Origin of the sequence: Frigidibacter sp. MR17.14, from assembly GCF_037095735.1 — a bacterium.
Taxonomy (GTDB): Bacteria; Pseudomonadota; Alphaproteobacteria; order Rhodobacterales; family Rhodobacteraceae; genus Frigidibacter.
Genome location: NZ_JBAWKD010000002.1, coordinates 55236 through 109881 on the forward strand (window position 1 = coordinate 55236; position 54646 = coordinate 109881).

Sequence of the window (54646 nt, forward strand, 5' to 3'; positions counted from 1 at the left end):
CTGCGCGCCCCCGGCCCCGACCCGAAAGCAGATTTTGACGCGGATCGGGCCTGACGTCTTGCGCCGCGCCGGGCGAGGACGGGCGGAAGGCAGCAGCGGAGGTGCGAAGTGAACGGGTCATGCGGCGTCGCCTTCAATGTTTCGGGGTGGCTCACCAGGCAAGAACGAGAAGATCTCTTCAGGGCAGGCCACTCCCTGCTCTGCGCACATGTCGCGGATGATGACGTACCAACTGGCCGGGAACGCACCGAGCACTGCCGCATTGCTGACAGCGGTTGGGCCACGGCCAACCCGCGACGCGATCTCTTTTCTGCCGAGCAGATCGCAGATGTCACCGGCGGACAGGGGGATGAGGCGCTGTTCCATACCCCTCCATATTCCACATAATCTGGAACGTCCAGATCCAGTCAGCACGCGAGTTCAAAATATTTGGATTTTGCTACCTTCGGCCCATGACACCAGATCAGAAAGAGCGGCTAGCCCGCACTAACGATACCGGCTTGGAAGCTTCGGCGATCCGACTTCGCGCCGCGCGCAAAATCGCGCAGAAGGAGCAACGAGACATGGCCCAGGAATGCGGCGTCTCGAACACCGTCCTCAGCAATGCCGAGAATGGCCTGACCTACCCATCGCGCGAGATCATGAGCACCTACTGGCGCGGATATGAGATCGATTTCAACTTCCTGATCAACGGTTCGTTCAACCACCTCTCGCCCGACTTGCAAGATCGGCTTTTCTTCGCGCTCGAAGCCGCAACCAGTGAATGGGATCGAAAAGAAAGTTCAAATCGATCCCGATCCGCAAAGCGATCCGGCCAATCCCAAACACAAACCAGCCAGGCATGATCGCTCCCGTTCTCCTTACGTTCATGTTTGGTTGATTCTGCAACTTCGTCAACCGCGTTCGGGTAAGTGATTGATGTCAATATTTGATTGGCTGTTCGGAAAGCCCAACCCACGCCCTCAAGGCCGGCATGCACATCTTGAAGGCGATGGGTTATTCGGCTTCGAGATTGTGGGTGAGGCCGCCTACCAGGCCGAGCTCGCCAAGATCGCCGGACCCAAGAACGCAGAGGGGCACGAGCACTATGCTTTGGCCGAGCTCAAGCCGGAGCTCTCCAATCCCCACGACAAGAACGCCGTGGCCGTTCGGATCAGTCACCTCACTGTCGGATACCTCGCACGGAGCGACGCCGCCAAGGCGACTGCGAAGTTGAAGAAGCTGGGGCTTTACCACCATCACCTCACGGTCGACGCGGTGATCGTGGGCGGGTGGAAGCGCTCGCGCGGACGAAGTCCGTCGGAAGGGAGCTACGGAGTGAAACTAGACCTGTCACTCTAGGCTGTTCAGATTATCTGGAATTTTTGGTTTGTATTCCAGATTTATTGAATTATGGTCACTCCATCACCCCGATGGAGGCCCCGAGCCATGACCCACAATCAAAACCGCCCGCCCAGCCCCACCGCTGCGGCCGCGCGCGCTCTGCTGACCGGTCCCTACAATCCGACCGCCTCCGGCGCCGAGGCGCGCCGCGAGGCGATCCGCGTCCTGCACGCCGCCCGTCGCCCCGACAGGCCGCGCTTCCGCGTGCCGCCCTCGCGGGGTGACGCGGCATGAGCTGGGCGCATCCACTCGACGAGAACGGGCGCCGGATCCCGGCCGTCGGTCGCAGCGCAGCCACCATGGCTGCGCTCCCCGCCCGCCGCGAGATGCACCCGGCCGCGCACACACGGGTGGTGCTGGCTACTGTCTTCCTCGCCACCATGGCGGCTCTCGGCATCGCCGAGGGCACCACCGCCGCGTTCACCGCCGCCAACGCGGCCCGGCTGGAGTCGCGCTGATGCTGGCCCGCTTTCTGACCCTGCTCGACGACATGGATGACGAGGACCGCGACGACATGCTCGACACACTGGCGATCATCGCCCTGATCGTGATCGGCGGCGCCGTGATCTACGCGGGCGCCCGGCTCGCGCTTCTCCCCTGACATTCCCATCCGGTGCAGCCCCCAGCGCCGGTGCCCGCAGCGCCTCCCCCTCCTCGAACGCTGCGGGCTGATCATCGACCCACCACTCACGGAACGGGTCGCAACGCCCTGGCGGCATGAGGCGGCGCAGCTGACCGCCGGGGCACCAAACGCTTTTGCAGCGAGAGGCCGAGATGCTGGACGAACGGAAGACATCCGCTGACACCGCCCGCGCCGACGCGGAGGCCGCCCTGCTTGAGCACGGCAGCATCTTCCTTCTGCAGGCCGCCAGCGCCTTGGCCGACGCCGCGATCAAGCTGCTCGAGCGCGCGGGCAGCGGCACTGCGAGCATCGGCCTGGGGCAGAGATGCCTCACGCTCCGGATCGACCTGGACGCTAACAGTGCCGAAGGCACGATCCCCGCTCCGTCGGGCTGCACTAAGCACCCGCCTTTGGAGGCTGAGCCGCTGGCTTCAGTCGCTGTCAGCATTCCGATTTCCGCCCCGGCGCCGACCTACGTCACAGGTCCGTTCTCTGACGCCGAACTGGCGACCATCGACGCGATGTTCGACACGGCGACAACCGCCGAGATCGCGCAGGCACTGAACCGGCAGATGGCGCCGATACGCTTCGTGATCAATCGCCGGATGGCCGCCAAGGCGCGCCTGCAGGGCGAGGCAGAGGCGCAGCAGCGCGACACGGCCGCAGAGGCGGCGGAGGCCGAGCTGGCAGTCGAGACCTTGCCCGCGTCCGAACGCGAACCGGAGGCACCCGCTGATGTCCCCGAGCCCACGCCGCCTGCGCCCGTCGAGCCGTCCCAGCCAGCGCCCGCACGCGATCCCGTCGCGTTTCTGAAATCCGCCATGGCTGAGGTGCAGACCGAAGTGACCGAGCCGACCCCGCTGCAAGCGCATCTGGCCAAGCGCAGCATGAAGGGCTGGAGCGCCGCGATGGACCTTCAGCTGATGGAGATGTCCTTCGAGGGCATCGGCCAGGACGTGATCATTCTCGAGCTCGGCAAGTCCAAGGCCGAGATCCGCGAGCGCTTCGACAGCCTCACCTGCATGCGCAAGTTCAAGATGGCCGAGGTGGTCAGCGAGCTGCAGCGCGCCAGCCGCAAGCCCTGATCTTGGGCGCCCTGCCGCATGGCTGGTGGATCATCGGGCTCGCGTCTCTCGCAATGGCCTTCTGGGCCGGCTTCTTCATCTGGATCCTGTCATGACCAATAACGCATCGACCGAAACACGGCCCGCGCCGATCGCTGTCAGCTTCGCCTCCTCGGATCTCCGTCACGCCGCGCGGCTGCTGCGCCTGAGCTGGACCCGCCACAACACGACCCCGGTCATCGCGATGGTGCGTGTGGTGCTCGACGGAGCCAGCTCCAAGCTGTCGGCGACTGACCTCGACAGCCAGATCACGGTCGAGATCGACGCCGAGATCAAGACGGCCGGGACGTTCCTGGTCCATCTGAACAGCCTCGCGAGCATGGCCGAAATGGCCCGCGGTCGGATCAGGATCCGGCAGGAGCACCAGGCTGGCGAAGCTGGCAAGGCGAGCTTGAACCTGCTGATCATCGAGGATGACGACACGACGATCCGTCTGGTCGATCTCATCGAGCCGAGCGACTACCCGGCGATAGACGCCGAGCGCATGCGGACCGATAGCCGCTTCGCCAAGGGCGCGGACTTCGAGATGGCGCAGGGCGAGCTGCTGCGCATGCTGAAGCACTGCCGGCACTGCATCAGCACCGAGGAGACGCGCTATTACCTGAATGGTGTCTACCTCTGCCGCAAGCCAGAGGCCGGCACGCTGCGCGCCGTCGCGACTGACGGGCATCGGATGTGCTGCGCCGACAGCGAGGTCGACATCGCCGGCTTCCCATCCACCGGCGTCATCGTTCCAACCCGCGTGGTGCGGGCGCTCGAGGCAATCCTCGACAGTCCCGCCAACGAGCCCGTCCGGCTTGAGGTCGGGGAATGCCGGATGATCGTGACCGCCGGGCGCGTCCGGCTGACGACCAAGACGATCGACGGCACATATCCCAGCTACGAGAAGGTCATCCCGGAGCGCTCGACCCGCCTCCAGGCGCATCTTTCACGCAGCAGCATCGACAAGCTGCTCCGCGTCGCCGGCGCCCTCGGTCATTCAAAGATGATCAATCCCGCCGCCAAGCTGATCCCATCGAAGCAACGGATCGAGATCAGCAACCACGAAGGCTCGGACGCCTCGGCCCCAGCGCAGGTCAGCGCTGATCCGAACATGGCACCGGTCGCTTACAACCTGCGCTACCTCGCGCAGCAGGCGCGCGTGACGCCAGAGTTCACGCTCAGCACCGGCGCGGCGGGTGACCCCGCCATCATCCTCGCCCCGAACGCGCCCGATACCCTGTGGGTGCTGATGCCGATGAGGGCGTGACCATGGTGGACCTACCCCGAGTCCTGCGAGGTCCGATCCTGGCGCACTTTCGCCTCGCGCTCGAGCGCGCACATCTCGCACAGCAGCTCCGGCACCAATCGAAGGTCCATCGCGGCCCAGCGCAGTTCGTCGGCGCACAGATGGTGAACCCTGACCGTTCGGAAACCTGTGTTCATGACGAGTTTTGGATGCAGCATCGCCGCCGGCGCTCGGGCCCAGTCTGCTATCGCCGCCTGCAGTTCCAGCTCGTAATGGCGGTCGCAGACATGCAACTCGCCATTGTGTTCCAGTTCCATGATGTAAATCCACTCCTCCGCCGCGACGCTAGCGCCGCGCGTCGAGTCGGAGAAGAGCATGCTTGACGCCACCGCCTACGACCGGCGCGCCCTCCGCGTCCTGATCGCCTGCGAGACCTCCGGCGTCATGCGCCGCGCCTTCGCCGCCCGCGGGCATGACGTGTGGTCCTGCGACCTGCTGCCGGCCGAGGATCGATCGAACCGCCACCGGGTCGAGGACGCGCGCGACGGGATCCTCGAGGAAGGTTGGGACCTGCTCGCCGTCATGCACCCGCCCTGTACGCGGCTCTGCCGGTCCGGCCGGCGCTGGATGTCCGGCCCGGGGAAATGGACCGAGCCGAAGCAACTGCCGCGCGGCCGCACGGTGGCTGACCTCCGTGCGGAGTTCGAGCTGGGCGTCGAGCTCTTCACCGCCTGCTGGCGCGCACCGATCGAGCGCGTGGCGATCGAGAACCCGGAGATGAACGATCTGGCCAAGGACCGGATGCCGGCAGACCTGCCGCGCCCACAGATGGTGCAGCCGTTCTGGTTCGGTGAGCCGGCCTACAAGAACACGGGGTTCTACCTGCGCGGCCTGCCCGCGCTGGAGCCGACGCAGATGCTCCAAGAGCCCGAGCGCGGCAGTGATGAATGGAAGGCGTGGAGCGCCATCCACCGCGCGCCGCCCGGGCCTAATCGGTGGAAGATCCGCAGCAGGACATTTGAGGGCGTGGCCGAGGCCGCGGCCGATCAGTGGGGCATCTATTCGACGGGAGCCTGCGTATGAATGCGTTGCCATGCCATGACGAAGCCCCGCATGCTCGCAGTCCGCTGCTCAGGAACATGCATGATGGCGCGGGGTTCGAAAATTATTGCCGCTTCACCATCCTCAAGGATGAATTGATCTCGGAGGCCGATGAGCCGGGCAAGATCATCGGGGGCGTCGATCAACTCAAGACTGATCATCCGACCCGTTTTGAGTTGCTGTGTGGTGTAGCACCCCACGTCACAGATCCGCTTTCCGCCTCGAGAGATGTGAGCCACCATCTTTCCGCCCCGTTCGAATACTTGAACTCGCCAACCATGCTTAGGGGTCATAGTCCCGGCGTCAAAGTCTTCCAGCGCCGAACGGCGCATTATTTGCAGCCAGGGCACACTGGCCAGGATGGCGAGGATCAGGTCGCTCCCCGCCACCTGTCGGAGTCAATAGTTGCCGGGCGGATCGCTGGCAGGAAACGACTCGTCGCTTTCCTCGTCTTCCTTACTCCACCGCTTTGGCGGGTCCTCCATTTGGCCCGGACCAGCATCTCGGACGTGCTCATGCCCCGCCGGCTCGATCTCGTCAGGCGGCGGCTGGATGTCGTCGGCCCGCCCGGGCTGCTTGCTATTATGATCGGTGCGATGGTTCGGATCGAAGGTTCGTTTCGATGCAGGGTCGCTGCGAACCTGGCTCTGGTTGATTTTCTCGGTCATGGGGTCCTCCTCTTTGGATCAACAAATCTGACCGCGGGGTGTTCCTGCATCTACCGGGGGCGCTTCGCATGACCGACTGGCGCAACCGCCCCCTCCTGCCCGCCGACAACCAGGTGCGGCTCTCATTCTGCGAGGGCTCGGTGAAGCTCGCCGTGGCCGAGCGCTACGCCCGCATCCACCCCGACCTGTCGTTCGACCCCGAGCGGGTCACGCTGCAGATCAGCCTCGGTGGGAAGGTCAGCGCGACCGCCGTCGGGCTGCCGAAGGAGGTGAAGGGGTGAGCGATCAACCATTCGTCAGCGCCGCGCGCGCCCAGACCATGCTGCGCGACTTCGACGCGCTCCGGCAGGCAATCCACCGGCACGATAGCTTTGCGGCCGAGGCGGCATGGGATCGCTGCGAGCGGTGGGTGGATCAGCTGCGACCTGTCACGAGCGCCGCTAGAGCGAAGGAGGGGTGAGATGGGCATCCATGAGCTGCTGCCGGACCTGAGCGATGCCATGACCACCGATGAGGCGCTCGCCTACCTCTCGCGCCTTGGCATCCATACGAGCCGGTCCGGTCTCGACAGCGCGTTCAGGGATGGCCGGCTCAATCGCTTGCGGGTTCGCGGGCGCGTCCGAATCCTTTACCGTCCTGCCGATCTGCTGCAGGCGTTTGTCGTGGAGATCCAGCGTTGCCCCTCAAGCTCAGCAAACGAGGCGCGGTCTACTACCTCCGCGGCACCGTCGCAGGACAGCACGTTTACGAAAGCACTCGCCTTGGCGACAAAAAGTCGGCGGAGATCTACCGTGCCCGCCGCGAAGCCGAGATCATCGAACGTGCTGCCTTTGGGCGTGCGGCAACAACCACCTTCGCGGATGCCGCGCTGACCTACATGCAGGCCGGCGGCGAGGCGCGCTACCTCGGCCCGATCCTCGAGCACTTCGGTCCGCGCTTCCGCCTGGCCGACATCGACAACGACGCGGTGAATCGCGCCGCAGCAGCGCTTTACCCAACGGCCGCGCCCGCCACGATCAACCGCCAGGTCGTCACGCCGATCAGCGCCGTCGTGAACATGGCTGCCGACGATGGGCTCTGCCAGCCGCGCCGCTTTCGCCGGCGCGCCGAGAAGAACGTCCGCCTGCGCTGGCTGACCCCGGAAGAGGCAGAGCGCCTGCTCGCCGCCGCATCGCCGCGCGCAAAGGTCGTGATCGCCTTCCTGCTAGGCACAGGCTGCCGGGTGAATGAGGCCTTGCGCCTGCAACGCGCCGACCTCCACCTCGACACCTGCGAAGCATGGGTAAGCGAGACCAAGAACGATGAGCCGCGGATGGTCAGCTTTCCGACCCGATCCCGCCGCTACCTAGTGACCGCGCAGTTACCCGAGGCGGGCGCCGTGTTCAGGACGCCGAAGGGCGTCCCCTACCGCCTGAGGAACGAGGACGGGCAGGCGCTCGGCGGTCAACTGAAGGCCGAGTTCGACAAAGCGTCGGATGCGGCGAAGCTACCGCGCGTCACGCCTCACGAGCTCCGCCACACCTGGGCTACGTGGTTCTATGCCCAGACCAAGGACTTCGGCGGGCTGATGGATTTTGGGGGCTGGAAGAAGGCCGACATGGCGAACCGCTATCGGAAGATCGCACCGTCAGACTTGGCCGCACGCCTCGCCAAACACGGCTGGCAATTTGGTGCAAAATCCGTGCAGGACGAAGCCGCCGGATCAGAAAACGTCAACGAAATAAGGGGAATTGGGTGACATGTGGCGAACCTTAGCAGGGGTGTGCCTTCGACCACTCGGCCACGTCTCCGCCGACCCGTCTATCACCCTAAGCCACGAAGAAACAACCCTGAAACCTCTGCGACCAGAAGCCGCGACGGCAGGTTTCCAACCTGCTGAAAAGGCAGGAAAAGGCGCAGCCCGGCGCCGCCGCGCGCAGACGCGCGGCCGCGAAAGGCCAAGGCTCGGACGGCAACCGCATCGAATCTGGGACCGGCGACGGAACCGGTGCGATGGGCGAACCACGCAACACGCCTTGAAGAACGCCCGTCTTTCAACGGCCCGCCCCCCCCTGTGGCAGGAAGCCCGACGGGCGCAGCACGCGCCGCGCGCCATCCCCCCGCGCCACGCACGGGGTGACGCGGCGCGGGTCCGGTGCGGCCCGGCGGACGCCGTTGCCCCTGCCCCGGGCCCGCAGCCCTTGGCGGCGTCGCGTCCCGCAACGGCGCCCTGCTTTGGTCGCGGTCGGGCGGCTCGGCTCTTCCTTGGTTAACCGAATCATGCGCAAGCTAGGACATGCACAGCTTTTCGCGTCTCGTTGCCATCGGCACCGCAGTCGCCTGCGGATGCCTGATCGCCGCCCTGCCCGACCGTCCCTCGCGGGCCGCCACCCGCTGTGATGTCGCGCTGGTGCTTGCCATCGATGTCTCCGGATCGATCGACACCGGGGAATATCGCCTTCAGACCGACGGGCTTTCGCTCGCCCTCTCGGACCCCGACGTCGTCTCGGCGCTGGTTTCGGGCGGCGCGGCGGTGACGGTGATGCACTGGTCCTCGGTCTTCCAGCAGCAGGTCGTGATCCCGTGGCGGCGCGTCCAGGAACCCGCGGATGTCGAGGCGCTGGCCCGCGACGCCGCGGTCATCCCGCGCAGCTTCACCCGCTCGGACACCGCGCCGGGCGAGATGATCGCCACCCTGCCCGACCTCTTCGCCACCGCCCCCGCCTGCGCCCGCAAGGTCGCCGACATCTCGGGCGACGGCCCGGTGAACGCCGGCCGCCCGGTGCCGCCCGAAAGCAAGCGCGCGCAAGAGGCCGGGATCACCCTGAACGCCATCGCGATCGAGGATCGCGGCGGCGGCAACCCGATCACCGAATTCTACCGCCGCTACGTGATCACGCCGGACGGTTTCGTCCTGACGGCGCGCGGTCTCGGCGATTATGCGCCGGTCCTGCGCAAGAAACTCCTGCGTGAACTCGTGATTCCGACCGGGTGAGGCCCGCGGGCGATTGCACTTTTCCGCGCCGTGGGTAGGGTCGCGCGCATGGACCAGCTCGATCCGCTTCTGTCTCGCGTCCGCCGCGCCTTCCCCAAGTACCGGTTCGAGGCCGTGACCGCGCGGCGCGACGGGCTCGACTGTCTCGCGATCGAGATCGATCACGACTGGATCGCCAAGATCCCCCGGCACGAGGCTGCGGCGCATCGCCTGCGGCGCGAAGCGGCCCTGCTGCCGCTGATCGCGGCGGCGGTGCCGGTGGCGGTGCCCGCGCCCAGCTACGACGACTGGCAGCCGCCGATGACGCTGCACCGGATGATCCCGGGCGTGGCGCTGACGCCGGCGCTGTACGCGCTGCTGTCCTCGCCCGAGCGCAACCGGCTGGCCACCGACCTCGCGCGCTTCCACCTCGGCATGCACCGGATGCCGTTCGAAGGGCCACGGGCCTTCGGCGCCGGCGAGGTGCCCGACCTGCTGCCCGCGGCGGTGATCCGCGCCCGGGCGATGGCCCTGTTGCCGGCCGCGATGCGCCCGCGCGCGGCGCTGGTGCTGCGCGAGATCGACGATCTGGGCCCCGATCCGCTGGGCCAGGTCTTCGGCCATTACGACGCGCATGGCGGCAACATGGCCTGGGACCCCGACACGCGGGTGCTGAACGGGATCTTCGACTTCGCCGATGCGGGCTTCGGCGACCTGCACCGCGACTTCGTGCCCGCGGGCTTCGTCTCGCCCGACCTGTCGGAACGGCTGGTGGCGGCCTATGCCCGCGAAAGCGGCCTGCCCGTCGACCCCGAGCGGGTGCGTCTGCTGACCGCCGCGCACCGGCTGTCGGAACTGGCCGAGGCCACCGATCTTCCCGATGCGATCCCCGGCCGGATCCGCAGCCTTGCGCAGTGGCTCAACGCGATGCCAAACGTGCCCGCAGCTCGGCGAGGATGAACAGCCGGATCGCGGTCGCAAGCCCGGTGTCCGGGTCGCGCCCGTCGTCGATCTGGGCCGCCAGCCCGTTGATCGTCGCGCCGCGAAGGGCCGCGATCTCGCGGAAGGCCTGCCAGAACGCATCCTCGAGCGTGACGCTGGTGCGGTGACCGTGCAGCGTCAGCGAGCGTTTGACCGGCCGGCTCACGCGTCCTCGTCCCCGTTCGCATCGCGCTGATGACCGTCGAGCAGCGCCTGCCGGCGGGCCTCGGCGGCGGCATCCGCCGTGCGCTCGGCCTTGCTGCGGCCGAATTTCGCGGCATTGGCATCGGCGGCGCTGCGGGCGTCGCGGCGGGCCTTGTCCTTGCGGAAACGGTTGAGGTTGATCGGCTCTGCCATCGGGCGCTCCGGTCAGGCTGCGGGGCTGGTGCCCTTGGATGCGGCCGCCCCGGCGCGAAGGCAAGTGCTTTCCGCGCGCTGGACGGCCCGGCGCTCGGACCGCACGCCGAGCCAGGTGCCGCCCAGGATCAGCGCCGCGCCGATCAGCGTGGCGGCGCCGATCGGCTCGCCCAGCAGCGCCACGGCCAAGAGGACGCCGAACAAGGGCTCGGTCCCCATCAGCAGCGTGACCCGCGTCGGGCTGGTGTGGCGCACGGCGGCGTTCTGCACGTAGAAGGCCGCGATCGTGCAGAAGAGCGACAGAAACCCGACCGCCGCCCAGAAGCTTGGCCCGGCCTGCACCGTCAGCGGCTGCCCGGACCCGAGGATCAGCACCAGCATCACCCCCGCTACCGTCACCCCCTGCACCGCCGTCAGCGCCGCCGACCCCAGCGCCCGCCCGGCCATCAGCCGCTTGGTCGCGACGACCATCACCGCCCGCAGGCAGGCCGCGCCCAGCACCAGCAGGTCGCCCGCGCCGAAGCCCGAGACCCCGCCCGCCAGCACCCCCACGCCCGCCACCGCCAGCACCGCGCCGCCGAGCACGCCCCGCGGCGGCAATCGCCCGCGCAGCCCGAACTCGAGAAACGGCGTCAGCACCACGCAGAGCGAGATCAGCAGCGCCGTGTTGCTGGCCGAGGTCATCGCGACCCCCCAGGTTTCGACCAGGAAGATCGCCGAGAGGATCGCGCCAAGCGCCGCCCCCGCCGCCAGATCGCCGCGCGCGGCCCGCCGCAGCCCGGGCGCGGCCAGCGCGCCCATGACCACCGCGGTCAGCGCGAAGCGGTAGAAGATCAGCAGCAGCACCGGCGCCTGCAACAGCGCGCCCTTGGCGACCGGATAGCTCGCGCCCCAGACCACCGCCACACCCAGGACCGCCAGATCCGCCCAGATCGCCCGCATCGAAGCCCCCCGTCATGACAACGGCCGCGGAAAACTCCGCGGCCGCCGTGGTTCCAAACTCAGGAAAGGATCAGTCCTCGGGGCCGACCATCAGCTCCGGGCGCACGATGCGGTCGAAGGTCTCGGCATCCACGAAGCCGAGCGCGATCGCCTCTTCCTTCAGCGTGGTGCCGTTCTTGTGCGCGGTCTTGGCGACCTTGGTGGCGTTGTCATAGCCGATGGTCGGCGCCAGCGCCGTCACCAGCATCAGCGATTCCTTCATCAGCTTGTCGATCCGCGCCACGTTGGCCTGGGTGCCGACCACCATGTTGTCGGTGAAGCTGCCCGCCGCGTCGCCCAAGAGCTGCATCGACTGCAGCACGTTGTAGGACATCATCGGGTTGTAGACGTTCAGCTCGAAATGACCCTGCGAGCCGGCGAAGCCCACCGCCGCGTCATTGCCCATGACATGGGCGCAGACCATGGTCAGCGCCTCGGCCTGGGTCGGGTTGACCTTGCCCGGCATGATCGACGAGCCGGGCTCGTTCTCCGGCAGGATCAGCTCGCCCAGACCCGAACGGGGGCCAGAGCCCAGCAGACGCAGGTCGTTCGCGATCTTGAAGAGCGAGCCCGCGACCGTCTTCAGCGCGCCCGAGAACATGACCATCGCGTCATGGGCGGCCAGCGCCTCGAACTTGTTCGGGGCGGTGACGAAGGGCAGACCGGTGATCTCGGCGATCTTCGCCGCGATCGCCACGTCCCAGCCCTTCTTGGTGTTCAGGCCGGTGCCGACGGCGGTGCCGCCCTGCGCAAGCTCGTAGATCGCCGGCAGGCACATCTCGACGCGCTTGATGCCGTTCTCGACCTGCTTGGCGTAGCCGCCGAATTCCTGGCCCAGCGTCAAGGGCGTCGCATCCTGAGTATGGGTGCGGCCGATCTTGATGATGTCCTTGAACTCTTCCGACTTCGCCGCCAGCGCCTTGTGCAGCTTGGTCAGGCCCGGGATCAGCACGTCACGCGCCATCATGCCGATGGCGACATGCATCGCGGTCGGGAAGGTGTCGTTCGACGACTGGCCCATGTTGCAATGGTCGTTCGGGTGCACCGGCTTCTTCGAGCCCATGACGCCGCCCAGGATCTCGATCGCGCGGTTCGAGACGACCTCGTTCGCGTTCATGTTCGACTGGGTGCCCGAGCCGGTCTGCCAGACCACCAGCGGGAAGTTGTCGTCGAACTTGCCGGCGACGACCTCACCCGCGGCCTGCACCATGGCGCGGCCCAGCGTCGCGTCCAGCGCGCCGGTGGCCATGTTGCACTCGGCCGCGGCCTGCTTGATCACGCCCAGCGCGCGGACGATCGCCACGGGCTGCTTTTCCCAGCCGATCGGGAAGTTGATGATCGAGCGCTGGGTCTGCGCGCCCCAGTACTTGTCGGCAGGAACTTCGAGCGGGCCGAAGCTGTCGGTTTCGGTGCGGGTCGCGGTCATGGGCCTGTGCCTCCCGGATGCTGTTCGGCACCGGGAATAGGAAAATCCGCGCGGCTTTGCAATCGGCATGCAGCGGCATACCGACGCTAACATCTCTCAGATGCGGGTCATTTCCGCCAGGTGTCCAGACGCACGACCTCGGCGTCCTGCTTGGGCGCCGGCGGCGGGTCGTCATCCTCGTCCTCGTCCTCATCGCTTTCCTGCGTCTCGAAGCGCAGGCCGAACTCGACGGACGGATCGACGAAGGTGCGGATCGCGTCGAAGGGGATGTAGAGCGGCTCGGGGTTGTCACCGAAGTTCAGCGTCACCGCGAAGCCCGCGTCATCGACGGCGAGGTTGTCGAACCAGTGCTGCATGACCACGGTCATCTCGTCGGGATAGCGGTCGCGCAGCCAGTCGGCCAGCTCGGCATCCTCGTGCGAGGTGTCGAAGGTGATGAAGAAGTGGTGCTGGCCCGGCAGCCCGTTCTGCGCGACATCCTCGAGAACCTCCTGAATCAGGGCGCGGAGCGCCTTGTGCATGAGGTTTCCGTAATCGATGCTGCGCGCCATGGTTCCAACTTCCCGGGTCCGGTCTTTGGGCCGAGCATAGGGAATTTGGAGCCGATGAAAAGTGCCGCCTTACGGCGGATCTTCTCAACCGAGAGCGGCAAGGACCAGCCCTGCCAGCGCCGAGCCCGCCAGCACCGGCATCAGCGAAACGTGCAGGCGCAGCAGCGCAAGCGCCGCCCCCGCCGCGATCACCCCCGCGCGCCAGTCGAAGGCGGCAAGGTCCGGCAGCGGCAGCGCCAGCGGCCCGTCGCCCGGGGGGCCGAACAGCAGGTGCAGCGCGAAGATCAGCGCGAGGTTCGCGATCACGCCGACGACGGCGGCGCTGATGCCCGCCAGCGCGCCCGCAAGCCGCGGCCGGCCGACGATGCGGTCGAGATGCGGCGCGGCGGCGAAGATGAAGAGGAACGAGGGCAGGAAGGTGACCCACAGCACCAGCCCCGCCGCGGCCAGCCCCAGCCCCCAGCCGCCCTGCCCGTACCCCGCGAGGAAGCCCACGAATTCCGTCACCAGGATCAGCGGTCCGGGCGTGGTCTCGGCCAGGCCCAGCGCGTCGATCATCTGGCCGGTGGTGACCCAGCCGCGGCCCACCGCCAGCTCGTCCACCATCCAGGCCAGAAGCGCATAGGCCCCGCCGAAGGACAGGACCGCGAGCCGAGCGAAGAACGTGCCGATCTCCAGAAGCACGCCCCCGCCCGCAAGCCACAGCGCGGCCAGCGGCGCGAGCCACAGGACAAGGCAGGCCAGCGTCGCGCGATGGGTCGGGGCCGCGGCCCCGGGCCGGGGCGCGACGGGGGCGGAGTTCGACAGCGCCAGCGTCCCGGCCAGCGCCGCCGCCGCCAGCACCAGCGGGAACGGCAGCCCGAAGACGAAGAGCGCCGCGAAGGCCGCCAGCGCGATCACCCGCGCCGCCCGCGTCTTCAAGGCCTTGCGCGCGACGCGCAGAAGCGCCTCGATCACGACGGCGACCACCGCGGCCTTCACCCCCAGAAACAGCCCCGCCACCCAGCCAAGCCCGCCCCAGGCGACATAGGCCGCGGCCAGCGCAAGGATCAGCACCGCGCCCGGCAGCACGAAGAGCCCGCCCGCGATCCAGCCGCCCGCGACGCCGCCGCGCCGCCAGCCGGCCCAGGTCGCGACCTGCATCGCCTCGGGCCCCGGCAACAGCATGCACAGCGACAGCGCCGAGAGGTATTCGGCCTCTGAGAACCAGCGCCGCTCCTCGACCAGTTCGCGGTGCATCAGCGCGATCTGTGCGGCCGGCCCCCCGAACGAGGCGCAGCCGATGCGCAGGAACACCCTTGTGATTTCGCTCAGGCGGGTCTGCATCCGGGGCTCCTGTCGTGGCTCCCGCGCCTTCTGGCGGCGGCAGGTGACGTCAGGATGACGATCCGCCCCGGCGCGAAATCCGCAAGCGGATTCCGTCGCGCGCCCGCACGGTCAGATGCGCGACCGGCACCGGCACATCGCCCTCGACAGGATCGAGGCGCAGCCCGCGCAGGATCGCCGCCAGCATCAGCACGCCCTCGGCCATCGCGAAACCCGCGCCGGGGCAGACCCGCGGCCCGGCCGAGAACGGCAGATAGCCCGCGCGCGCGCTCTCGCGGGTTTCGGGGCGCGCCCAGCGGTCGGGGTCGAAACGGTCGGGTTCCGTCCAGATCCGCTCGTGCCGGCCAAGGTGGAAGGACGAGATCACCACCTGCGCACCGGGGGCGATGTCGCGGTCGCGGAAGCGTTCGGCCTGCGTCGTCTCGCGCACCATCATCGGGACCGGGGCATAAAGGCGCAGCGCCTCGCGGAAGACGTCACGGGTGAACTTCAGCCGCGAGAGGTCCGAAAAGCCGGGGTTTTCCGGGAAGGCCCGCGCCTCGGCGGCGACGCGGTCCTGCGCCTCGGGATGGGTGGCGAGCAGGTAGAGCGCCCAGGCCAGCGCCGAAGCCGAGGTTTCGTGACCGGCGAGGAAGAAGATCGCGACCTGATCGACCATTTCCCCGGTGGTGAAGCCCTGGCCGGTGACGGGGTCGGTGGTGGTCATGATCTTGGTGGCAAGGTCGTCGGGCGCGGTGCCCTCGGCGATCCGGGCGGCGCGCTCTGCCGTCAGCCGGGTGATCAGCGCCCGGATCTCGCGCGCCGAGGCGGTGACGGCACGGCGATGCGGGCGCGGCAGCCAGCGCGGCAGCGGCAGAAAGGCCGCGAGATTCAGCAGCGGCTGCGTGCGCTGATAGCGGCGGAAGGCCTGAAAGACAGCCGAGGCCAGCGCGTGCTCGATCGGGATCGAGAAGAGCGTGCGGAAGATGATGTCGGCGGCGGCATGGCTGCACTCGGCCTCGATCTCGACGGTGCCGGGCGCGAGCCGCGCCTCGGCCGCACGGGCAGCGGCCCACATCGCCGGGAAGGTGTCGCGCAGGCGCCCGCCCTCGAAGGCGGGGTCGATGATCCGGCGCTGGCGCTTCCATGTCTCGCCATTGGTGACGAAGACCGACCGGCCCAGAAGCGGGGCCAGACCTTCGCGCACGCGGTCGGATTTCGGGAAATGATCGGGGCGTTCTTTCAGAACCAGATCAATCAGATCCGGATCGTTGCACATGTAACTTCTGAAGAATGGTGTGCGGAATTCCGCCATCCAGGCCCGGTAGAGCCGCTCCGGCTGCGCCGAGAGGATGTCGGCCCGGAACAGCCTGAGATAGCGCCAGAGCCCGACCCGGTCGGGGCGCGCTGCGGGCTTGGGCGGGACGCTCATGCAAGGGTCCGGTAACGGTTTTGCGCCAAGGTGATCCGGCTGGGCGACGGGGGGCGGGAGCCCAGACGCTCGGCCAGCGTCATCGGGCCGGCGGTGATGCGGAAATAGTCGTAGTCGTCGGGGCGGCCGGGGAGGTTGTCGAAGGCCGAGAGATATTGGAAATGCAGGCGGAAATACTGGCGGCGCAGCCGTGCCCAGGTCTCGGGCCGCAGCGTCTGCGAGAAGGCGGCCGAGAGCACCAGCGGCCAGCGCTGGTCCGCGGGCGCCACGCCGGAAACGGACACCGGGTCGCAGAGTGCGAAGGCGCAGCCGTCGCCCGGTGCGGTCACGTCGATCCACGTCAGCTCGTCGCGGGCCGAGAGATAGGCGAGATCCGCGCGCAGCCGCGCCGCCCCCGGCAGGAACGAGACCATCGGCACCACCTGCCCAAGGGTCAGGAACGACAGCTGCGCCCGCCCCGCCGGCAGCCCGCCGCGGATCAGGTCGGCCAGCACCGAAACACCCAGATGCGCGCCAGAGGAATGGCCGACGACCAGCACCTCGTCCCAGCCCTCGTTGAGTGCGGTGCGAACGCGCTGACTGAACTCGGCCAGCCGCGCCTCGAGCTCTGGCGGGTTCGCCCCGCGGCCGCGCGCGCCATAGGCGTAGTCGTGCATCAGGTAATAGGCGTAAAGCCGGTGGTCGATCCGCTTGAACCGCACCAGCACCCAGCCCGCCAGCGCGGCGCCGGCAAAGACCGCCCCCAGCCCCACGCCCCAGCGCGGCACCGTCGAGACGTGCCCGAGCCAGGCCACCGCCGCCGCCAGCAGCGCCCCGACAAGAAGCGCCAGCACAAGCTGCCCCAGCAGCACTGCAACCGGATAGAGCGCCGCGACGATCGGCCCGCCGCGCAGCCGCGCCAAGCGGAAAAGCGTGCCATCGGCGAGGTAGATCCAGGCGGTGCGGCCAAGCTGGGCATAGGTGGCCGCGATCGACTGGCCCATCGAGGCGCGCACCAGATCGGACCAGACCAGAACGTCGACCTCGGTCTCGACCGCCTGCCCCTCGATCCGCGCCGCGACCTTCCAGCCGTAGCGCCGCCCGCCGGCACGGGCGCTGAGCCCGATGTCATAGCCCGAGAGCGCGGCCTGGGCCTGCGCCTCCTTGCGGTAGAGCTCGCGGTAGCGGCGCGGATGGAACGGATCGTAGCCGGGGATGTAGAACACCCGCCGCCGCCTGACGCCCGCCTTTGCCACCTCTGCCACTGCCCGCCCCTTCGCTGCCGCGTCACGGTAGGGGACAAATCGGGCGGGTTTAAGGGGGAATGGCGGCAAAGGGGGCGCTGCCCCCTCGGGCTGCGCCCTCACCCGCGGGATATTTGGACCAGTAAGAAAGGCATTTTCTCATCGGTTCAAAATATCCCGGGGGGAATGCGCGCGCCAGCGCGCAGAGGGGCGGAGCCCCTGCCCTTCAGTCCCTCCGGCTTCGCGCTTCCCTCGCGCAGGGGATGGGTGTATGGGAAGCCGTCCCCGCCAGCCCGGAGCCTGCCGATGAAAGCCGCCGTCCTCACCTTCCCCGGTTCGAACTGCGACCGCGACTTGGCCGTGGCCTTCGAGGCCCAGGGCTTCGAGGTCGCCCGGGTCTGGCACAAGGACAGCGCCCTGCCCGAGGGCACCGATGTCGTGGGCGTGCCGGGCGGCTTCTCCTATGGCGACTACCTGCGCTGCGGCGCGATCGCGGCGCAATCGCCGATCGGGGCCGCGGTGAAGGCCTTCGCCGACAAGGGCGGCTTCGTCATCGGCATCTGCAACGGCTTCCAGATCCTGACCGAGATGGGCCTGCTGCCGGGCGCGCTGATGCGCAACGCCTCGCTGAAATACATCTGCAAGCCGGTCGCCCTGCGGGTCGAGACCGCCGACAGCGCCTTCACGTCGGCGCTGGCGAAGGGCGACGAGATCACCCTGCCGATCGCCCATCACGACGGCAATTACACGATCGACGCCGAGGGGCTGGCGCGCCTGAAGGGCGAGGACCGCATCGCCTTCTCCTATGTACAGAACCCGAACGGCGCTATGGCGGACATCGCCGGCGTGCTCAGCGCCAACCGCCGCGTGCTGGGCATGATGCCCCACCCCGAGCGCGCCGCCGACCCGGTGCAGGGCGGCACCGACGGATCGGCGCTGTTCCGCTCGATTCTCGGTCAGCTGGCCACTGCCTGAGCGCCCGCGCTTGAGGTGCCGCAAGCCCGCCGGTAAAACGGCGGGGCAATGACGGTGCGCCCTTCCTCCAGCGCCCGGCCCGAGGCCGAGGCGATCACCGCAAGCGACCGGCGTGCCGGGCGCTGGTGGCTGCGCGGCGCGATCGGGCTGATCGTGCTGGTCGCGGTCGCGGTGATCTGGACCACGAACTCCTGGCTGACCGCGCGCTTCACCGAAAGCACCCGCAACCGGGCCGAGGTGCGCGTTGCGCTTTACACCGGCAACATCATTTCCGAGCTGCAGCGCAACTCGGTGGTGCCGCTGCTGCTGGCGCGCGACCCCGAGCTGATCGGCGCGCTGAACAGCCAGAACTATTCGCTGACCTCGTCGCGGCTGATCTCGGCGCAGAAAGAGATCGGCGCCGCCTCGATCCAGCTTCTGGATGCGCAGGGCCGGGTGGTGGCCGCGACCGACCGCAACCGGATCGGCGCGAATTTCGCCAAGGAAAGCTTCTTCATCTCGGCCCAGCGCTCGAAGGAGACGATCTTCACCGTCTCGAGCCAGGACTCGGGCGGCTCGGCCTTCACCTATTCGCGGGCGGTGACCTTCGACAACCAGTTCCGCGGCGTGATCCTGGTGGGCGTCGACCTGACCCGGTTCGAGCGCAGCTGGTCGGTGATCGCCGATGCCGTGGCCGTCACCGACAGCGAGGGCCGCATCATCCTGGCGACCGAGCCGCGCTGGCGGGGCCTGACCATGGCCGAGGCGCTGTCGGTACGCTCGGCCCCCTCGGCGATCCAGCGGGCGCTGCAGGCCACCGCCGACTGGGCCAACCCCGCCCCCGACGCCTATGTGCAGGGCGAGGCGGTGATGCGGGTCGATGCGCGCGTGCCGTTCCGCGGCTGGCGGATGACCGCGTTTTCCACCTACGATTCGATCCGCGAGCGGGTGAACGCGGTGCTGGCGCTGGAAATCATGCTGTTCGCGATCCTGATGGCGGGGGCCTTCTACCTGCTGCAACGGCGCGCCCGGCTGCAGAGCCGCGTTCTTTTGCGCGAGTCGACGGAACTTCGTCAGCTGAACTCGCGTTTGCAGCGCGAGATCGCCGAACGGGAAAAGGCTCAGAAGGACTTGGCCGTCGCCGAACAGACGCTTGCGCAGTCGTCGAAACTCGCCGCCCTCGGCGAGATGTCGGCGGCTGTCAGCCACGAGCTGAACCAGCCTCTGGCGGCGATGAAGACCTATCTGGCCGGCGCGCGCCTGCTTCTGCAGCGCGACCGCCCGACCGAGGCGATGTCCTCCTTCCAGCGCATCGACGACCTGATCGAGCGGATGGGCGCGATCACCCGCCAGCTGAAATCCTATGCCCGCAAGGGCGGCGAGGCTTTCGAGCCGGTGGACCTGCGGCTGTGCCTGAGCTCGGCGCTGACGATGATGGAGCCGCAGCTGCGCACCCGCGCGGTGCGGATCGTGCGCTCTGTCCCGCGCAGCCCGGTGATGGTCATGGCCGACCGGCTGCGGCTGGAACAGGTGATCATCAACCTGCTGCGCAACGCGCTGGATGCGACGCGCGACCAGAAAAGCCCGCAGATCGACATCCTGCTGGCCTCGGGCGAGACGGCGAGCCTGTCGGTGCGCGACAACGGCACCGGGATCGCCGATCTCGACAAGCTGTTCGAACCGTTCTGGACCACGAAGAAACCCGGCGACGGCGTGGGGCTTGGCCTTGCGATCTCGTCGGGGATCGTCACCGACCTCGGTGGCCGGCTGACCGCGCGCAACGCGGCCGACGGCGGCGCGGTCTTCGAGATGAGACTGCCGCTGCTGGGCGAGGCCCGCGCGGCGGAATGAGACCTGCGGCCCGCGCGGGGGCGGCGCCGGATGGCGGCGGCCCGCGCGTTTGACGTGCCGTGACGACCCGGCCGGGGCACCGGCCGGCCACAAGAGACAACAAGCGGAGACGCAGACAAAATGGCACGTACGATGAAGGTCGCGATCGTCGATGACGAACAGGACATGCGGCAGTCGATCAGCCAGTGGCTGACCCTGTCGGGGTTCGAGACCGAGACCTTCTCCTGTGCCGAGGATGCGTTGAAGGCGATCGGCAACGACTGGCCGGGCGTGGTGGTGTCGGACATCAAGATGCCCGGCATGGATGGCATGGCCTTCCTCAAGCGGCTGATGGGCCAGGATTCGGGCCTGCCGGTCATCATGATCACCGGCCATGGCGACGTGCCGATGGCGGTCGAGGCGATGCGCCTTGGCGCCTGGGACTTCCTGGAAAAGCCCTTCGATCCCGGCCGGATGACCGAACTTGCGAAGCGCGCGACCCAGCACCGGCGGATGACGCTGGATGCCCGCGCCCTGCGCCGCGACCTGGCCGACGGCACCGGGATCATGGAAAAGCTCATCGGCTCGTCGAGCCCGATGGAGCGGTTGCGCGAGGACATCCTCGACCTTGGGCAGGCCGACGGCCATGTGCTGATCGACGGCGAGACCGGCACCGGCAAGACGCTGGTTGCCCATGCGCTGCATGCCGTCGGGCCGCGCGCCTCGAAGAAATTCGCCTCGATCTCCTGCGCGGCCTTCTCGGAAGAGATGCTGGCGCAGCGGCTGTTCGGCCCGGTCGAGGAAGGCGGGCCGCTGCCGCTGGTGGAAGAGGCCCGCGGCGGCACCGTGCTTCTGGAAGACGTCGAGGCGCTGAGCCAGGCGCTGCAGGCGCGGCTGCTGACCTTCATCAACGACCAGGGCACCCCGGCAGAGACCCGGATCGTGGCGATCTGCAACGATCACCAGGCCGGCCGCACCGTCGAGGACGCGCTGCGCCCGGACCTGTATTACCGGCTGTCGGCGCTGAAGATCACCCTACCCCCGCTGCGGGCCCGCGGCGAGGACATCCTGACGCTCTTCACCCGCATGGCCGAGCAGTTCGCCGATGAATACGGCTGCGAGGCGCCCGTGATCACGGCGCAGGAGGCCGCGCAGCTGCTGCAGGCGCCCTGGCCCGGCAACATCCGCCAGCTGATCAACGTGGCCGAGCGCGCGGTGCTGCAGAACCGCCGCGGCACCGGCTCGATCGCCTCGCTGCTGATGACCGAGAACGAGGCCGCGGGCCCCGTGATCACGACCGAGGGCAAGCCGCTGAAAGAATATGTCGAGAGCTTCGAGAAGATGCTGATCGACAACACGATGCGCCGTCACAAGGGCTCGATCACCAACGTCATGGACGAGCTCTGCCTGCCCCGCCGGACCCTGAACGAGAAGATGGCCAAGTACGGTTTGCAGCGGTCGGATTACCTCTGACCCCTCGCGAACATAGGGGCAGCAGCGCCCGAGCCGGGGGGGCGCAGTCAAGCCTTCGGGGGGACCCGCGGTCCCCCCCGACCTTCCCTGTTGCAACAGTCGTTCCAAAAACCGATTGTGTTCATCTTGCATTCACACGTATGATTCATCGTATCGGCTTGGCCGTGCCCGACCGGGTACGCCGCCGCCGATCCACCAGTTTCGCAGCCGTCCGGCGGGCGCCGGGTCCCTCGATGGATCCGCCCGAATGACGGCCCGAGAGGGCCGCGAGGCCGAATTCGTCCCGGTTTCCCGGGGCATCAACGGGCGCCACGGCGCCAGGAACAGAACCGCGATGACCTGCGTGAGGACGACGGACCGGACAGTGGAGCAGCGCATCGTCGCCGCTCCCGCGCCCCGCGCCGTTCTCGGGGGTCAGCGCCTCAGCAGTGAAAGCAGCCAGATGACCGCCGGGGCCCGCCAGGGTCGCGGTGCGCGATCGGCTGCGAGATACAGGACCAATGGCAAAGAAGATGCTCATCGATGCCACCCACGCGGAAGAGACCCGCGTCGTGGTGGTGGACGGCAACAAGGTCGAGGAATTCGACTTTGAGACCGTAAACAAGCGGCAGCTCGCAGGAAACATCTACCTCGCGAAAGTCACGCGGGTCGAACCCTCGCTGCAGGCCGCTTTCGTGGATTACGGCGGGAACCGGCACGGCTTCCTCGCCTTCGCGGAAATCCACCCGGACTATTACCAGATCCCGCTCGCGGACCGTCAGGCGCTGCTCGAGGAAGAGCGCGCCTATGCCGAGGCGCAGGAGGCCGAAGAGGCCAGCCGCTCGAAGCGCCGCCGCCGCAAGCCGCGCCCCGAGGCTGCGGTCAGCGATGACGCGACCCTGTCGGGCGACGAGATCGCCGGCATGGACATCGTCGAGCTCGACGAGGGTGACGACGCCGCCGAACCGGTCGAGACCGCCGAGTCGCAGGCCGAGGACCAGCCCGAGACCGCGGGCGACGAGCCCTATGTCGCGGCCGACCACGCCGCCGACAGCGACGAGGACATCGAGTCGGTCGCCGACGAGGATGTCACCGAAGAGATCCGCAGCCCCCGCAAGCCGCGGGCGCGCCGCTACAAGATCCAGGAAGTGATCAAGGTCCGGCAGATCATGCTGGTCCAGGTCGTGAAGGAAGAGCGCGGCAACAAGGGGGCTGCGCTGACCACCTACCTGTCGCTCGCCGGCCGCTACTGCGTGCTGATGCCCAACACCGCCCGTGGCGGTGGCATCAGCCGCAAGATCACCAATGCCGCCGACCGCAAGAAGCTGAAGGAGATCGCGGCCGAGATGGAGGTGCCGGAAGGCGCCGGCCTGATCATCCGCACCGCCGGCAGCCAGCGCACGCCGCAGGAGATCCGCCGCGACTACGAATACCTGATGCGGCTCTGGACCCAGATCCGCGACCTCACGCTGAAATCGATCGCGCCGGCAAAGATCTATGAAGAGGGCGACCTCATCAAGCGCTCGATCCGCGACCTGTTCTCGAAGGAGATCGACGAGGTCATCGTCGAGGGCGACCGCGGCTTCCTGGAAGCCCGCGACTTCATGAAGATGATCCTGCCGCAGCAGGTCCATCAGGTGAAGCACTACCACGAGACGCTGCCCCTGTTCGCGCGCTATCAGGTCGAAAGCTACCTGTCGGGCATGTTCAACCCGACGGTGCAGCTGAAGTCGGGCGGCTACATCGTCATCGGCGTGACCGAGGCGCTGGTCGCGATCGACGTGAACTCCGGCCGGGCCACGAAAGAGGGCTCGATCGAGGACACGGCGCTGAAGACGAACCTCGAGGCGGCCGAGGAGGTCGCGCGCCAGCTGCGCCTGCGCGACCTTGCGGGCCTGATCGTCATCGACTTCATCGACATGGAAGAGCGCAAGAACAACGCCGCCGTCGAGAAGCGCCTGAAGGAGAAGCTGAAGACCGACCGCGCGCGGATCCAGGTCGGCCGCATCTCGGGCTTCGGCCTGCTGGAGATGAGCCGCCAGCGCCTGCGCCCCGGCATGCTCGAGGCCACGACGCAGCCCTGCGCCCATTGCCACGGGACGGGGATCATCCGCTCGGACGACAGCCTCGCGCTGTCGATCCTGCGCGCGATCGAGGAAGAGGGCACCCGCAAGCGCTCGCGCGAGGTGCTGTTGCGCGCACCGATGTCGGTGGTGAACTTCCTGATCAACGCCAAGCGTGAGCACATCGCCCAGATCGAGGCGCGCTATGGCATGTCGGTGCGGATCGAGGTCGACCCGACCCTGATCTCGCCGGATTACCAGCTCGAGAAGTTCAAGACCGCGACCCGCGCGGTGCCGGAAGCGACCTCGGTCGTGATCTCGGGCACCGATGCCGGGCTGATGCCGGAAGAGGTCGAGATCGAGGCCGTGGTCGTCGCCGAAGAGGTGGTGGTCGAGGCCGAGGTGGTCGAGGCGCCGGTCGAGGCGGCAGCGGACACGCGCCCCGAGGGCGAGGGCGACCGCGGTCCGAAGAAGAAGCGCCGCCGTCGGCGGAAGCGGAAGGGTCTGGGCGCCCCGGGTGAGGTCAACGGCGCAGCCGAGGGCGACGATGGCGACGACGAGGGTGACGAGGCCGAGGCCGCTGACGCCGAGGTTGCGGCAGAGCCGGTGGCAGAACCCGTCGCCGTGCCCGAGCCCGTGATCGAGTCGGCCCCGGCCGCCGCGGTCGAGGTCGTGCCCGAGGCCGTCGTCGAACCGGCCGCCGAAGAGGCCGCGCCGAAGAAGAAGCGCGCGCCGCGCCGCAAGAAGGCCGAGGCCCCTGCCGAGGTGGTTGCACCCGAGCCCGCACCCGAACCGGTGGCCGAAGAGGCCGCGCCGAAGAAGAAGCGTGCCCCGCGCCGCAAGAAGGTCGAGGCCGAGCCCGCCGCAGAGGTCGCCGAGGTCGCTGCCGAGCCTGCGCCCGAGCCCGTTCCTGCGCCGGTCATCGAGTCGGCCCCGGCCGCACCGGTCGAGGTCGCCCCGGCCTCTGCCGAGCTGGAACCGACCGCCGAGGACGACGGCAAGTCGAAGCGCCGGGGCTGGTGGGCGCGCTGAGCGCCCCCCTCGCCTGACAGATGAAAACGCCCCCTGTCACAAGCAGGGGGCGTTTTTCGTTACGGGCCTTGCTGGCGGGACGGCCTCAGCCGCGCTCGACCACGTAGCGCCTGACCTCGCCCGCGGTCTCGGCCGCGACCAGCCGGTGCCCGCCCTCGCGGCAGAAATGCGGAACGTCGATCCACGAGGCGGGGTCGGTCGCCAGAAGCCGCACCTGCGTGCCCGAGGGCAGCTGCAGCAGCCGCTTGCGCAGCCTGAGCACCGGCAGCGGGCAGAGCAGCCCGCGCGCGTCGATCTCGATCATCCCGTCCTGCATCGGCCCCCTCCTGCTGTGCCCTTGCGGTAGCGCGCACCCTGCCCGGCTGTCCAGCCTTGACCGCCGGCGGGGGCCGTTGACACCCCGCCGCGAACGCGGGATAGAAGGCGCCGTACATAACCCGCAACCGGGCGTTCCGTGGGCGCCAAACCGACGAGGAGAGCCATCATGGCCCAGATTTCCCTCACCTTTCCAGATGGCAACAGCCGCGTCTACGACGCCGGCGTGACCCCTGCCGAGGTCGCCGCCTCGATCGCGCCGTCGCTCGCGAAGAACGCGATCTCGGCCAGCGTCGACGGCGCGCATTGGGATCTCGCCTGGCCGATCGAGGCCGATGCGAAGCTCGCCATCAACACGATGAAGGATCCCGAGCCCTCGCTCGAGTTGATCCGCCACGACTTCGCCCATGTCATGGCCCGCGCCGTGCAGGAGATCTGGCCCGACGTGAAGGTCACCATCGGCCCGGTCACCGAGACGGGCTGGTTCTACGACTTCGACCGGTCCGAGCCGTTCACGCCCGAGGATCTGGGCGCGATCGAGAAGAAGATGAAAGAGATCATCAACGCGCGCGACCCGGTGAAGACCGAGGTCTGGGACCGCGCGCGGGCGATCGCCTATTACGAAGAGCGCGGCGAGACCTTCAAGGTCGAGCTGATCGCCCGCATCCCCGAAGACGCGCCGATCCGCATGTATTGGCACGGCGAATGGCAGGACCTGTGCCGGGGCCCGCACCTGCAGCACACCGGCCAGCTGCCGGCCGATGCCTTCAAGCTGATGGGCGTGTCCGGCGCCTACTGGTTCGGCGACGTGAGCCGCCCGCAGCTGCAGCGCATCACCGGCGTGGCCTTCCGCAACCGCGACGAGCTGAAGGCGCATCTGACCATGCTCGAGGAGGCCGCGAAACGCGACCACCGCAAGCTCGGCCGCGAGATGGAGCTGTTCCACCTGCAGGAAGAGGCGCCGGGCATGGTGTTCTGGCACCCGAACGGCTGGACGGTCTATCGCCTGCTGCAGGAATACATGGGCCGCCGCCAGCGCCGCGCCGGGTATAAAGAAATCAAGACCCCGCAGGTCGTCGACCGCGTGCTGTGGGAGAAGTCGGGCCACTGGGACAACTACCGCGAGAACATGTTCATCGTCGAGGTCGACGAGGAAGGCGCGAAGGAAAAGCGCATCAACGCGCTGAAGCCGATGAACTGCCCCTGCCACGTGCAGGTCTACAACCAGGGCCTGAAGTCCTACCGCGACCTGCCGCTGCGTCTGGCCGAGTTCGGCTCGTGCCACCGTTACGAGTCCTCTGGCTCGATGCACGGGCTGATGCGGGTGCGGGGCTTCACGCAGGATGACGCGCACATCTTCTGCACCGAGGACCAGATCGAGGAAGAGTGCGGGGCGTTCATCGCGCTCCTGTCCTCGGTCTACAAGGATCTGGGCTTCGAGAGCTTCGACATCAAGCTGTCGACCCGCCCCGAGGTCCGCATCGGCTCGGACGAGACCTGGGACAAGGTCGAGGGCGCGCTGAAGGGCGCGATCGAGCGGCTGGGCCTGCCCTACGAGATCAACGAGGGCGACGGCGCCTTCTACGGGCCGAAGCTCGATTTCAAGCTGACCGACGCGATCGGCCGGCAGTGGCAGTGCGGGACCTTCCAGGTCGACCCGAACCTGCCGGACCGTCTGGGCGCGGAATATGTCGGCGAGGACGGGGCCAAGCACCGCCCCTACATGCTGCACCGCGCGATCCTGGGCTCGTTCGAGCGCTTCATCGGCATCCTGATCGAGAACTACGCGGGCAAGATGCCGTTCTGGCTGGCGCCGCGGCAGGTGGTCGTGGCCTCGATCGTCTCGGACGCCGACGGCTATGTGGCCGAGGTCGTCGAGGCGCTGGCGAAGCTTGGCATCCGCGCCGAGGCCGACACGCGCAACGAGAAGATCAACTACAAGGTCCGCGAGCATTCGGTGGGCAAGGTGCCGGTGATTCTCGCCATCGGCATGAAGGAAGTCGAAGAGCGCACCGTTTCCGTGCGACGCCTTGGCGAGACCCGCACCGAAACCTTGGGGCTCGATGCTGCGGTTGCACAATTGGCTGCGGAAGCCAGGTCGCCCGACCAGTGCTGACAGGCCCTGCAGGGGGGCGGAGCACCCGCCCTTCTGCGAGAAAGCTTGATTTTCGGTTCGAAACCCGCACTCTCATTGTTGCGTGACCGCAGACTTTCCTACCGCTTCCTTCCCTAGGCAGCCGGACTCGGAAGACCTGGCTGCACGGCTCGCGGGCAATAGCGCCCCCGGGATTGAGGTGATTGTGAGGAGAGGCGCGGTCATGGCCACTGGCACCGTGAAATGGTTCAACAGCACGAAGGGTTACGGCTTCATCGCCCCGGATGAAGGCGGCAAGGACGTGTTCGTGCATATTTCCGCTGTCGAGCGGGCCGGATTGAAGGGCCTGAACGACAACCAAAAGATCGGGTACGAACTGCAGTCGGGCCGCGACGGCCGCGCCTCGGCGACCGATCTGAAGCTGCTCTGACCCCCTTTTCTGGCCCCCATCGCGGGGGGCGCGACGGCCCCCGGGACGGGGGCCGTTTGCAGCGGGCGGGCTAGCGGCTGGCCAGCAGCCGGTCGAGCGTCGCCGCAGACCATCCCAGTGTCAGCAGAGCGCCCGAGCGCACGACCGGGCGCTTCATCAGCGTGGGATGCGCGGCCAGAAGCGCGTCGGGGTCCTGCGCACGCTCGTCCTCGGACAGGCTGCGCCAGGTGGTCGAGGCGCGGTTCACCAGCTTGTCGCCAAAAGCCGCGAGGAATTCGGCCCGCTCGGCCGCGGTCAGCGGATCGGCCCGCAGGTCGCGGAAGCTGACCTCGGCCCCCTCGGCCTGCAGGGCGGCGCGGGCCTTGCGGCAGGTGTCGCAGGTGGGAATGCCGTAGAGGATCATGGGCCCTGGCCTTTCGGAAGCTGTCGCCCCGCTTCTATCCCGGCAGGGTCACGAGGTGAAGGCGCGGGTGATCAGCACGCCCGCCCAGGCGGCGAGGCCCGTCAGGACGGTGCCCCAGGCCATGTCGGTGGCGACCATCACCGGCGACCAGCCGCGCAGGGTGGCGTAGTTGGTGAATTCGTAGGTGCCATAGGCCATGGCGCCCACCAGCGCGCCGCGCCAGAGCGCCTGCCCCGGCACGCCCTCGCGCAGGGCCGGATACGAGACCAGCGCGATCAGCCCCGCCACATAGGCCAGGTAGAAGACCGCCGCCGGGCCCAGCCGCAGCTCTGGCGCCAGCAGGTCGCCGATGTTGCGCGCGAAGAGCGGGTGGATCACCGACTTCAGCATCACCGCGTCGAGCAGCAGGAAAACAAGCGAAGTCGAAATGTAGAGGGTCAGGATCTGCATGGGCTGGTCTCCGGGTATCGTGCAGGATACGCGCGGGCCCGGCCGGCGGATCACCCCCGGACGTCGCTCAGGCGCAATGCACCCGCCACGACAGCGCCGTGATCGCCTCGGCCCCGCCATTGCCGATCACCACGGTCGAGGGGCGGTGGCCGACGGGGGTCTTGCCCTGCGCCACGCACAGCGGGCGGATGATCCGCGCGGCGCCGTCGGCGTTGATGAAGCCGGTCTGGGCGATGACGTGATAGCTGTCGGCACCCGAGGCGGTGACGCGGTAGACATAGGGCGCGTAGGCCCGCGGAACCGGGACGGTGGTCGCGGCACAGGCGGCACCGGCGGCGCAGAGCGCCGAAAGGCCCAGCAGGGCGGCAAGGGATCGGGTCATGATCTGCTCCGGGTCTGGGATCTGGTGGCAGGCACCTGAAGACCGGGGCACATCGGGGCCCCGCCCCGCGATGGTAGCCCGCCTTCCGGGGCCGGCAAGGCGGGCCCGGAGAGCGGACCCGGCAAGGCAGGCCCGGCAAGGCCGGACCCGCAAGGCGGGCCTGTCAGAAGGTCACGCGCTCCCCAAGCTCGATCACCCGGTTGCGGGGCAGCCGGAAGTAATCGGTCGGATCGGCCGAGAAGCGGTAGAGAAGCGCGAAGACGTTGCGCTGCATCCGGTCGAGGATGAAGCCCGGCGCCGGCACCGGGCGCTTGCGGCCAAGGAAGAAGCTCGTGCTCATCACGTCGAACTTCAGCCCCCGCGCCCGGGCCATCATCAGCCCGCGCGCGACGTTCGGATCCTCCATGAAGCCGAAACGCAGCGTGAGCCGCGCGAAGCGGTCCGAGATCACCTCGAGTTCGATGCGTTCCTCGGGCAGCGCCACCGGCATCCTGAGCGATTCCACCGTCATCAGCACCGTGCGATCGTGCAGAACGCGGTTGTGCTTGATGTTGTGCAGCAGCGCCGAGGGCACCACGGAGGGGTCGGCGGTCAGGAAGAAGGCGGTGCCCGGCACCACCTCGACCGTGCCCTTGGCCGCGCTGCGCTCGATCGAGCCGCGGAAGCTTTCGAAGCTGACGGCGTTGCGCAGGTTCTTCAGCAGCATCGCCTGCGTGCCGGCCCACCAGCACCACATCATCAGCCCCAGCACCGTCGCGACCAGCACCGGGACATAGCCGCCCGCCGGGATCTTCACCACGTTCGCGGCAAGGAACGACAGCTCGAACAGGCCGATCGGCACCAGGCCCAGCAGCAGCGGCCAAGGCAGCCGGCCCGAGGCCTTCAGGTAGAGGATCACGAGGATCGTGGTCAGCACCATCGTGCCGGTCACCGCGAGCCCGTAGGCCGCGGCCAGCGCCTCGGACGATCGGAAGTCGATCACCAGCCACAGCACGCCCGCCAGCAGCGCCCAGTTGATCACCGGGACGTAGATCTGCCCCGACTGGTCGGCCGAGGTGTGGCGGATCCGCATGCGCGGCAGCAGGCCAAGCTGCATCGCCGCGCGGGTCATCGAGAAGGCGCCCGAGATCACCGCCTGGCTGGCGATGATCGTGGCCAGCGTCGTCAGCAGGACGAAGGGCGCGAGCAGCCCCGCGGGGATCATCGCGAAGAAGGGCTGCTCGATGCTGGCCGGGTCGCGCAGCACGATCGCGCCCTGCCCGAGATAGTTCAGCAGCAGCGCCGGCATCACCAGCGCGAACCAGGCGACCACGATCGGCTTGCGTCCGAAATGGCCGAGGTCGGCATAGAGCGCCTCGGCCCCGGTGACGGCGAGGAAGACCGCGCCCATCACGATGAAGGCGGTGGCACGGTGATGGGCGAGGAACGTCAGCGCGTGCCATGGGCTGAAGGCCGAGAGCACCGAGGGGTGCTGGGCGATCTGCACCAGCCCGGCAAGGCCGAGCACCAGGAACCACAGCAGGCAGATCGGCCCGAAGAACCGCGAGACGCGCACCGTGCCGCCCTTCTGCACCCAGAACAGCCCGAGCAGGATCACCACCGTCACGCTGACCACCCAGGGCGCCAGATGCGGCGCGACCAGCTCGCCCCCCTCGACCGCGGACAGGACCGAGATCGCGGGGGTGATGATCGCATCGCCGAAGAACAGCGCCGATCCGGCGATGCCCAGAAGCAGGACCGGGATCGAGCGGCGCCCGATCGCAAGGCGCACCAGCGTGTAGAGGGCGAGGATCCCGCCCTCGCCGCGGTTGTCCTGCTTGAGCAGGAACAGGACGTATTTCACCGTCACGACCAGCAGCACCGCCCAGATCAGCAGGGACAGCAGTCCCAGCACCTCGGCGCGTTCCAGCCCGTCTTCGGCGACGGGCCGCAGCGCCTCGCGGAAGGCGTAGATCGGGCTGGTGCCGATGTCGCCATAGACGACCCCCAGCGCGCCGAGGGCGAGCGCGGGAAGCGATTGTCCTTGCGGGGAATGGGGCGTTTCCGCCTCGGCATCCGCCTCGGCGTCGAGATAGGCGGCAATGTCGAGTTCATCCTCGTCATAGCCGGCCCCGGCAGGGCTGGGAGCGCCCGTGCCGGGAAGGGAGGAGGCCATTTCGGACCCTTTCGTGCGAAACCACCGTCGTTCGACTTATCACGAAATCGTGGCTCGGCAAATCGGGGTGCCGCGCCGCGGCGGAAGATGGCCGGCCCGCGGCGCGCTGCGCTTTTCGGGACGGCCTGAGGATCGGCACGAACTTCATTGCGGCAAGGGGCGCCGGTCCTGTCCGGCCACCATCCCGGCCCGGGCCCCCTGCCCGGCGCTTCCCGCGGTCCGTTCCGGGCCAGCTTGGGCCACAGTCCAGCGCGGAGCCCGACCCAGAACGAATCTCTGCGCAGCATGTGCGTCAGCCCACCGCGGGCCCCGGCCGGGCGCCGCCCGGCCCAAGTCCGCCTCAGCCCATCGCGGGCCTCAGCCCAGACCCGCCTCAGCCCAGACCGGCGTCAGTCGAGAACCGGGCGCCGGGCCAGCGCCTCGACCAGCGCCTCGTCGCGCCGTTTCGCAAGGGCCGCGGGGTCGAGCCCGGCCGTCGCCTCGGCCATCGCCGCGACCAGCCGCGCCTTGACCGTGTCGTCCAGCACCGGCGCGCCCAGATCGGCCCACCAGTCCTCCATCGCCGGGCCGATGTGATCGAGGAAATGCGCCATGCCGCCCTCGCCCCCCGCAAGGTGGAAGGTCAGGTGCGGCCCCATCAGCGCCCAGCGCAGCCCCGGGCCCGAGACCAGCGCCGCGTCGACATCGGCCAGCGAGGCCACGCCCTCGTTCACCAGATGCACCGCCTCGCGCCAGAGCGCGGCCTGCAGCCGGTTCGCGACATGGCCCGGCATCTCGCGGTTCAGGCGGATCGGGCGCTTGCCGATCCGGCGGTAGAAGGCCATCGCCAGCGCGATCGTGTCTTCCGAGGTGTCGCCGCCCCCCACCACCTCGACCAGCGGGATCAGGTGCGGCGGGTTGAAGGGGTGGCCGATCACCAGCCGCTCGGGGTGGCGCATGTGGGCCTGCATCGGCGAGGGCATGATCCCGCTGGTCGAGCTGGCGATCACCGCCGCGGGGGCCAGCACCGGCTCGATCTCGGCCAGCAGCGCGCGCTTGATCTCGAGCCGCTCGGGGGCGTTCTCCTGCACGAAGGCCGCGCCCTCGCAGGCGGCGGCGGGCGCCGCATGCACCGAGAGCCGCGCGAGCCCGGTCTCGAGCGGCTCGGAGGTCAGCCCGAGGCGCAGCATGTCGGGCCAGGCCCGCGCGACGAAGCCCGTCACCCGCGCCCCGGCGCCGCTGGCGGGCTCGCCCACCCTGACCGTCAGCCCCGCCGCCAGGAACCGCGCCGCCCAGCTTGCGCCGATGCTGCCCGCGCCGATCACCGCCACCGTGCCGATGCTGTCCGCCTGCATGTCACCCTCCCTGCATGCCTCGGCCCCAGTCTATGCGGTCGCGCGGGGGATACCAGCCTTACGCTTTTCGCTCGGTGGTTGACGTCGTTTCCGCGCCCCCGTCTGGGCCCGTCACCGCGATGCGGATTGTCGCGGCGGCGATTAGATCTGCCCTGAAATCACCTTTTCCGCAGACGACTGCGGCCGGATTCGCCCCGCAGGGCGGCAGGGTGGAAACCAATGGAAAGTCGAGAAGATGGGACTGATCGGAACGATCTCTGGATCGACCACGAGCCTGCTTTTGCGCACGACCCAGAGCACGGCGGCAACCGGCCCGCAGGCTGCGACCGGAACAGGGGCCAACACCGGAGCCAGCGACGCGACCGCACCGGCCGACAGTGGCGGCACGCAGGCCGCGACGCCCGCGGTGGTGATGGACATTTCGGAAAGCGCGCTGTCGTCCGCGGCCGCTCCCTCGACCACGGTGCTGCCGGCGCCGGACCCCGCGCCCGCCCCCGCCGCGGACGCGACGGCCGAAGACGCGACGGCCGAAGATGCGACCGCCGGAGACGCGACCGCCAATGCGGCGGCCAGCGACAACGGGACCGCGGCGCAGGCACCCGCGGCAAAGGCACTGGCGGGCCCCGCCGCGACCCATGCCGCCGCGCCCTCGCGCGTGGCTGCCGCAACGGCGGCATCGGCGGCCCGCGTGGAGGCGGCAGGGGCCGCGACCACTGACGGGACCGCCACGACCGAGGCCGAGGACCGCACCGCGGCCATCGCCCTGCGCGACAAGCTGGCCTTCGCCAAGCTCTTCGCGGCGAACGAGGACGAGGCGCCCTCGGCATTGACCGGCAGCGATGCCAGCATGCGCGGCGCCTATGCGTCCGCGCGCGGGCTTTCCGGCACGCCCGCCCCGGACCGCGGCACCGACCGTCTCTGACGGCCGGGCGGCTCGGCGAGGGCGCCCCGGAGCCGGGGCCTCAGTCGGAAAGGTGGCAGCGCACGACGACGGCGGTGACGTTGTCGAGCGCGCCGCGCGCCAGCGTCTGCTCGATCAGCATCGTGCAGGCGCTTTCCGGCGGCAGCGCCGCGAGGATCTGCGCGATCTCGGGGTCTGTGACGTGCTCCGTCAGGCCGTCCGAGCACAAAAGGAAGGTGTCGCCCGGCGCAAGGAAGCCCGCGACGACCTCGGTCGCGCGGTCCGGCGCGATCCCCACGGCGCGGGTGACGAGCCCGCGGCGCGGCCAGCGATCGGCCTCGGCGCGCGACAGCGTGCCGGCCTGCACCAGCGCCTCGGCTTCGGTATGGTCGGTGGTGACCTGCCGCAGCACGCCGTCGCGCAGCTGGTAGACGCGGCTGTCCCCGGCCCAGATGCAGGCGAAGCCCAGCCCGTGGATCAGCAGTGCCGCCATCGTCGCACCGACCGGCACCCCGCCAAGCTCGCGAGAGTGCTGCAGGATCGCGTCCTGCGCCGCGTCGAGCCGGGCATGGAAGGCGGCGTGCTGGCGCTCGGGCGTCGGCGCCGGGTCGAGGCCGGCCATCGCCTCGGTGATGGTGCGGCTGGCGACATCGCCCGCGGCATGGCCGCCCATGCCGTCGGCGACCAGCCACAGTCCGGCCTCGGGATTCAGCAGGAAGCTGTCCTCGTTGCGACTGCGCTGGCAGCCGATGTCGGTCGCACCGGCACCTTCGAGCCGGTATCCCTTGCGGATCATTGCCTGTCCTCCGCGGTCTGTGCCGCGCGTGCCCCGAATTCGGCCCCGCCTGCCCCTCGCGGCGGGGCCGGAGCGGTGTCGCGGGAACGCGTCCCGCGGTCGGTGGGCCTGCGGGTGCGGCCGGAAGCTGGCAGGTTCCGCGGGCGGCGGCAAGCGGTCATCCGGCGGCGCGGCGCGCTGGCGCCGATTGCCGCCGGACCGGCGGAGGGATGCCGCGCGGGACTGATCGCGCGGGCGGCGGGCATGGCGGTGGCGCAGGTCGCGTCGCCTTCTCTGTCATGGCGGCAGGGTTGCGCTCATCGGCGGACGGCAGATCTGCCACGTCCCGCTGAACGTCGAGACCGCGGCAGCGATTCCGGCGGCGTCGGCGGTGTTGCAACTGTTCATGAACGAGCCATGTCACGGCATCCGAGCGAATGCGGCGAATGCGGCGGATCTGGATCTCGGCGGTCTGCCAATCCGGTGAGCTTCAGGCGATGCGCTCGCCAAAGGTCTTGAGGTCGCACGGGTGAACGCCACAGGCTCGAGAGAGCCTGCGACGTCCTCCACGGCCCGATCCGACTTCGGATCTGTTGGCCGACAGGACGCTGCCGGCTGGCCAGTCCCCGGCGTCGTGTGTCGTACACGATCCCGCTTGCGGCCAGAGCGGGCGGGCAGCCTCTTGTCCCCGCGCGGCCCTACTTGCGGAGCGGGCGTGAGGGCATGCCCGCCAAGGGTCCGAGGGAATGCCCGAAGGCTTTGGCTCCCGGTCCGACGATCGCGTCAGGACATTGTCCGGTATCATTGGCGGCGTCGGCCATGCCCGAACCATCCCCTCATCCTCGGGGCGTTGTGCCAGCCGGTCAGGCGGCCGCGGGCTTTGAATTCGATGCCCCGGAGCTCGCCGGTCTGCGCGTCCATGCCAATGCGAACCTTGCGCCGTCGCCTCCGGCGAAACGCACCTTGCTTGCGCGCCTGCCAGCCGTCCACGATCACGCGCGGCTGTGCCCGTGACGGCCAGCTTCGCTTCGACGTGCAGATCAGCGCCCCGTTTGCTGGCGCGCTCCTCGTTCGATATGCCGTCACCTTCGCTCACGAGGTCGCCCCCGCGGTGCCAGACCGCACGGCGAGAGGGATCCGAAGCAAGCGCGTCGCGCATCTGTCCGAACCTCGGTTCCGGTCGCCTGTCTGAACGATGCCTCTTCAGGCACGGCACCTATCGTCCGCCGATGTCCGAAATCCCGCGCGGCTGAGCCCCCGCTCCTACCGAAATCGGATGCGGAAGGTCGGAGCTTCGGTCTTCGGGCCGCCAGTCGAGATGTCTGCCTGAGCGTGCAGGGGTCCGCTTCCGGCGCGAGGCTGCCGCCTTCGATGTGGCCGCCGGATCTTTCCCCGTCCGAGCTTGGGCGCCGACGTGACCCTGCCGCCCGCGCGCGCTCTTCGTCAGGAACCGGGCGCGTGACTGCCCCGAGTTACAGGGCGTCATCCTCCGTCCCCGGCAGAGCATGAATCCGAGCGCGGTGCCCGAGCGAGAGTCGGCGACACCAGCCCTTTTTCCTCACGCCGCCGGGTCAAACGTTCGTACGCCGCCTGCTTTCGCGGCACCTGCGCCCAAACGGCAGGCAGTGACCCCAGCCCCCGTGATACGGTCGATCATTTGGTTGACAATCTGGCAAGCCAATCTGCAAACCAGTATCCGAGCCACGGGAGACCGCGATGACCGAGCAGACAGAGACCGAAGACCGCTTCGACACGGAGGAGCTGATCGCCGTCCTGCGCCAACGCATCGTGCGCGAGGGTTACGCCGCAGGACAGCGCCTGCGGGAACGCCAGATTTCAGAGGAATTCGGCACGTCCCGCGCTCAGGTGCGGGAAGCCTTCGCAGTGCTGACCGAGCGCCGCCTGCTCACCCGTCAGGCCAATGTCGGCGTCACCGTCACCCGGCTGAGCCCGGCCGAGATCGTCGAGCTTTACGAAGTGCGCGGCGCGGTCGAAGGACTTGCCGCCCGCCTCGCGGCCGAGCGCGCCCCGGATGGCGCCTGGGACAGCCTTCGGCGCCGCTTCGGGGCCGAGGCGGACCAGATGATCGCCGCAGCCGATCTCGACGGCTACGGCCGGCTGGTCGACGAGGCGCAGAAGGGTCTCGTCGATCATGCGCGCAACCCGGTGCTGGTCGAAACGATGGGCCTTCTGGGGGACCGCGCCGCGGTGCTGGCGCGCCGCTCGATCCTGCTGCCGGGCCGGACGGATGTCGGCCTGCGCATGCACCGCGACCTCATCGAGGCGCTGATCGCCCGCGACGGCGATGCAGCCGAACGCATCAAGCGCGCCAACCTCGCCGACGCCTGCGAGCGGCTGGTGCGCTTCGCCGACTACCTGCGCTGAAAGGACGACCCGACATGACCGCAACCGGCTGGAACATCGGCATCGACGTGGGCGGGACCTTCACCGACATCGCCGCCGTGCATCTGGGCGACGGGCGCATGGAAGTGCTGAAACTGCCCTCGACCCCCAAGGCGCCCGACGCGGCCATGCTCGAAGGCGTGTCGCGCCTCGCCGCCCGCATCGGCATCGCGCCCTCGGACTTCGCCCGCGTCGCCCATGGCACCACCGTCGCGACCAATGCCCTGATCCAGGAGCGCGGCGCGAAGCTGGCGCTGATCACCACCCGCGGCTTCCGCGACGTGCTGGAGATCGGCCGCCAGATCCGCCCGCACATGTTCGACTTCCACACCGACATTCCCCGCCCGCTGGTCCCCGAAGACCGCCGGTTCGAGATCGCCGAGCGGCTGCTGGCCGACGGCACCGTCCATATCGCGCTGACCGAGGCCGAGATCGCCCGCGTCGTCGATCTGGTCGCGGCCTCGGGCGCCGAGGCCTGCGCCGTCTGCCTGATCCACGCCTACCGCAACCCCGACCACGAGGCGCGCATCGGCGCCGCGCTGAAGGCCCGCCTGCCGGGGATCTTCCTGTCGCTCAGCCACGAGGTGCACCCCGAGTTCCGCGAGTTCGAGCGGTTCTCGACCACCGCGGTCAACGGCTTCGTCCAGCCCGAGATGGCGCAGTATCTCGCCCGGCTCGAGGCGGGGCTCGCCGCGCTCGGCTCGGCCGCGAAGATCGGCATCAACCAGTCCTCGGGCGGGCTGATGCCCATCGGGCGCGCGGCGCAGCTGCCGGTGCGCACCGCGCTGTCGGGGCCCGCCGCGGGCATCGTCGGCGTGCTGGAAACGCTGGGCGACAGCTCGCAGGGCGATTTCATCACCCTCGACATGGGCGGCACCTCGGCCGATGTCAGCCTCGTGCGCGGCTTCGCCCCCACCTTCACCTCGGAACGCGAGATCGAGGGCCGCCCCGTCAAGCTGGCTTCGGTCGACATCAACGCCGTCGGCGCCGGCGGCGGCTCGATCGCCTGGATCGACACCGACGGGCTGATGAACGTCGGGCCGCAGTCCGCGGGCGCCGTGCCCGGCCCCGCCTGCTATTCGAAGGGCGGCACGCGCGCCACCGTCTCGGATGCCAACCTCTTCCTTGGCCGGCTGTCCCCGACGCTGCTGGACGGCGCGATGCAGCTCGATGCCGACGCCGCCGCGACGGTCATCGCCGAACTTGCCACCGCGCTGGGCCTCAGCCCGCAGGAGACGGCGCTGGGCATCATCGAGATCGTCAACGCGACCATGGTCCGCGCCATCCGCCAGATCTCGGTCGAGCGCGGGCTCGACCCGGCCGGCTTCGACCTTGTCGCCTTCGGCGGCGCGGGTCCGCTGCACGGGGCCGACGTGGCCCGCGCGCTTGGCATCGGGCGGGTGATCATCCCCGCCCGCCCCGGCCTGCTCTGCGCCGAGGGCCTGCTGAACGCCCCCCTGCGCGAAGACTATGTGCAGGCGCTGGGGCTGCGGCTGGACGACGCCGGGCTGGTATCGCTGGACGCGGCCGCGGGCGCGCTCTGCGCCCGCGCCTCCGACTGGTTCACCGCGCAGAAGGCGACCGGCGACATCGGGCTGGCCGTCGACCTGCGCTATGTCGGGCAGAATTACGAACTGCGCGTCGCGCTTGGCGCACAGATCGACGAGCCGACGCTGCGCGGCGCCTTCGTCGCGCTGCACCGCGAAATGTACGGCCATGCGGATGAGACCGCGCCGATCGAGATCGTCGCCCTCCGCGCCGAGGCGCTGATCCCCCTGCCCCGTGCCCCGGACCCCGCGCGCCGCCCCCCCGGCCCGGCACCTGTTCCGACCGGCACCCGCCCCGTCCTTCATGACGCGGCCGGCCCGGTCGGGGCCTTCGTCTATCGCCGCGAGGCCATCGGTCCCGGCCAGTCCGTCACCGGCCCCGCCATCGTCGAGCAGACCGACAGCACCATCGTGCTCGGCCCCGGCGACCGCGCCACCGCCGACGCGCGCGGAAACCTGATCATCGAGGTCGCCCGAGCATGACCACGCCCCTCTCTCCCATCCGCCTGCAGCTGCTGCAGAACGCCCTCGCCTCGATCACCGACGAGATGTTCGCGGCCCTCACCCGCACCGCGTTTTCGGGCAACATCAAGGAACGCCGCGACCATTCCACGGCGATCATCGACACGGACGGCAACCTGATCGCGCAGGCGCAGCAGTCGCTGCCGATCCACCTGTCGGGGCTCATCGGTCTTGTCGCCGCGATCCGGGCCGAGCATCCCCTGGACACGATCCGCCCCGGCGACATGTTCATCGCCAACGACCCCCACGAGGGCGGCGGCTCGCACCTGCCCGACATCAACACCGCAGAGCCGGTGTTCATCGACGGCGAGCTGACCTGCTTCGTCTGCACCATCGCGCACCATTCCGACATCGGCGGGGCGCGGGCGGGCTCGATGGCCTCGGGCCTGACCGAGATCTGGCAGGAAGGCATCCGCATCCCGCTGGTCAAGCTCTACAGCGAGGGCAAGCGGATCGACGACATCTGGCGGCTGATCCTGCTGAACATGCGGATGCGGGAAGAGCGGCTGGGCGATTTCAACGCGCAGTTCGCCGCCTCGCGTCTCGGGCTGCGGCGCATGGCCGAGCTGGCGAAGACCACCGATGCGGCCACCCTGACCGCAGCCTTCGCCGGCATCCTCGAGGGGACCGAGCGGCGGATGCGCAGCGCCATCGCCGCGATCCCCGACGGCACCTACAGCTTCGAAGACCGGATGGACGGCGACGGGCTGGCGGTCTTCGACATCCCGATCCGGGTCCGCATCACCGTGACGGGGGACCGGATCGCGATGGACTTCGCCGGCACCGGCGCGCAGGTGCCCGGCAACATCAACCTCGTCTTCAACGGGCTGCAATCCACCGTCAGCTTCGCGCTGAAGGTGCTGCTCGACCCGCGGGCGCCGAACAACTCGGGCCTTCTGCGTCCCGTGTCGATCACCGCGCCCGAAGGCTCGATCGTCAACGCCGTGGCGCCGGCTGCCGTCGCCCATCGCGTGCAGACCGGCATGCGCGTCGTCGACGCGATCTTCGGCGCCCTCGCCAAGGTGCTGCCGCAGGCGGTCACCGCCGCTTCGAACGGCTCGAACACCTCGGCGATGTTCTACGGCCGCGATCCCCGCACCGGGCGCGAATACGTCTATTTCGAAACCCTCGGCGGCGGCTCGGGCGCGCGGCTCACGCGCGACGGCAAGGACGGCGTGCAGGCGGGCCTCACCAACACCTCGAACCTGCCGGTGGAAGCCATCGAGGCCGAATATCCCCTGCTGGTCGAGGGGTACAACCTGATCCCGGGCTCGGGCGGCGCGGGACGCACCCGCGGCGGGCGCGGCATCGCCCGCGCGATCCGGCCCATCGGCCATACCACCGTCTTCTCGGGCTCGGGCGAGCGCTTCCGCCTTGCGCCCTGGGCGCTCGAGGGCGGCGAACCGGGCCGGCCCGGACGCTTCTACCTGAACCATGACGGCCAGGAGGCGCCCGAGGCGCTGAGCGAAAAGGCCTCGCGCATCGAGATCACCCCGGCCTCGGTCCTTGTCATCGAAACCCCCGGCGGCGGCGGCTGGGGCCGCGCCGCCGACCGAAAGGAGCCGTGATGGAAACCGCCCTCACCCTTGGCAGCGGCCTGCGCCGCGGCATCGAGGCGGTGGCGAAGGTCATGGCGCTGGCCGCCGGCTGGGCCTATTTCGCCACCGCGATCTTCATCACCATCGACGTTCTGGCGCGCAAGTTCCTGGGCGTCAGCTCGGGCGCCACTACCGAGATCTCGGGCTATCTTCTGGCCTTCGGCATCAGCTGGAGCCTCGCCCATGCCCTGGCCGAACGGGCGCATATCCGCATCGACCTGCTGGTCGAGAAACTGCCGATCGCCGCGCGGGTCTGGGCGCATCTGGTGGCGCTGCTGGCGCTGCTGGCGCTGATCGCGATCCTCGTCTGGTCGGCGACCAACGTGATCGAAGAGACGCTGCTGTTCCAGGCGCGCGACCTCTCGGCGCTGCGCATCCCGATGATCCTGCCGCAGGGCCTCTGGGCCTTCGGGATGTTCATGCTGGCGCTCTTCGCCTTCGCGCTGACGCTCGAGGTGGTGCTGCTGCTGGCCGCCGGCCGGCCCATGGACATCGAGGCGCTGATGCACCCGCGCAACGCCGAGGATGAAACCGAAGAGACGATCCGTGCCCTGCACGATGTCGAAGAGGACGCCCAGAAATGATCATCCTTGCCGTCTTCGTGCTGTTCCTCGGGCTCTTCGCCTGGCTCTCGCTGTCGGGCAACGCGCCCGACATCGCGATCTGGCCGATCATCGGGCTGTCGCTTCTGTTCGCGGGCTGCTTCGCCGCGGGCGTCTACATCGCCGCGATCCTCGGCGTGCTGGGCGTCGTCACGGGCTTCGTCTTCTCGGACCGGCCCTTCTACAACTTCATCGGCTCGGTCGCCTGGACGACCTCGTCGAACTACGTGCTGATCGCGCTGCCGCTGTTCCTGCTGATGGGCGAGCTGCTCTTGCGGTCGGGCGTCAGCGCCAAGCTCTACAAGGCGCTGAACCTCTGGCTGAACCGGCTGCCGGGCGGCCTTCTGCACACCAACATCGCCAGCTGCGCCATGTTCTCGGCGATGTCGGGATCGTCGATCGCCACCGCCGCCACCATGGGATCGGTCGCGCTGCCGCAGTTCGAGGGCACGGCCTACGACAAGCGCGTGGTGCTGGGCTCGCTCGCCGCGGGCGGTGCGCTCGGCTCGCTGATTCCGCCGGGCACGATCCTGATCATCTACGCGCTGCTCACCAACACCTCGGTCGGCGGGCTGTATGCCGCGGCGCTGGTGCCGGCCGCGCTGGTGACGCTGTTCTGCTTCGGCGTGATCTTCCTGCACGGCCTGCGCAACCCGCTGCCCGAAAGCGGCCTGCGCATCCCGCTGTCGGCCAAGCTGAAGGGGACGCTTGGCATCGTGCCGACGCTGATTCTGATCGCGCTGGTGCTGGGCACGATCTACGGCGGTCTCGCCACCCCGACCGAGGCCGCGGCCTTCGGCGTCGCCGGCGCCGCCTTCTTCGCGCTGATCGAGGGCAAGCTGACGCTGCGCGCGCTGAACGAAAGCGCGCTGGCCGCCGCGCGCAACACCGCGATGGTCGGGCTGATCCTGATCGGGGCCTTCGTGCTGAACTACATCCTGACCAGCCTGCGGGTGCCGCAGACAGTGGCAGAGATGATCGCGACCCTGCCGGTGCCGGGCTGGGTGATCATGGCCGCGATCGTGCTGGTCTATCTGGCGATGGGCACGATCATGGAGGGCTTCTCGATGGTCGTGACCACGATCCCGGTGATCTTCCTGGTGGTCATGCACCTTGGCTACGACCCGATCTGGTTCGGCGTGATGGTCACGCTGCTGGTCGAGATCGCGCTGATCACGCCGCCCGACGGCACGGTGATGTACGTGCTGCAGGGCCTGCGCAAGTCCGGCCCGATCACCGACATCTTCGAAGGCGTGATCCCCTTCGTGGGCGCCTATCTGGCGGTGATCGTGCTGCTGCTGTTCTTCCCCGGCCTCGCGCTGATGTTCCTCTGACGAAAGCCTGATGTGATGACCAAGACCCCCCTCATGATCGACATGCTCGGCGGCGCCGTGGGCCTTCTGACCCCGCCCGCCACCGATCCGCTGGCCTATGGCAAGAAGCTGACCGACGGCGGGCTGTCGGCCGTGAACCTGACGATGGCGCTCTATGCCCGCGACATCAAACCGGTGCTGGTCGAGTTCTTCGACTATCAGAACCTCTTCGCCGACGCGCCGCACCGGCTGCTGCACGTCAAGACCACCGAAGACATCCTGACCGCCCGCGCCGAGGGCAAGCTGGGCGTGATCCAGGGCGTGCAGGGCCTGCATTTCATCGAGGACCAGACCCCCTACATCCAGATCCTCGCCACGCTCGGCCTGCGGGTCGCGGCGCTGACCTACAACGAGGCGACGCAGTTCGGCGCGGGCTGCCTCGACCCGATCGACAACGGGCTGACGCTGATGGGCCGGCGCGCGGTGCGCGAGCTGAACCGCTGCAACATCCTGATCGACGTGAGCCACGCGGGCGAGCGCACCAGCCTCGAGATCGCCGAGATGTCCGAGGTCCCGGTCGCCGCGACCCATTCCAACGCCAAGGCCGTGACCCCCTCGGGCCGCAACCTGAGTGACGCGCAGATCAAGGCCTTCGCGGCCACGGGCGGCGTCATCGGCATCTCGCCCTACTCGCCCTTCTGCGGGGTCGACGCGCGCCCGACGCTGGACGACGTGCTCAGGCACTTCCGCTACGTGGCCGACCTCGTGGGCCCCGAGCATGTCGCGATCGGGACCGACTACTTCCCGCATTCGAAGATCAAATGGGAGAACGGCACCCGCCGGATGTATCCCGAGATGGTCGGCCCCTATGTCTTCGAAACCCTCTATGCCGAGGGGCTCGCCGATCACCGCGACCTGCCGAACCTGCCCGCCGCGCTGGAAGCGGCAGGCTTCTCGGCCGCCGAGGTCGAGGGCATCTGCGGGCTGAACGCCCTGCGCGTCCTCAAAGCCGCATGGGGGGCGTGATGCTGTTCAACCGCGAGCGGGCCACGGCGATCATGCAGCGCGACGGGCTCGACCTGATCCTGCTGTCGGACCCGCGCACCTTCCTCTACGCCACCGACTTCACCGCGCCCTCAACCTTCTCGTTCCTCGACCGCCCCTTCCTCGCTCTCGTCGACGGCGCGACGACGAAGGCGGTCGTGCCCTCGTGGGATTTCGACGACTTCAGGATCCGCTCCTGGGTGACCGAGGTGGTGGGCTACACCGAATTCGCGACCGACCGCGACGAGGGGCTGCTGCCCTCGTGGAAGGTCGCCCTCGACCGCTGGCTGCCGCAGACCGGCCGGATGGGCGTCGAAGAGCGCTACCTGCCGAAATGGATCCGCGACACGCTGGTCGAGCTGCGCCCGAACCTCGTGCTGGTCGATGCCCAGCGCGCGGTGCGCGACATCCGCACCGTGAAGACGCCCGAGGAAATCGCCCGCATCCGCATCGCGACCGCGGCGATGGAAGCGGCGGCGGGCGATCTCTTCGCCGCGGCGCGCGATGGCGTGACCGAGGCAGAGCTGGGCCGGGTCTACGCCACCGGCGTCTCGTCGCGCGGCTGCGAGAACATCGCGAACTTCGTCCTGGGCTTCGGCCCCGGCGGCGCCGTGGGCCACGCGATCCCGGGCGAGCGCCGGCTGGCCCCGGGCGACGCGATCCGCTTCGACCTCGGCGCCCGCTACAAGGGCTATCACGCCGACACCGCGGTGACGCGGATGTGGAAGCAGATGACCGCCGAGCAGGAAAACCTCTATCGCGGCTGCCTCGACAGCCAGCGCGCGGCGGCGGAACTGCTCTGCGCCGGGCGCCCGGTGCGCGAGATTTACGAGATCTGCATCCGCACCGCGCGCGACCGCATCCCGACCTTCCGGATGGAGCATGTCGGCCACGGCCTGGGGGTCGAGCATCACGAGAACCCGCCGCTGATCGGCACGGGCGAGGCGGTGCTGGAAGCCGACATGATGATCAATGTCGAGACGCTGTTCCTCGACCCCGTCCACGGCGGCTTCGCCATCGAGGACACCTACCTCGTGACCGAAACCGGCTTCGAACAGCTGACCGGCTTCGACCGCAGCCCGATCCTGATGCCGGCCCGCTGAGGCCGGAAAGGACCCCCAACGACAACAACAGGGAAAACAAACGATGAAAAACCTCTCCACCGCCGCGGCGCTTCTGCTCGCGCTGTCCGTCCCGGCGCTGGCCGCCGATCCCTCGCTGACCGAGGCCGGCAAGCCGGTCACGCTCAAGACCGTGACCCAGACCCTGCCGACGCTGACCCAGTACACCAAGGTCGAACAGCCGAACTACGCCCAGGTCCCGGCCTGGTCGAAGGACCGGGTGAAGATCGAGGCCTCGACCTGGGCCGAATACGGCGTGCAGGCGGCCGACATCCTGAACCTGGTGCGCCAGGGCCAGATCGACGTCGGCGCCGCGCCGCTCGCGCAGGTCTCGGGCCAGGTGCCGTTCCTCGAGATCGCCGACCTCGCCGGGCTCTCGCCCGATGTCACAACCGCCAAGAAGGTCACCGACGCGGTCATCGACAGCTCGAACGAAGCGCTGTCGAAATTCGGCATCCGCATCATCGGCACCTATCCCTTCCCGGCCAACGTCATGTTCTGCAAGGGCGAGATCGGCGGGCTCGGCGATCTGAAGGGGCGCAAGGTCCGCACCTTCGGCCCCTCGCAGAACGACCTGGTGCAAAGCTTCGGCGCCCAGACCGTCTCGATCGGCTTCCCGGAAGTCTACGGCGCTTTGGAAACCGGCGTCGCCGACTGCGCGGTGACCGCCGCGCTCTCGGGCAATGCCGCGAAATGGTACGAGGTCACCGACTCGATGCTGAACATCCCGGTCAGCTGGGGCACGGGCGGCTACTACGTGAGCCAGGCCTGGTGGGACAGCCTCGATCCGGCGGTGCAGAAGTTCGTGGGCGATCTCTATGCCAAGATCTCGGACGAGGAATGGGCGCTGGCCGCGGCCGGCACCCAGGACGGCGTGGCCTGCAACACCGGCGACGCGGCGAACTGCAAGATCGGTCAGCCGGTGCCCGAGGCGCAGAAGATGACCGTCACCAATGCCTCGGCCGAGGATGCGGCACTGCTCAAGTCGAAGCTCGCCGAGGTGGTGATCCCCGCCTGGGTGACCCGCTGCGGGGCCGATTGCGCCACAAGGTTCGACGCGATCGTCGGCCCGATCACCGGCCTGAAGGCCGCCAACTGACCCGCGCCCCCTCGGGGGCCCCAGAACTCGGCGCGTGCGGCCCTCTCCCTGCGCGCGCCGGCCCCGGAACCTGCCTCCGCCCTCTCCCGGCGTGATGGCAGGTTCCACTCCCCGCGTGGCGGCTCCGCTGGCCGCCACGCGGGCCCTTGGAATGACAGACCGACGCCGGGCCCCGCCCCGGCGCACCGAAGACGGAGACGACCCTTGGACGACATCATCGGCGAAGCGCTCGACCGCCTGATCAACGTGGAAATGCGCTACGCCTCGGGCGTTCCGCGCGGCATCATCCACCGCCTCTACGACGCGGCCCGCGCCGAACAGGGCCGCCCGCTGACCACCCTCGCCGTCGAGGCGATCATGGCCGCGGTCAAGCCCGGCGACCGGGTGCTGGTCGTCACCGGCGCCGGCGCGCCGCCCTATCTTCCGGCGGGCGAGACCGACGGCCCGCTGGGGGCCGTGGCCATCGCCCATGCCCTCGATCGCGGGCTCGGCGCCAAGCCGGTCTTCCTGTCCGAGGCGCGCAACCTCGGCCCGATCATCGCCACCGCCGAGGCCGCGGGCCTTTCCTGCCTGCCCGAAGAGCTGTTCGCAGCCCGGCCGCAGGCGGCGCTCTGCGAAGCCCTGGTGCTGGCTCCCGAAGACACGATGGCCCAGGCCCGCGACCTGATCGCGCGGCACCGGCCCTCGATGGTGATCTTCGTCGAGAAGGGCGCGCCGAATGCCCAGGGCAAGTTCCACTCGATCACCGGCATGGGCCGCGACCGGACGCTGATGGCCAGCGCCGACCACCTGCATGCCGCCGCGGTCGCGGCCGGCGTGCCGACGCTCGGCGTGGGCGACGGCGGCAACGAGGTGGGCTTCGGGCGCATCCCCGAGGCGGTGGCCGAGATCCAGGAGTTCGGCCGCGAATGCCGCTGCGGCTGCGGCGGCGGCGTCGGCACCGTGGTGCCGGCCGACGTGCTGGTGGTCGCGGCGATCTCGAACTGGGCGGGCTATGCGATCGCGGCCGGGCTCGCGCTTGCCAGCGGCCGGCCCGAGGCGCTGCACGATCTCGAGGTCGAGGCCGACATGCTGGCCGCCTGTGCCCGCGCCGGCGCGGTCGACGGGCTGACCGGCCGTCAGGCGAAGGGCGTCGACGGCACCACCGGTGCGACGCAGCTGGCGATCATGACGATGATCCACAACATCGTCGACAACGCCCGCCGCCCGCTGATGCGCGGTTTCTGAGCCGGCGGGCCCGAGGGCAGGCACGCTGCGGTGTCGTCGGGCGCTCTCGCCCCGCGACACCGCTCCCCCCCGAAGAGCGCTTTCGGTCAGAAGCCTCCTGTGGACAGGGGAGCCGAGCCTTGCACCGAAATCGAAGGATCGATGCACGACTTAAAGGCCGTGCACGACGAAAGCCGCTTTCGGACGCGCGGCACGCTCGTGTCGGCAGCACCGCGACGCTGTTCCAGCAGGAAAACGGATGACGGGATGCGCGCCGTCGACGCTCGAGATGCGTCCGCTCTGACCGGCTTGCGTCGACCAAAGTCGCGAAGCCTACGGCAGCAAGATTGTCGCAAGCTGCCTGCGTCCGCTTCCATCAGGTTGCCGCTTCTCGAATCGTGATTTTGGCGTTAGTCACCCCCCGGCAGCCCCTATAGCTCAGATGGTAGAGCACCTGATTTGTAATCAGGGGGTCGGCGGTTCGAGGCCGTCTGGGGGCACCACCGCATCGCGCGCCCCCCTCCCTGTTCCCTGCCCGCAGCGGTCCCGGCCACGCTCAATGCGCGCCGAACATCCGCGTGCGGACCGTCACGGCCTCCTGCTCGGCCAGATCCCTGTCGGTGACCTCGAGCGCGGCGCAGAGCCGTGACAGTTCCTGCCGCACGGGCGGGCATTCGCGCCGCTCGATCAGCGCCAGCCGGTCGATGTCGACGCGCGCGCGTGCCGCAAGATCCATGCGGCGCAGGCCCAGAGTCATTCTCCAGGCGGCGACGGGGCTGACCCCGCGGCCGATCATCCGCTGGGCGATCCGGCGGTTGCGGGCGGCATTGGGCACGGCAGGCATGCCCGGGTCGATCTGCTCGTGGACGGTCATCGTTTCCTCCCTTGTGACCGGGGTCCTCACGAAGAAAAGGTGACTCTGGATTGCGCCAATTTTTTGACAATCAACCCAGGGAGGATTTTCTTCTCGGCATCCCCCGCCAAAAGGGCCAACGCAAATGTTGCACCCGCCACAGAAATCAGGTTGCATCCGCAGCACCAGCAAGACCCTGAACGGATTCGCGATGCTCTATGCCCCCGACTTTCTCGCCCGGTTGCAGGCCGGCCTCGCCGGGGCGATGACCGCCTGGGGTCTTGGCCCGGACACGCGGCTGCGGCTGCTGACGATTTCCGAGAACGCGACCTTCCTCGCGGAAGCGCCGGACGGCAGCGCGCGGGTGTTCCGCGTCCACCGCCCGGGCTATCACAGCGAGGCGCAGATCCTCAGCGAACTGGCCTGGATCACCGCCCTGCGCGAGGCCGCGGTGATCGACACGCCGCGCCCGATCCCCGGGCTCGACGGCCGGCTCCTGCACACCTTCGACGACGTGGGCACCGAACGGCAGGTGGTCTGCTTCGAGTTCGTCCCCGGCCGCGCGCCCGACGAGGACGGCCAGCTTGGCCAGTGGTTCCGCCACCTCGGCGCGATCGCGGCCAGGCTGCACGGCCACGCGCGCAGCTTCGCCCGGCCCGAGGGCTTCACCCGCAAACACTGGACCTGGGACCGGATCATCGGCCCCGGCGCCTACTGGGGCGACTGGCGCGCGGCGCCGGGCCTGTCCGCGGCCGAGATCGCGCTGCTCGAAACCTGCGCGGACCATCTGCGCGCGCGGCTCGACGCGCTGGGCCAGGACCCCGAGGTCTTCGGCCTGATCCATTGCGACATGCGCGCCGCGAACCTGCTGGTCGACGGCGCGCGCCTTTCGGTCATCGACTTCGACGACTGCGGCTTCTCGTGGTTCGGCTACGATTTCGCGGCTTCGGTCAGCTTCATCGAGACCGACCCCGCCCTGCCGGAGCTGCAGAGGTCCTGGGTCGAAGGCTACCGCTCGGTCGCGCCCCTCGATCCGGCGATCGAGGCGGCGCTGCCGATGTTCGTGATGCTGCGCCGGATGCAGCTGACCGCCTGGCTCGCCTCGCATGCCGAGACGCCGACGGCGGCCGAGCTGGGCGCCGCCTACCCGGCCGGGACGGTGGCTCTGGCGAAGGACTGGCTGGCCGCGGAAGGAGTACCGGCATGAGCGCGACCACGCAGATCCTCAACCTGAACCGCTACGATCCCAGCGGGCCGCTGCCCGAGGGGCGGCTGGGCACGATGCTGGCCGACCGCCAGCGCCATGCCGGCGCCAGCTCGGTGCTGGTCTATGCGCAGCCGGTCGAGATGGTGCGCGGCGAGGGCGTCTGGCTGCACGGCGCCGACGGGCGGCGCTATCTCGACACCTACAACAACGTGCCCTCGGTCGGGCATTGCCACCCGAAGGTGGCCGAGGCGATCGCCCGGCAGGCGGCGACCCTGACCACCCATACCCGCTACCTGAACGGCGTGGTCGAGGCCTATGCCGAAAAGCTGCTGGCCACCTACCCGGCCGAGCTGTCGAACCTGGTGATGACCTGCTCGGGGACCGAGGCGAACGATCTCGCGATGCGGATCGCGGCCTCGGGCAGCGGCCGGCAGGGCTTCATCGTCACCCGCGCCGCCTATCACGGCAATTCGTCGGCGGTGAACGAGATCTCGCCCTCGGCCTGGAAATCGCGCCAGCCGGGCGCCCATGTCCGGCTGGTCTCCGCCCCCGCCGGCAAGGATCCCGGCCCGTCCTTCGCGGCCGAGGTGGCCGAGGCCGCGGCCAGCCTGCAGGCCGCGGGCTTCGGCACCGCCGCGCTGGTGGTCGATTCGATCTTCTCCTCCGACGGGATCTACGCCGACCCGGCGGGCTTCATCGCCCCCGCGGTGGCGGCGGTGCGCGCCGCCGGCGGGCTCTTCATCGCCGACGAGGTGCAGCCGGGCTTCGGCCGCACCGGCGCCGCGCTCTGGGGCTTCCAGCGCCATGGCGTGACCCCCGACATCGTCACCATGGGCAAGCCGATGGGCAACGGCTTCCCGATGGCCGGCGTCGTCACCCGACCCGAGCTTCTGGCGGGCTTCTGCGAAGAGACCGGCTATTTCAACACCTTCGGCGGCAACCCCGTGGCCGCCGCCGCGGGCCGGGCCGTGCTCGAGGTGATCGAGGAAGAGGGCCTGATCGAGAACGCCCGCAGCACCGGCGCCTATTTCCTCGACGGCCTCGCCGATCTCGCCAGCCGCCACGCGCGGATCGGCGGCGTGCGCGGCGCCGGGCTCTTCATCGGCCTCGACTTCGTCGACGCCGAGGGCGCGCCCGACACGCCGCAGACCAACGCGGTGATCAACGCGCTGAAGGACGAGGGCATCCTGATCGGCGCCGCCGGACTGTACGGCAACACGCTGAAGATCCGCCCGCCGCTGCCGTTCACGACCGAAAACGCCGACCAGTTCCTGACGACCCTGGCCGGCATTCTCGCCCGCTGACCCTTTCGGCTTGGCGCAAATACTCAAGGGGGAGCGCCCCAGCGCGGGGGCGGAGCCCCCTCTTCCCCCTTTCGCATTGGCCCAAATATCCCGGGGGTCAGGGGGCAGCGCCCCCTGCCTTGCCGTCCCTCAGCCCATCGCCTCCATCGCCGCCGGGCTTTCCGGCAGCACCTGCCCGCCATCGACGACCAGCGTCTGCCCGGTGATGTAGCCCGCCTCGCCCGAGGCGAAGAACAGCGCGGCATTGGCGATGTCGGCCACCACGCCCAACGCCTTCTGCGGGATCGAGGCGGCGGCGGCGGCGATGTAGTCCGGGCCCATCCCCTCCATCCCCTCGGTCATGATGTTGCCCGGCATCACCGCGTTGACGGTGATCTTCTTCGGCGCCAGCTCGATCGCCGCGGTGCGCATGAAGCCCAGCTGCCCGGCCTTCGAGGCGCCGTAATGCGACCAGCCCGGATAGCCGGTGATCGGCCCGGTGATCGACGAGGTGATCACGATCCGTCCCGCCCCGCTCTTCTTCAGTTCCTGCAGGCAAGCCGAGACCGAGAGGAACAGGCTTTTCAGATTGGTGTCGATCACCGTGTCGAAATCGGCCTCGGTCATCGTGCCGAGCGTGGCCGAGGGGAAGATCCCGGCATTGGCGCAAAGGATGTCGATGCCGCCGAAGGCCTCGACCGCCGCCGCGACCATCGCCGCGCAGCCCGCGGTCGTCGCCACGTCCGCCGCGACGCCGATCGCCTTCGGCCCGCACAGCGCCGCCACCGCCTGCGCCTCGTCCAGCCGGCGCGAGACCACCACCACATTCAGCCCGGCCTCGGCGAAGCGCAGTGCGATTCCCTTGCCGATCCCCCGGCTCGCGCCGGTCACGATCACGGTTTTGCCCCCAAGGCTTGCGAACATGTCTTTCTCCTGTCGATGAATTTGCGGGCGGCTTTTCGCCGTCTGCCGCCATGCAGCACCATCCTGCGGGTTCGGTCAATTTTTATGTTGCAACTCACACAGACCGGTCGGAAGATTCCGCTCAGAAGGCCAAAGCCTCGGCAGACCCACAGGGAGACGATCACAATGCAAGGCATCTCGCGTCGGACGATGATGAAACTGATGGGCGGGGCCGCGGCGGCCGCACCGTTCATGACCCGCCCCGCCCTCGCCGCGCGCGAGACCGAGCTGAACATCCTGTGCTGGGAGGGCTACAACTCGGCCCAGGTGCTCGACCCGTTCCGCAGCGCCAAGGGCGCCACCGTGCGGGCCGAAAGCCTCACCAACGACCCCACGATGATCAACCGCCTGCGTGCGGGCGAAACCGGCACCTGGGACCTGATCAACGTCAACAACCCCTGGGCGCGCAAGGTCATGGCGCCCGAGGGCCTGATCAAGCCGCTGCCGAAGGCCGAGTTCGAGCCCTATTTCGACAAGATGCTGTCGGACTTCAAGGCGCCCTACCGCTGGGCGATGAGCGAGGACGGCGCCGAGCTTCTGGGCATGGCGCAGCGCTTCGGGCCCTACAGCTTCGTCGTCGACACCGACAAGATCAGCCGCGCCAGCGCCGAGGAGCAGGGCTGGGACCTGTTCAACGACGCAGGGCTCGCCGGCCGCTACGGGATCCTCGAAAGCGACGACTGGAACGTGTTCAACATGTTCATGGTCGCGGGCATCAACCCCTTCTCGACCCACACCCCCGAAGAGATGGCCAAGTTCAAGGACGTCACCGAACGCGTCATCAAGGGCGCGAAGATGATCGGCGACATCGCCACGATGAACCAGGCGCTGATCTCGGGCGAGATCGACCTGCACCTGACCGGCGGCACCTATTCGGTCTCGCCCGCGCGGGCCGACGGCTTCCTGAACCTGCGCGCGATCACCCCGCGCAAGGGCCCGATCGACGGCAAGGGCGGGATCTCGTGGATCGAGATCACCTCGACCGTCAACAACCCGAACCTCTCGCCGCTGGCGCTCGAGTTCCTGAAATACGTGCAGGAGCCCGAGATGGCCCATACCGTGGCCTTCGCCGAGGGCACCTTCAACCCGGTCGCGCAGATGGGCAACAAGGCCTGCTTCGATCTCTTCACCCCCGACGAGCTGGAAGCGATCCAGTGGGACAGCCTCGAAGAGGACATGGCGCTGTCGGCCGAATACGACATCGTGCCGGACTATGACGCCGCGCTCGAGATCCTGACCGCGGCCAAGCGGCTGCGCGGCTGATGAAGGACCTGGCGATGGAGACGGCCTCCCACCCCGCAACCGCTGCGGCGGACCTGCCGGTGCTCGAGCTTGCGGGCCTGCGCAAGACCTTCGGCAGCTTCGATGCCGTCGCGGGGATCGACCTGAAGATCCGCGAAGGCGAGTTCGTCACCATCGTCGGTCCCTCCGGTTCGGGCAAGACCACGCTGCTGCGCATGCTGGCGGGGCTCGAGGCCCCGTCAGAAGGCGCGATCCTGCTGCGCGGGCGACGGATCAACGACATGCCCTCGGCCGAGCGCCCGACCTGTCTGGTGTTCCAGTCGCTGGCGCTCTTCCCGCACAAGTCGGTGGGCGAGAACATCGAGTTCCCGCTGAAGGTCAAGGGCGTGGGCCGGGCCGAGCGCAAGGCCCGGGCGCTCGAGCTGCTGCGGATGGTCCGCCTGCCCGAAAGCTACTACGCCAAGAACGTCATGCGCTGTTCTGGCGGCGAGCGGCAGCGCGTGGCGCTGGCGCGGGCCTTCGCCTACGACCCCGAGGTGCTGTTCTTCGACGAGCCGCTCTCGGCGCTCGACTACAAGCTGAAGAAGATCCTCGAGAAGGAACTGAAGGACCTGCACCGCGAAAGCGGCAAGACCTTCGTCTACATCACCCACAGCCTCGAAGAGGCAATGGTGATGTCGGACCGGATCGGGGTGATGCGCGCGGGCCGGTTGGTGCAGATCGGCACGCCCGAAGAGATCTACGCCCGACCCGCCGACCGCTTCGTCGCCGAGTTCTTCGGCGAGTTGAACGCGGTCGAGATCCATCGCACCGCGTCCGGCTGGGCGCGGGCGGACGGCGCGGCGGTCGCGATCTGCGACGCCGAGGTCGCGGGCGACCGCGCCGCGGCGCTGATCCGGCCCGAGATGGTGCGTCTCGTCACCCCCGGCGCCGGGGCCGACAACGTGATGGGCGGCACCGTGGTCAACGACTATTCGCTGGGCTCGCGCAGCCAGCTGCAGGTGCGCGTGGGCACCGACACCTGGCTGGTCGAGGTGCCGCGCGGCGCGGGCGTGCCCAAGGCGGGCGACGCGGTGATGATCGGCTGGGACGCCGCCGACGCGATGGTGCGGGAGAGCTGAGATGGCCGACCTGCCGATCCCGCGGGCCGAAACCGCCCCTTCCCGTCCCGGTGTCAGGACCCCGCTGTCCCCCGGCCTGCGCGCGGCGCTTCCGGTGCTGGCGCTTCTGGCCTTGGGCTTTCTCGCGCCGCTTCTGACCGTTGGCGCCTTCTCGGTCTCGCCCGAGAAAAGCTTCACCGCCTTCCAGTCCTTCACGCTGGAAAATTATCAGGCGATCTTCGCGCCGGGCAACACGGTCTGGACCTCGTTCCTGTGGTCCCTGATCCTTGCCGCGGCGGTGGTGGCGATCCTGCTGGTCGTCTCGTACCCGATCGCCTTCGGCCTCGTGCATGTCTTCGGGAAATGGGCGGGCTTCGTATCGGTCCTGTTCGTCTTCCCGCTTTTCGTGTCCGAGAACGTGCGGCTATACGGCTGGGTGCTGTTCTTCATCAAGAACGGCGTGCTGGACGGCAGCCTGAAATGGCTGGGGCTCGGCACCGCGCCCGAGGTGCTGTTCACCCCCGGCATCACGCTGTTCGGCATGGTCTATGTCTACCTGCCCTTCATGCTGTTCCCGATGGTGCTGGGCCTGTCGATGATCCCGAAAGACGCCGTCGACGCCGCCCGCGACCTTGGCGCCGGGCGCCTGACGATCTGGCGCGAGATCGAACTGCCGCTGGCGATGCCCGGCATCCTGATCGGGATGCTTCTGACCTTCGTGCTGGCCGCCGGCGCCGTGGCCGAGGCCAAGATCCTTGGCGGGCAGTCGGTGATCACCATCGCGCAGGACATCGAGGTGGCCTTCACCTACGCCCAGAACTGGCCCCTGGGCGCGGCGCTGGCGATGATCCTTGTCGCGATCATCGCGGTGCTGGCGCTGGGAGTGATGCGCCGGCTCGACCTCGACCGCATTCTGGGGAGACGCTGAATGGACACGCTCACCCCCGGCCAGCGCGCCAGCCGCGGCTTCGTGCGGCTCTGGACCGGCTTCGTGCTGCTGGCGGTCTACCTGCCGATCCTGTGCGGCGCCTTCGCGGGCCTGTCGAAATCGCGCTACTTCCTGTTCCCGGTGAAGGTGTGGTCCTTCGAATGGTGGGACAAGACCGCGGAAAGCCTTGAAATCCACACGCTTCTGCAGAACTCGCTGGCGGTCGCCGGGCTGGTGACGCTGTTCTCGGTGATCCTCGGCTTCTTCGGGGCGCTGGCCTTCGCGCGCTATGACTGGACGGGCCGGCGCGCCTTCCAGAAGCTGCTCTTGCTGCCGATCTTCTTCCCGCAGCCGGTGCTGGGGCTGGCGCTCCTGCTGTGGTTCAACGCGGTCGGGCTGCAGACCAGCTGGATGACCGCCGTCGTCGCCCACATGGTCTGGATCGTGCCGGTCGTCACGCTGGTCATCGCGATCCAGGTCTATGGTTTCGACCCGATGCTGGAAGAGGCCGCGGCAGACCTCGGCGCCTCGCGGCTGACGATCCTTCGCGAGATCACCCTGCCGATCCTCTGGCCCGGGATCTGGTCGGGCGCGCTCTTCGCCTTCCTGCTCAGCTGGGGCAACTTCCCACTGTCGCTCTATACGGCGGGGGCCGACAGCACGATCCCGAAATGGCTCTATTCTAAGATGGTCGCGGGCTACACGCCGA

The 54646-nt window shown here is 68.9% G+C and carries 57 protein-coding genes and 1 tRNA gene (2 of these 58 only partly in view); 36 read left to right on the forward strand and 22 right to left on the reverse strand.

Annotated features, from left to right (window positions below; genetic code table 11):
- Positions 1–121, reverse strand: the 5' end (the start) of a protein-coding gene (locus V8J36_RS05410) for a hypothetical protein (RefSeq protein ID WP_336466255.1). It extends 272 nt beyond the left edge of the window; 121 of the gene's 393 nt are visible here — the first part of the coding sequence; it begins with the start codon at positions 119–121; its stop codon lies beyond the left edge, outside the window.
- On the reverse strand, positions 118–366 hold the full coding sequence (locus V8J36_RS05415) for a hypothetical protein (protein WP_336466256.1): 249 nt from the start codon (positions 364–366) through the stop codon (positions 118–120). The genes V8J36_RS05410 and V8J36_RS05415 overlap by 4 nt, the downstream gene beginning before the upstream one ends.
- 134 nt (positions 367–500) lie before the next feature.
- Between V8J36_RS05415 and V8J36_RS05420 the strand changes: the two genes are divergently transcribed.
- The 7 genes from V8J36_RS05420 to V8J36_RS05450 all read left to right on the forward strand — a co-directional run bounded on the left by V8J36_RS05420 (position 501) and on the right by V8J36_RS05450 (position 4378).
- Entirely contained in the window at positions 501–845 is a 345-nt protein-coding gene (locus V8J36_RS05420) for a helix-turn-helix domain-containing protein (protein ID WP_336466257.1), read from the forward strand.
- A gap of 73 nt (positions 846–918) precedes the next feature.
- Positions 919–1341 (forward strand): hypothetical protein, encoded by a 423-nt coding sequence (locus V8J36_RS05425; RefSeq protein ID WP_336466258.1) that lies wholly within the window; start codon positions 919–921, stop codon positions 1339–1341.
- 87 nt (positions 1342–1428) lie between these two features.
- Complete coding sequence (locus tag V8J36_RS05430; RefSeq protein WP_336466259.1) at positions 1429–1617, forward strand: hypothetical protein; 189 nt, start codon at positions 1429–1431, stop codon at positions 1615–1617.
- Positions 1614–1841 carry a hypothetical protein gene (locus tag V8J36_RS05435; RefSeq protein WP_336466260.1) on the forward strand — a complete coding sequence of 76 codons (228 nt, stop codon included), beginning with the start codon at positions 1614–1616 and terminating at the stop codon, positions 1839–1841. The genes V8J36_RS05430 and V8J36_RS05435 overlap by 4 nt, the downstream gene beginning before the upstream one ends.
- Entirely contained in the window at positions 1841–1984 is a 144-nt protein-coding gene (locus tag V8J36_RS05440; protein WP_336466261.1) for a hypothetical protein, read from the forward strand. Before V8J36_RS05435 ends, V8J36_RS05440 begins: the two co-directional genes overlap by 1 nt.
- A gap of 173 nt (positions 1985–2157) precedes the next feature.
- The gene (locus tag V8J36_RS05445) at positions 2158–3090 is read left to right on the forward strand and encodes a hypothetical protein (RefSeq protein ID WP_336466262.1); all 933 of its coding nucleotides are present in this window, start codon (positions 2158–2160) and stop codon (positions 3088–3090) included.
- A gap of 91 nt (positions 3091–3181) precedes the next feature.
- Positions 3182–4378, forward strand: a complete 1197-nt coding sequence (locus tag V8J36_RS05450; RefSeq protein ID WP_336466263.1) for a DNA polymerase III subunit beta — start codon at positions 3182–3184, stop codon at positions 4376–4378.
- Between the two features lie 11 nt (positions 4379–4389).
- Here V8J36_RS05450 and V8J36_RS05455 read toward each other — a convergent pair whose 3' ends face one another.
- The gene (locus V8J36_RS05455) at positions 4390–4734 is read right to left on the reverse strand and encodes a hypothetical protein (protein ID WP_336466264.1); all 345 of its coding nucleotides are present in this window, start codon (positions 4732–4734) and stop codon (positions 4390–4392) included.
- On the opposite strand from V8J36_RS05455, the gene V8J36_RS05460 reads away from it, so the two are divergent.
- A complete protein-coding gene (locus V8J36_RS05460; protein WP_336466265.1) occupies positions 4733–5440 on the forward strand; it encodes a hypothetical protein in 708 nt (235 codons plus the stop codon). The genes V8J36_RS05455 and V8J36_RS05460 overlap by 2 nt on opposite strands.
- Here the strand turns inward: V8J36_RS05460 and V8J36_RS05465 are convergent.
- Entirely contained in the window at positions 5416–5847 is a 432-nt protein-coding gene (locus tag V8J36_RS05465; protein WP_336466266.1) for a hypothetical protein, read from the reverse strand. The genes V8J36_RS05460 and V8J36_RS05465 overlap by 25 nt on opposite strands.
- 9 nt (positions 5848–5856) lie before the next feature.
- Positions 5857–6126 carry a hypothetical protein gene (locus V8J36_RS05470; protein WP_336466267.1) on the reverse strand — a complete coding sequence of 90 codons (270 nt, stop codon included), beginning with the start codon at positions 6124–6126 and terminating at the stop codon, positions 5857–5859.
- A gap of 68 nt (positions 6127–6194) precedes the next feature.
- On the opposite strand from V8J36_RS05470, the gene V8J36_RS05475 reads away from it, so the two are divergent.
- The 5 genes from V8J36_RS05475 (at position 6195) to V8J36_RS05495 (ending at position 10039) form a co-directional block, all read left to right on the forward strand.
- Positions 6195–6407, forward strand: coding sequence for a hypothetical protein (locus V8J36_RS05475; RefSeq protein WP_336466268.1), 213 nt, complete (start codon positions 6195–6197; stop codon positions 6405–6407).
- Positions 6404–6586, forward strand: a complete 183-nt coding sequence (locus V8J36_RS05480) for a hypothetical protein (RefSeq protein ID WP_336466269.1) — start codon at positions 6404–6406, stop codon at positions 6584–6586. The genes V8J36_RS05475 and V8J36_RS05480 overlap by 4 nt, the downstream gene beginning before the upstream one ends.
- Positions 6587–6802: 216 nt before the next feature.
- A complete protein-coding gene (locus V8J36_RS05485; RefSeq protein WP_336466270.1) occupies positions 6803–7864 on the forward strand; it encodes a tyrosine-type recombinase/integrase in 1062 nt (353 codons plus the stop codon).
- A gap of 537 nt (positions 7865–8401) precedes the next feature.
- Complete coding sequence (locus tag V8J36_RS05490; RefSeq protein WP_336466271.1) at positions 8402–9100, forward strand: DUF1194 domain-containing protein; 699 nt, start codon at positions 8402–8404, stop codon at positions 9098–9100.
- Between the two features lie 48 nt (positions 9101–9148).
- Positions 9149–10039 (forward strand): aminoglycoside phosphotransferase family protein, encoded by an 891-nt coding sequence (locus tag V8J36_RS05495; protein ID WP_336466272.1) that lies wholly within the window; start codon positions 9149–9151, stop codon positions 10037–10039.
- Here the strand turns inward: V8J36_RS05495 and V8J36_RS05500 are convergent.
- The 8 genes from V8J36_RS05500 to V8J36_RS05535 form a co-directional block, all read right to left on the reverse strand.
- Entirely contained in the window at positions 9999–10226 is a 228-nt protein-coding gene (locus tag V8J36_RS05500) for a ribbon-helix-helix domain-containing protein (RefSeq protein ID WP_336466273.1), read from the reverse strand. The genes V8J36_RS05495 and V8J36_RS05500 overlap by 41 nt on opposite strands.
- Positions 10223–10417 carry a DUF4169 family protein gene (locus tag V8J36_RS05505; RefSeq protein WP_336466274.1) on the reverse strand — a complete coding sequence of 65 codons (195 nt, stop codon included), beginning with the start codon at positions 10415–10417 and terminating at the stop codon, positions 10223–10225. Before V8J36_RS05505 ends, V8J36_RS05500 begins: the two co-directional genes overlap by 4 nt.
- Before the next feature lie 12 nt (positions 10418–10429).
- Positions 10430–11359 (reverse strand): DMT family transporter, encoded by a 930-nt coding sequence (locus V8J36_RS05510; RefSeq protein WP_336466275.1) that lies wholly within the window; start codon positions 11357–11359, stop codon positions 10430–10432.
- A 70-nt stretch (positions 11360–11429) separates the two neighbouring features.
- On the reverse strand, positions 11430–12824 hold the full coding sequence (gene fumC / locus V8J36_RS05515) for a class II fumarate hydratase (protein ID WP_336466276.1): 1395 nt from the start codon (positions 12822–12824) through the stop codon (positions 11430–11432).
- Between the two features lie 107 nt (positions 12825–12931).
- Entirely contained in the window at positions 12932–13375 is a 444-nt protein-coding gene (locus V8J36_RS05520) for an SspB family protein (protein ID WP_336466277.1), read from the reverse strand.
- Between the two features lie 84 nt (positions 13376–13459).
- Positions 13460–14701 (reverse strand): chromate efflux transporter, encoded by a 1242-nt coding sequence (gene chrA, locus V8J36_RS05525; RefSeq protein WP_336466278.1) that lies wholly within the window; start codon positions 14699–14701, stop codon positions 13460–13462.
- 49 nt (positions 14702–14750) lie between these two features.
- The gene (locus tag V8J36_RS05530) at positions 14751–16112 is read right to left on the reverse strand and encodes a cytochrome P450 (RefSeq protein WP_336466279.1); all 1362 of its coding nucleotides are present in this window, start codon (positions 16110–16112) and stop codon (positions 14751–14753) included.
- The gene (locus V8J36_RS05535; protein ID WP_336466280.1) at positions 16109–17356 is read right to left on the reverse strand and encodes a hypothetical protein; all 1248 of its coding nucleotides are present in this window, start codon (positions 17354–17356) and stop codon (positions 16109–16111) included. Before V8J36_RS05535 ends, V8J36_RS05530 begins: the two co-directional genes overlap by 4 nt.
- 285 nt (positions 17357–17641) lie before the next feature.
- On the opposite strand from V8J36_RS05535, the gene purQ reads away from it, so the two are divergent.
- From purQ to V8J36_RS05555, 4 genes are all read left to right on the forward strand, one after another.
- On the forward strand, positions 17642–18310 hold the full coding sequence (purQ, locus tag V8J36_RS05540; RefSeq protein ID WP_336466281.1) for a phosphoribosylformylglycinamidine synthase subunit PurQ: 669 nt from the start codon (positions 17642–17644) through the stop codon (positions 18308–18310).
- Positions 18311–18358: 48 nt separating this feature from the next.
- The gene (locus tag V8J36_RS05545; protein WP_336466282.1) at positions 18359–20140 is read left to right on the forward strand and encodes a sensor histidine kinase; all 1782 of its coding nucleotides are present in this window, start codon (positions 18359–18361) and stop codon (positions 20138–20140) included.
- Positions 20141–20260: 120 nt separating this feature from the next.
- Positions 20261–21592: a sigma-54-dependent transcriptional regulator gene (locus V8J36_RS05550; protein ID WP_336466283.1), complete on the forward strand. Its 1332-nt coding sequence runs from the start codon at positions 20261–20263 to the stop codon at positions 21590–21592.
- A gap of 500 nt (positions 21593–22092) precedes the next feature.
- Positions 22093–24666, forward strand: coding sequence for an Rne/Rng family ribonuclease (locus V8J36_RS05555; protein WP_336466284.1), 2574 nt, complete (start codon positions 22093–22095; stop codon positions 24664–24666).
- A gap of 85 nt (positions 24667–24751) precedes the next feature.
- Here V8J36_RS05555 and V8J36_RS05560 read toward each other — a convergent pair whose 3' ends face one another.
- Complete coding sequence (locus V8J36_RS05560; RefSeq protein ID WP_336466285.1) at positions 24752–24982, reverse strand: sulfurtransferase TusA family protein; 231 nt, start codon at positions 24980–24982, stop codon at positions 24752–24754.
- A 168-nt stretch (positions 24983–25150) separates the two neighbouring features.
- Here V8J36_RS05560 and thrS point away from each other — a divergent pair, with 168 nt between their 5' ends.
- Together thrS and V8J36_RS05570 are read left to right on the forward strand one after the other, a co-directional pair.
- Positions 25151–27097 (forward strand): threonine--tRNA ligase, encoded by a 1947-nt coding sequence (thrS, locus tag V8J36_RS05565; protein ID WP_336466286.1) that lies wholly within the window; start codon positions 25151–25153, stop codon positions 27095–27097.
- Positions 27098–27299: 202 nt separating this feature from the next.
- Positions 27300–27506 (forward strand): cold-shock protein, encoded by a 207-nt coding sequence (locus tag V8J36_RS05570; RefSeq protein WP_336466287.1) that lies wholly within the window; start codon positions 27300–27302, stop codon positions 27504–27506.
- 70 nt (positions 27507–27576) lie between these two features.
- Here V8J36_RS05570 and V8J36_RS05575 read toward each other — a convergent pair whose 3' ends face one another.
- The 5 genes from V8J36_RS05575 to V8J36_RS05595 all read right to left on the reverse strand — a co-directional run bounded on the left by V8J36_RS05575 (position 27577) and on the right by V8J36_RS05595 (position 32230).
- Positions 27577–27909 (reverse strand): arsenate reductase family protein, encoded by a 333-nt coding sequence (locus V8J36_RS05575; protein ID WP_336466288.1) that lies wholly within the window; start codon positions 27907–27909, stop codon positions 27577–27579.
- A gap of 48 nt (positions 27910–27957) precedes the next feature.
- Positions 27958–28359 (reverse strand): DUF2177 family protein, encoded by a 402-nt coding sequence (locus V8J36_RS05580; RefSeq protein WP_336466289.1) that lies wholly within the window; start codon positions 28357–28359, stop codon positions 27958–27960.
- Positions 28360–28426: 67 nt separating this feature from the next.
- Entirely contained in the window at positions 28427–28741 is a 315-nt protein-coding gene (locus V8J36_RS05585) for a hypothetical protein (protein ID WP_336466290.1), read from the reverse strand.
- 163 nt (positions 28742–28904) lie between these two features.
- The gene (locus tag V8J36_RS05590) at positions 28905–30896 is read right to left on the reverse strand and encodes a potassium transporter Kup (protein WP_336466291.1); all 1992 of its coding nucleotides are present in this window, start codon (positions 30894–30896) and stop codon (positions 28905–28907) included.
- 389 nt (positions 30897–31285) lie between these two features.
- On the reverse strand, positions 31286–32230 hold the full coding sequence (locus tag V8J36_RS05595) for a 3-hydroxyacyl-CoA dehydrogenase NAD-binding domain-containing protein (protein WP_336466292.1): 945 nt from the start codon (positions 32228–32230) through the stop codon (positions 31286–31288).
- Between the two features lie 235 nt (positions 32231–32465).
- On the opposite strand from V8J36_RS05595, the gene V8J36_RS05600 reads away from it, so the two are divergent.
- A complete protein-coding gene (locus V8J36_RS05600; protein WP_336466293.1) occupies positions 32466–33152 on the forward strand; it encodes a hypothetical protein in 687 nt (228 codons plus the stop codon).
- Between the two features lie 40 nt (positions 33153–33192).
- Here the strand turns inward: V8J36_RS05600 and V8J36_RS05605 are convergent, their stop codons facing one another.
- Entirely contained in the window at positions 33193–33927 is a 735-nt protein-coding gene (locus V8J36_RS05605; protein WP_336466294.1) for a PP2C family protein-serine/threonine phosphatase, read from the reverse strand.
- Between the two features lie 1695 nt (positions 33928–35622).
- Between V8J36_RS05605 and V8J36_RS05610 the strand changes: the two genes are divergently transcribed.
- The 10 genes from V8J36_RS05610 (at position 35623) to V8J36_RS05655 (ending at position 46864) form a co-directional block, all read left to right on the forward strand.
- Complete coding sequence (locus V8J36_RS05610) at positions 35623–36291, forward strand: GntR family transcriptional regulator (RefSeq protein ID WP_336466295.1); 669 nt, start codon at positions 35623–35625, stop codon at positions 36289–36291.
- Positions 36292–36305: 14 nt separating this feature from the next.
- A complete protein-coding gene (locus tag V8J36_RS05615) occupies positions 36306–38339 on the forward strand; it encodes a hydantoinase/oxoprolinase family protein (protein ID WP_336466296.1) in 2034 nt (677 codons plus the stop codon).
- Positions 38336–39946, forward strand: coding sequence for a hydantoinase B/oxoprolinase family protein (locus V8J36_RS05620; RefSeq protein ID WP_336466297.1), 1611 nt, complete (start codon positions 38336–38338; stop codon positions 39944–39946). Before V8J36_RS05615 ends, V8J36_RS05620 begins: the two co-directional genes overlap by 4 nt.
- Positions 39946–40560, forward strand: a complete 615-nt coding sequence (locus V8J36_RS05625; protein ID WP_336466298.1) for a TRAP transporter small permease subunit — start codon at positions 39946–39948, stop codon at positions 40558–40560. Before V8J36_RS05620 ends, V8J36_RS05625 begins: the two co-directional genes overlap by 1 nt.
- Positions 40557–41912 carry a TRAP transporter large permease gene (locus V8J36_RS05630; protein ID WP_336466299.1) on the forward strand — a complete coding sequence of 452 codons (1356 nt, stop codon included), beginning with the start codon at positions 40557–40559 and terminating at the stop codon, positions 41910–41912. Before V8J36_RS05625 ends, V8J36_RS05630 begins: the two co-directional genes overlap by 4 nt.
- 15 nt (positions 41913–41927) lie before the next feature.
- The gene (locus V8J36_RS05635) at positions 41928–42917 is read left to right on the forward strand and encodes a dipeptidase (protein ID WP_336466300.1); all 990 of its coding nucleotides are present in this window, start codon (positions 41928–41930) and stop codon (positions 42915–42917) included.
- On the forward strand, positions 42917–44038 hold the full coding sequence (locus V8J36_RS05640) for a Xaa-Pro peptidase family protein (protein WP_336466301.1): 1122 nt from the start codon (positions 42917–42919) through the stop codon (positions 44036–44038). The genes V8J36_RS05635 and V8J36_RS05640 overlap by 1 nt, the downstream gene beginning before the upstream one ends.
- A 43-nt stretch (positions 44039–44081) precedes the next feature.
- The gene (locus V8J36_RS05645; protein ID WP_336466302.1) at positions 44082–45155 is read left to right on the forward strand and encodes a TRAP transporter substrate-binding protein; all 1074 of its coding nucleotides are present in this window, start codon (positions 44082–44084) and stop codon (positions 45153–45155) included.
- A 204-nt stretch (positions 45156–45359) separates the two neighbouring features.
- Positions 45360–46382, forward strand: coding sequence for a glutamate cyclase domain-containing protein (locus tag V8J36_RS05650; protein WP_336466303.1), 1023 nt, complete (start codon positions 45360–45362; stop codon positions 46380–46382).
- A 406-nt stretch (positions 46383–46788) separates the two neighbouring features.
- A tRNA-Thr gene (locus V8J36_RS05655) sits at positions 46789–46864 on the forward strand.
- A 53-nt stretch (positions 46865–46917) separates the two neighbouring features.
- On the opposite strand, the gene V8J36_RS05660 is transcribed toward V8J36_RS05655, so the two are convergent.
- A complete protein-coding gene (locus V8J36_RS05660) occupies positions 46918–47235 on the reverse strand; it encodes a helix-turn-helix domain-containing protein (protein ID WP_336466304.1) in 318 nt (105 codons plus the stop codon).
- Between the two features lie 190 nt (positions 47236–47425).
- Between V8J36_RS05660 and V8J36_RS05665 the strand changes: the two genes are divergently transcribed.
- Positions 47426–48421 carry a phosphotransferase enzyme family protein gene (locus tag V8J36_RS05665; RefSeq protein WP_336466305.1) on the forward strand — a complete coding sequence of 332 codons (996 nt, stop codon included), beginning with the start codon at positions 47426–47428 and terminating at the stop codon, positions 48419–48421.
- A complete protein-coding gene (locus tag V8J36_RS05670) occupies positions 48418–49725 on the forward strand; it encodes an aspartate aminotransferase family protein (protein WP_336466306.1) in 1308 nt (435 codons plus the stop codon). Before V8J36_RS05665 ends, V8J36_RS05670 begins: the two co-directional genes overlap by 4 nt.
- 129 nt (positions 49726–49854) lie before the next feature.
- Here the strand turns inward: V8J36_RS05670 and fabG are convergent, their stop codons facing one another.
- Positions 49855–50628: a 3-oxoacyl-ACP reductase FabG gene (gene fabG / locus V8J36_RS05675; RefSeq protein WP_336466307.1), complete on the reverse strand. Its 774-nt coding sequence runs from the start codon at positions 50626–50628 to the stop codon at positions 49855–49857.
- A 165-nt stretch (positions 50629–50793) separates the two neighbouring features.
- On the opposite strand from fabG, the gene V8J36_RS05680 reads away from it, so the two are divergent.
- The 4 genes in view from V8J36_RS05680 to V8J36_RS05695 are tightly spaced (at most 14 nt apart) and all read left to right on the forward strand, a layout consistent with a single transcriptional unit that may run on beyond the window.
- Positions 50794–51930: an ABC transporter substrate-binding protein gene (locus tag V8J36_RS05680; RefSeq protein WP_336466308.1), complete on the forward strand. Its 1137-nt coding sequence runs from the start codon at positions 50794–50796 to the stop codon at positions 51928–51930.
- A 14-nt stretch (positions 51931–51944) separates the two neighbouring features.
- On the forward strand, positions 51945–53030 hold the full coding sequence (locus V8J36_RS05685; RefSeq protein WP_336466309.1) for an ABC transporter ATP-binding protein: 1086 nt from the start codon (positions 51945–51947) through the stop codon (positions 53028–53030).
- Between the two features lies 1 nt (position 53031).
- Entirely contained in the window at positions 53032–53937 is a 906-nt protein-coding gene (locus tag V8J36_RS05690; RefSeq protein WP_336466310.1) for an ABC transporter permease, read from the forward strand.
- On the forward strand, positions 53938–54646 hold the 5' portion of the coding sequence (locus V8J36_RS05695; protein ID WP_336466311.1) for an ABC transporter permease. The gene runs 107 nt beyond the window's last position; 709 of the gene's 816 nt are visible here — the first part of the coding sequence; its start codon is at positions 53938–53940; its stop codon lies off the right edge, out of view. It abuts the gene before it with no gap.

Excerpts from the sequence above, each read along its gene's own strand:
- V8J36_RS05415 (WP_336466256.1), bottom strand. The coding sequence starts at position 366 with ATGGAACAGCGCCTCATCCCCCTGTCCGCCGGTGACATCTGCGATCTG.
- V8J36_RS05425 (WP_336466258.1), top strand. The coding sequence starts at position 919 with ATGTCAATATTTGATTGGCTGTTCGGAAAGCCCAACCCACGCCCTCAA.
- V8J36_RS05430 (WP_336466259.1), top strand. The coding sequence starts at position 1,429 with ATGACCCACAATCAAAACCGCCCGCCCAGCCCCACCGCTGCGGCCGCG.
- V8J36_RS05435 (WP_336466260.1), top strand. The coding sequence starts at position 1,614 with ATGAGCTGGGCGCATCCACTCGACGAGAACGGGCGCCGGATCCCGGCC.
- V8J36_RS05440 (WP_336466261.1), top strand. The coding sequence starts at position 1,841 with ATGCTGGCCCGCTTTCTGACCCTGCTCGACGACATGGATGACGAGGAC.
- V8J36_RS05445 (WP_336466262.1), top strand. The coding sequence starts at position 2,158 with ATGCTGGACGAACGGAAGACATCCGCTGACACCGCCCGCGCCGACGCG.
- V8J36_RS05450 (WP_336466263.1), top strand. The coding sequence starts at position 3,182 with ATGACCAATAACGCATCGACCGAAACACGGCCCGCGCCGATCGCTGTC.
- V8J36_RS05460 (WP_336466265.1), top strand. The coding sequence starts at position 4,733 with ATGCTTGACGCCACCGCCTACGACCGGCGCGCCCTCCGCGTCCTGATC.
- V8J36_RS05455 (WP_336466264.1), bottom strand. The coding sequence starts at position 4,734 with ATGCTCTTCTCCGACTCGACGCGCGGCGCTAGCGTCGCGGCGGAGGAG.
- V8J36_RS05470 (WP_336466267.1), bottom strand. The coding sequence starts at position 6,126 with ATGACCGAGAAAATCAACCAGAGCCAGGTTCGCAGCGACCCTGCATCG.
- V8J36_RS05475 (WP_336466268.1), top strand. The coding sequence starts at position 6,195 with ATGACCGACTGGCGCAACCGCCCCCTCCTGCCCGCCGACAACCAGGTG.
- V8J36_RS05490 (WP_336466271.1), top strand. The coding sequence starts at position 8,402 with ATGCACAGCTTTTCGCGTCTCGTTGCCATCGGCACCGCAGTCGCCTGC.
- V8J36_RS05495 (WP_336466272.1), top strand. The coding sequence starts at position 9,149 with ATGGACCAGCTCGATCCGCTTCTGTCTCGCGTCCGCCGCGCCTTCCCC.
- V8J36_RS05505 (WP_336466274.1), bottom strand. The coding sequence starts at position 10,417 with ATGGCAGAGCCGATCAACCTCAACCGTTTCCGCAAGGACAAGGCCCGC.
- V8J36_RS05510 (WP_336466275.1), bottom strand. The coding sequence starts at position 11,359 with ATGCGGGCGATCTGGGCGGATCTGGCGGTCCTGGGTGTGGCGGTGGTC.
- fumC (WP_336466276.1), bottom strand. The coding sequence starts at position 12,824 with ATGACCGCGACCCGCACCGAAACCGACAGCTTCGGCCCGCTCGAAGTT.
- V8J36_RS05520 (WP_336466277.1), bottom strand. The coding sequence starts at position 13,375 with ATGGCGCGCAGCATCGATTACGGAAACCTCATGCACAAGGCGCTCCGC.
- chrA (WP_336466278.1), bottom strand. The coding sequence starts at position 14,701 with ATGCAGACCCGCCTGAGCGAAATCACAAGGGTGTTCCTGCGCATCGGC.
- V8J36_RS05530 (WP_336466279.1), bottom strand. The coding sequence starts at position 16,112 with ATGAGCGTCCCGCCCAAGCCCGCAGCGCGCCCCGACCGGGTCGGGCTC.
- purQ (WP_336466281.1), top strand. The coding sequence starts at position 17,642 with ATGAAAGCCGCCGTCCTCACCTTCCCCGGTTCGAACTGCGACCGCGAC.
- V8J36_RS05545 (WP_336466282.1), top strand. The coding sequence starts at position 18,359 with ATGACGGTGCGCCCTTCCTCCAGCGCCCGGCCCGAGGCCGAGGCGATC.
- V8J36_RS05550 (WP_336466283.1), top strand. The coding sequence starts at position 20,261 with ATGGCACGTACGATGAAGGTCGCGATCGTCGATGACGAACAGGACATG.
- V8J36_RS05555 (WP_336466284.1), top strand. The coding sequence starts at position 22,093 with ATGGCAAAGAAGATGCTCATCGATGCCACCCACGCGGAAGAGACCCGC.
- V8J36_RS05560 (WP_336466285.1), bottom strand. The coding sequence starts at position 24,982 with ATGCAGGACGGGATGATCGAGATCGACGCGCGCGGGCTGCTCTGCCCG.
- thrS (WP_336466286.1), top strand. The coding sequence starts at position 25,151 with ATGGCCCAGATTTCCCTCACCTTTCCAGATGGCAACAGCCGCGTCTAC.
- V8J36_RS05570 (WP_336466287.1), top strand. The coding sequence starts at position 27,300 with ATGGCCACTGGCACCGTGAAATGGTTCAACAGCACGAAGGGTTACGGC.
- V8J36_RS05575 (WP_336466288.1), bottom strand. The coding sequence starts at position 27,909 with ATGATCCTCTACGGCATTCCCACCTGCGACACCTGCCGCAAGGCCCGC.
- V8J36_RS05580 (WP_336466289.1), bottom strand. The coding sequence starts at position 28,359 with ATGCAGATCCTGACCCTCTACATTTCGACTTCGCTTGTTTTCCTGCTG.
- V8J36_RS05585 (WP_336466290.1), bottom strand. The coding sequence starts at position 28,741 with ATGACCCGATCCCTTGCCGCCCTGCTGGGCCTTTCGGCGCTCTGCGCC.
- V8J36_RS05590 (WP_336466291.1), bottom strand. The coding sequence starts at position 30,896 with ATGGCCTCCTCCCTTCCCGGCACGGGCGCTCCCAGCCCTGCCGGGGCC.
- V8J36_RS05595 (WP_336466292.1), bottom strand. The coding sequence starts at position 32,230 with ATGCAGGCGGACAGCATCGGCACGGTGGCGGTGATCGGCGCGGGCAGC.
- V8J36_RS05600 (WP_336466293.1), top strand. The coding sequence starts at position 32,466 with ATGGGACTGATCGGAACGATCTCTGGATCGACCACGAGCCTGCTTTTG.
- V8J36_RS05605 (WP_336466294.1), bottom strand. The coding sequence starts at position 33,927 with ATGATCCGCAAGGGATACCGGCTCGAAGGTGCCGGTGCGACCGACATC.
- V8J36_RS05610 (WP_336466295.1), top strand. The coding sequence starts at position 35,623 with ATGACCGAGCAGACAGAGACCGAAGACCGCTTCGACACGGAGGAGCTG.
- V8J36_RS05615 (WP_336466296.1), top strand. The coding sequence starts at position 36,306 with ATGACCGCAACCGGCTGGAACATCGGCATCGACGTGGGCGGGACCTTC.
- V8J36_RS05620 (WP_336466297.1), top strand. The coding sequence starts at position 38,336 with ATGACCACGCCCCTCTCTCCCATCCGCCTGCAGCTGCTGCAGAACGCC.
- V8J36_RS05625 (WP_336466298.1), top strand. The coding sequence starts at position 39,946 with ATGGAAACCGCCCTCACCCTTGGCAGCGGCCTGCGCCGCGGCATCGAG.
- V8J36_RS05630 (WP_336466299.1), top strand. The coding sequence starts at position 40,557 with ATGATCATCCTTGCCGTCTTCGTGCTGTTCCTCGGGCTCTTCGCCTGG.
- V8J36_RS05635 (WP_336466300.1), top strand. The coding sequence starts at position 41,928 with ATGACCAAGACCCCCCTCATGATCGACATGCTCGGCGGCGCCGTGGGC.
- V8J36_RS05640 (WP_336466301.1), top strand. The coding sequence starts at position 42,917 with ATGCTGTTCAACCGCGAGCGGGCCACGGCGATCATGCAGCGCGACGGG.
- V8J36_RS05645 (WP_336466302.1), top strand. The coding sequence starts at position 44,082 with ATGAAAAACCTCTCCACCGCCGCGGCGCTTCTGCTCGCGCTGTCCGTC.
- V8J36_RS05660 (WP_336466304.1), bottom strand. The coding sequence starts at position 47,235 with ATGACCGTCCACGAGCAGATCGACCCGGGCATGCCTGCCGTGCCCAAT.
- V8J36_RS05665 (WP_336466305.1), top strand. The coding sequence starts at position 47,426 with ATGCTCTATGCCCCCGACTTTCTCGCCCGGTTGCAGGCCGGCCTCGCC.
- V8J36_RS05670 (WP_336466306.1), top strand. The coding sequence starts at position 48,418 with ATGAGCGCGACCACGCAGATCCTCAACCTGAACCGCTACGATCCCAGC.
- fabG (WP_336466307.1), bottom strand. The coding sequence starts at position 50,628 with ATGTTCGCAAGCCTTGGGGGCAAAACCGTGATCGTGACCGGCGCGAGC.
- V8J36_RS05680 (WP_336466308.1), top strand. The coding sequence starts at position 50,794 with ATGCAAGGCATCTCGCGTCGGACGATGATGAAACTGATGGGCGGGGCC.
- V8J36_RS05685 (WP_336466309.1), top strand. The coding sequence starts at position 51,945 with ATGGAGACGGCCTCCCACCCCGCAACCGCTGCGGCGGACCTGCCGGTG.
- V8J36_RS05690 (WP_336466310.1), top strand. The coding sequence starts at position 53,032 with ATGGCCGACCTGCCGATCCCGCGGGCCGAAACCGCCCCTTCCCGTCCC.